This window comes from Tessaracoccus palaemonis, assembly GCF_019316905.1.
Lineage (GTDB): Bacteria > Actinomycetota > Actinomycetes > Propionibacteriales > Propionibacteriaceae > Arachnia > Arachnia palaemonis.
In genome coordinates this window covers 3,081,799-3,139,469 of sequence record NZ_CP079216.1, presented here as the reverse complement: position 1 = coordinate 3,139,469, position 57,671 = coordinate 3,081,799, and the positions used below count along the sequence as shown (strand labels likewise).

The window sequence follows — 57,671 nt, the reverse complement described above, 5'->3', positions numbered from 1 at the left end:
TACGAGGCGGGCGAGCTGGCACTGTGGATCAGCAACAGTGGAGCGCTGGCCGTGAACGCCGAGGCAGTCATCACGCTGCAGAGCTTCAGCGGGGAAGTGCGCGCCGACGAGCGCATCCGCATCACGGTCGACGCCGGCGAGTCCAGGGTCGTTTGGAGGCGCGAGATCGACCTCGGTGAGCGCGCGGCCAGCGACTTTGCATGGGTCGAGAGCGTCGGCGATATCTTCCTGGCAAACCGGCTGTACTTCGCCGAGATCAAGGACCTCGATCTGCCGGCCGCCAGGCTGGCAACGCGTGTGGAACGCACTGGTCCGACCAGCGCGCGGGTCACGGTCGAGGCCGATACCTTCGCTTACCTCGTGCGCGTCACGTCGCCCCATCCCACGGCCCGGTTCGACGACAACTTTGTCGACATGCGTCCCGGTACGCGGCGGGTGATATCCGTGGAAGGCCTGCCCGAGGACTTCGACCTCGCTGACCTCGCCGTAAGTGCCTACGTGGGCTGACCATCTGCACGGCTGGTCGCTCTCGCATCGCCTCAGTAATGCACGTCGCCCCACTGCTTCTGCGCTGGGGCGATGCGAGAGTGGCGAAGTCGCCTTCGCGCGGCGTGGTAGTCGCGCGCCATGCTGTGTCGATCCATGAGTCCCGCAGGGTTCTGCTGCGATCAGCGATGCCCCGACTCCAGGTCAGAACGGCCAGATGAGCGGGACGTACCAGACCGCGACGACGGCGAAGAGCACGGCGAGCGGGAGGCCGAGTTTCCAGTAGTCGCCGAACGAGTAGCCGGCCGGCTTCATGACCATCAGGTTGGCCGGGGTGGCGATCGGCGTGAGGAACGACGCGGCGCCCGCGACGGTCAGGGCCATCATGAACGGCTGGACGGAGACGTCGAGGCCCGAGGCGACGGCCATCGCGATCGGCGCGACGATCAGCACCGTCGCCGTGTTGCTGATGACCTGCCCGAGCACGATGGTCAGGAGGACGATGGCGAGCAGCGCGACGGTCGCGCCCGAGTCGCCCACCAGCGAGATCAGCCAGCCCGCGACGAGGTCGGCGGCGCCCGTCGAGAGGAACGCCGTCGACAGCGGGATCATGCCCGCCACCAGCACGACGGTGGTCCAGGAGATCGATCGGTAGGCCTGGTTCACGCCGACGGCGCCGGTCAGGACCAGCGCGACGGCGGCGAGCATCGCCGCGGCGGCCGGCGGGACGAGCCCCGTGGCGAGCAGCAGGACCATCAGGCCGAGGATCACGATCGCCCGCGAGGCCCCCTTGCCCAGGGGGACCGACCGGCGCAGGGTGCTGGGCGCGTCGACGACCATCACGCTGTCGCTCGCCTCGGTGTGGCGGGCGAGGTCGTCCCAGGAGCCCTGCAGCAGCAGCGCGTCGCCGGCGTGGAGGGTGATCTCCGCGTCGTGCAGCACCTGGTCGCCGCGGCGGGCCGACAGCACGACGAGGTCGCCGCTCGGGGTCGCCATGCCGGGGAAGATCGTCGTGCCGATCAGGTGCGAACGCGGCGCGACGACCACCTCGCTGACGCCCTCGGTGCGGCCGATGAGCGTCTCGGTCTCCGTCGTGACGGCGTAGTGGTTCTTCAGCCGACGGGTGAGGCGGCTGAGGTCGGTGGGCATGACGGCCCCGGAGCGCACGGGCAGCAGCGCGCGGCCGAACACCACGATGATCAGGACGGTCCCGACCAGCAGGGGCAGCCCGACCAGAGCGAACTCGAAGAAGCCGAACGGCCGCCCGCCCGCCTCGCGCGCGGCGTCGGACACGATGATGTTCACCGGCGTGCCGGTCAGCAGCAGCATCGAGCCCGCGTGCGCCGCGAACGCGAGCGGCAGGAGCAGCTGCGACGGGGCGATGCCAGCCGCGCTCGCGACGACCACCACCAGCGGCAGCAGCGCCGCCACCGCCCCGTTGACGCTGATCAGCGCCGTGAGCACCGCGACGAGCAGGCACACGACGATCAGCAGCGGGGTGCGGCCGGTGCCGGCGGCGCCGATCACCTTCTGTCCCGCCCACGCCGTCACGCCCGTCGAGTCCAGGGACTCGCTGACGATGAACAGCGCGGCGATGAACAGCACCGTCGGGTCGCCGAACCCCGCGAGCGCCTGCGGGAACGTCAGGACGCCCGTGAAGTACAGCGCGAGCGAGACCCCGACCGCGACGATGCCGAGCGGCACCCTGTTGCTCGCGAACGCGACGATCGCCAGGGCGAGGATCGCGAACGTCGCGACGATCGGATCCATCGAGGCTCAGCCCAGCGGCCGGAAGTCGGCCGCTGCGGCCGCGATCAGGCGCGCGCCGAAGCCGGTCGCGCCCGCGGTGCGCCACGAGTCGTCGCGCTCGGTCTGCATCGTGCCGGCGATGTCGAGGTGCGCCCACGGGGTGTCGCGGACGAAGTGGTCCAGGAACAGGGCCGCGGTCGTCGCCCCGGCGTACTTGCCGCCGAGGTTGGAGATGTCCGCGATGTCGGAGTCCAGCTGCGGGCGGTACTTCCGCTCGAGCGGGAGCCGCCACACGGACTCGCCCGTCGCCTCGGCGGCGCCCTCGACGAGGGCCGCCATGCGGTCGTCGTTCGCGAACACCGGGGCGGTGGCCTGGCCGAGCGCCATCAGCGCGGCGCCGGTGAGCGTCGCGATGTCGATGATCGCGTCGACGCCGTCCTCGTTGGCCAGCGCGATGCCGTCCATCATCGCCAGGCGACCCTCGGCGTCGGTGTTCTTCACCTCGACGGTGGTGCCGTCCCGCGCGACGAGCACGTCGCCCAGCTTGTAGGCGGTGCCCGACGGCATGTTGTCGGTGCACATCAGCCAGCCGGTGACCTTCGCCGCGACGCCGAGGCCCTGCAGCACCGTGAACGCGCCGAGGACCGCGGCCGCGCCGCCCATGTCCATCTTCATCAGCAGGTGCATCGGGTCGCTGGGCTTGAGGCTGATGCCGCCCGAGTCGTACATGATGCCCTTGCCGACGAGCCCGAGGTGGCCGGCGGCCCCGTCGGGGGAGTAGGTCAGCTTGATCATGCGGGGCTCCTCGACGGAGCCCTGGTTCACGCCCAGCAGGCCGCCGCAGCCGAGCTCGATGAGCGCGGCCTTGTCGAAGGTCTCGACGTCGAAGCCGAACCGCTCGCCCAGCGCCTCGGAGATGTCGGCGAGGTCGACGGCGGTCAGGTGGCCGGGGGGCGTGTTCGTCACGTCGCGCGCGACGACGCCGGCCCTCGCGCCCAGCAGCCCGGCCTTCAGACCGGAGGTGACGTCGTCGGCGGACGCGCCGTCGATCGCGACGGTGAGGGAGGCCAACGGGACGTGCTTCGGGTCGGACTTGAGCACGGTGTAGCGGTAGCGGGCCAGTGCGGCGCCCTCGGCGATCGCGGCCGCGGCGGACACCCCGGCGACGGGGACGGCGCCGACGACCAGGCCGAGGGTGCCGACGCGCGAGGCGGCGCGCACGAACGCGGCGGCGAGGTCGCGGAGCTTGGCGCTGTCGAGGTCGGCTGCCGCGCCGGCGCCCACCGCGACGAGCTCCGGCCCGTCGCCGGTCGGGATGATGAGCGTCTTCCCGACGGCTGCGTCGAACCCCGCGCGAGTCAGCGCGCCGCGGTCGAGGCCGAGTGCGGCGGGCACGTCACCGTCGGCGAAGACGGTGTAGCCGACCGCCTCGGCGTCGGCCGCGGGTGACCCCGCCGTGAGGCTGATGGCCTCGAGCGCGTCGAGGCCGGGCAGCACGGCGAAGTCGGCGGGGATGAGCTTGTTGGGGCTGCGGGTCATGCCAGTTCCTCCTCGGTCACGGCCGCGGGGTTGAGCGGCACGGTGTCGTCGATGTCGTCGTTGTTGTCGGGTTCGAGCTGCTCGGGCAGCTCGCCGTCGATGCGGCCGGGCATCCTGGTCGCGGGGACGATGGCCAGCAGGGCGAGCATGGCCAGGCCGAGGAGCGAGATCTGCAGGGAGCGCAGGCGGGCGTCCTCGTTGATCGCGATCGCGGCGGCGACCTCGGACTCGGAGGCGCTCGTCGACTCGAGGACGGCCTCGAGCTGCGGGTTCGTCAGGAAGTCGGCCTCGCTGATGCGGACCTCGCTGATCAGCTGATCCGAGATCTCCGGGTGCTCGACGGCCGAGGCGGCCAGCGTCGAGGCGAGCAGCCCGACGGCGAACGCGCTTGCCACGGCGATGCCGACCGAGCCGGACAGGTTGTGCACCAGGCCGCGCCAGGCGCCGACGTCGCCCGCGAGCTGCTTCGGTGCGGCCGACAGCAGCGTGTTGAACACCAGCGCGACGATCGAGCCCTGACCGAGGCCGAGCAGCACCAGGCCGATCACGATGAACGCCTGGCCCCACTCGCCGCGGATCGTGAAGGCGATCAGCGTCAGGGCGAACGCCACGACGACGAAGCCGGCCGCCGCGAGCACGCGGGGCGGGAACTTCTTGTAGAGGTAGGCGACGAACGTCGACGCCAGGAAGATCGAGATGGTGTAGGGGATGATCGAGAACGACGTCTGCATGCCCGTCAGGCCCTGCACGACCTGCATGTAGAGCGGGATCAGGAAGTTCGCGGCGGTGCCGACGAACAGCATGATCGACATGCACGCCGTGACCGCCAGCTCGCTGGACGTGGCGAGGACGCGCAGGTCGAAGATCCGGTGCTTCTGCTCGCGCTGGCGCTTCGAGACCCAGAGGAAGAAGACCTGGCCGAGCACGAGGCCGAGAACGATCAGCAGGGGTGCGGGCGAGATGCCGAGGATGGCGAAGGGCGCCTGGTCGGTCGCGTCCCACACGCCCCACGAGCTGAGGCCCGAGAACCCGAAGCTGAGCAGGATGACGGCCCCGGCCGCGATGAACGCGCCGGTCCAGTCGATCTTGAGGTCGGACTGCGCGGGGACCTTCTTGATCCGGAAGCTGAGCAGCAGGTTCACGACGCCGAGCGCGACCATCAGCGCGAACGACCAGCGCCAGCCGATGGTGCCGGCGAACCAGCCCGCGAGCAGCAGCGCGAGCACGCCGGCCAGCGGGATGGCGGCCGCGAGGAAGCCGATGGCCTTCGCCTGTCGCTCGCCGTGGTAGTTCGTCGCGATGAAGACGGTCAGCGCGGGGGCGATCAGCGCGATCACGGCGCCCGACGCGGCCTGGGCGATGAACAGCATCGCGGGGTTGACGCTGAGCGCGACCATGGCCATGGCGGCAGCGTGGATCGCGACGGCGATCTGGAACACGCCGCGCGTGCCGAAGCGGGCGCCGATCTTCGCGCCCAGCAGGATGAAGGCGGCCATCGCGAACGTGCCCGCCGTGATGGCGGTGCCGACCGAGGTGGCTGCGGTGTTCAGATCTGTGGTGATTCCGGCCATGGAAACCGTCAGAGCATTGACGGCGAACGATGCCTGGATCTGTGTCAGAACGACGACAATGAGCGGGAGCCAGGAGGCTTTCTCCCCGCCTTCAGCCGAGCGTTGCGGTGACTCCGGTTTCAGCTGTGTCATCGCCATTCCTCTCCCCAGCTCGCCCGGGCCAAGATGTCTCTGACTACGTGCGAAGCGACGAATATGACCCAGAAAAGGGCGTTATGGGCCTGATCATAGCCCCGCGCGACCGTGCCGGGGAGTCCGCGAATGGTCCATCTCATCGGAGAGGGGTAAGCGTGCGCTGGATCGGTGGTTTGCGGTCCGGCCGAAGGCGATGGAGCAGGGGTCAACCAAGACAGATCAGTGATCGATCTGGGGTTGCGACGCGTCGGCCGCGACCGTCGCCGCATCGATGTCGACTTGCCGCTCGCGGAAGCTCAGCGCAGACCGGTCGACACACACTGAATGCAGTGGGCCCGACAGATCCCGCATCCTCGGACCAGGTGGCGGCCGCCAGGAGACCTACAGCACCCGGCGCTGTCAGAGGCATGTTCGTCTCTTCTTGTGGATGGCGGAAGGCTGTCGGTGGGGTTCGATAGCGTGCTCACATGTCAACGCCGACCACGAATGTGCAGCACGAGGATCAGGCCCACTTTGATCAGGCATGGGACGCGCGGGAGGTCGCCCGAGCCAGGCTCGGGCGTCTCGGGGAGGCGGCGGCGGGACCTCGGGCGGCGATGAGCGAGGTGGCCAAGCAGGGCAGGAGACTGGCGCAGGACCTTGGCGATCCGGATGAGGCCGTCGCCATCGGGCGTATCGATGACCCCGACGAGGTTCTTTACGTCGGGCGGCGAACCATCCTGGATGCCGAGAAAGACGTCCTCGTGGTGAGTTGGGCGAGTCCGGATGCTCAGCGCTTCTACACGGCAACGGCGACCGAGCCGCAGGGGCTGACGAGGAAGCGCAGCTACACAACAAGGAAGAACCGCATTGAGTCGGTCGATGATCTCCTCTTCAAGGACCTGGCCGACCGACTTGAGCGCCTGGACGGCATGGGTGACGCTGAGTTTGATGATGTGCTCCTGAAGGACCTCGAACGCGATCGCAGTAACGAGATGCGAGACATTGTCCAGACCATTCATCAGTCGCAGTACCACATCATCAAGCGTCCGCTGGAGGACCTCCTCGTAGTGCAGGGAGGCCCGGGCACGGGGAAGACGGCGGTCGCCCTGCATCGTGTCGCCTGGCTCCTGTACAACTTCCGGGACATCCTCCCGGCCGAGAGCGTGCTGGTGGTCAGCCCGAACAGGGCGTTCACCGAGTACATCCGCAAGGTCCTTCCATCGCTAGGGGAAGGTGGGGTAGGTCACGCTGACCTGACCAGGCTCGGTCCCGTCGCGTCCACCGGGCGCACGGAGCCCTTCGAGACGACCAGGCTCAAGGGCGACTTGCGGATGGTGGAACTGCTCCGGCGAGCACTGTGGAATCGGGTCCGGCCACCGGAGGAGCCGCGGATTGCAGTGGAGACCCCGAACGGTCAGGTCCGCATTGCAGGGGATGACCTGCGGCGGACGATCGCTCGGTGGCGGAACACAGGCAGCAGTGCGCCGTACAGCGCCCGTAGAGCGGATCTGAAGCGGATCATCTCCGACCTCGTGCTGCAGCAGGCTGGTCGGCGAGCTGTAGATCAGCCCGTGATCGAGAGGGTGACAGAGCGCATCTGGCCGTCCTTGACACCGGCGCGGTTCGTTCAGGAACTCCTTGGCTCGAGGCAGAGGCTGACTGAGGCTGCGGGTGATGACTTCACTGCGGGAGACATCGAGCGGCTGTACCGGCAAGCTGCGTCGAGCCTCGGGTCGGAGGAGTGGGCCCACGCTGACGTCGCCCTGGTCGATGAGGCCGAGTGGCTCATCAACGGCCGTAGGTCGGGCCACGCCCACGTCGTCGTGGACGAGGCACAGGATCTCTCAGCCATGCAGCTGCGCTCCCTCGCTCGACTGTGCCCGACCGGCTCGTACACCATCGTCGGTGACCTGGCTCAGTCGACGGGCCCGTGGGCTCGCGATTCCTGGGATGACGTCTTCTCGGCTCTGAAGACCCGGAGCAACAAGCGGCGCCTTGAGACCCTCGAGTACGGCTATCGAGTCCCTCGCCAGGTGTTTGAGCTGGCCCGTCCACTGGTGCAGCTTGCCGCCCCGGAGGTCAGGCCGCCCATCGTTGTGCGCGACAGCTCGCGTGAGCCGGTCGTCGCGCCCTGCCATCCCGACGAGGTCAGTGGCCACGCCATTCGTGAGGCGAAGGACTATGCGAGCAGCGGCCTTCTGGTCGGCGTCATCGCGCCTGAGGCGCTGGTCGGCGATGTGCGTAGTGCATTCTCTGCTGCAAACACCAACGTCAAATCACCGGCCGATGGGCACCTCGGCACGTCCATCAACCTCATGACGGCCGCCGAATCCAAGGGGCTCGAGTTCGACGCAATCGTGGTCGTCGAACCCGCTGGAATCGTTGCCGAGTCGGCGCATGGGCTCCGTCTCCTCTACATCGCGCTCACCCGCACCACGCGCTTCGCCTCCGTCGTCTTCAGCCGCGATCTGGCGGAGATCGGCTTGTTGGGAGCACCGGTCGCGGGAGACGGCTTGTCCGTGGATCCGACGCCTAGCCTCTCCACTGGCACAGTTGCGCAACCGATGCGCGCCGATGTCCTCACCACCCCGGCAACCAAAGCACAGGGCGGCTCTGCGCGTGGGAAGAGGAATGCGCGAGCGGAGAGGATTGTGGCCGACACCGTCGCTGATATCGCTGCTGATATCGAGGCGACGCTGGCTCCCGCCCTCTACGCGCCGCTTATTGAGGCTTTGGCGGATCTGCTGGGAGTCGATTGTCTCGTCGATGACTAGGAGGCGGGTAGAGACGCCTTCATGAGCCGTCGCAGTATCCGTCGGTATCCTCCGCGGAGCACACGAGCGGTCGCGGGCTGGAGGACCTGAGGCAGCCAGGGTAGGTCGACGCTCTGCTCCCAGCGCATGCGGCTGCCGCCGGTCGTCGGGTCGACGCGGATGCAGACAGCCCCGCCGATGGCCTTGCCGAGCTTGACGATCGTCACGGTCGCGGGCCGGAAGCTCAGTTGGTCGACGCGCATCGGGTCGTCGAATCCGACGGGCCCGACAGACGTCCGCGCCACGAACACGGCCCCGACGGCGAGCTGATCGGCGGCCATTTCCGGCGTGACTCGGGTCAGCGGAATCACGCGGCTGTGGGCCCGCAGATCGAGCACCCGGCGAAGCACGTCGTCGGGTGGGGCATCGCACGTCAGCTCGATCATGAAACCTGCGGGCATCACGGCACGATATCCCGGCGTCGGCCCTGCAGATGCGACCCTCGCTGACGGTCGCCCTTCCCCGGTTCTTGGGAACGGCGTTGGTTCACGCGGGATGAGGTCCCTTCCCGTGCACAACTGTGGCCAGAGCCGAAGCACGCGGCCTATATCCGAGTGCTCCGGCTCTAGCCACAGTTGTGCACGCCGGCGCAGTCCCCTCGCTTCGCTCGGGGCGCTTCGACAGGCTCAGCGAGCCGGATCAGTGGAGGTCGTAGTGGGTTGCGATCAGGGAGCTGACGGCGGCCGCCTCGGCCTGGGCCGGCATCTCGCAGAACACGCGGAGGACGGGCTCGGTGCCGGAGAAGCGGATGGTCGCCCAGCCGCCGTTGTCGAAGTAGACCTTGCAGCCGTCGTCCCAGCCGATCCGCTCCACCTTGACGGGGAACTCCGGCAGGTCGTGATCGACGAAGATCCGCTGCATCAGCGCCTCGCGGCGCTCGGCATTGAAGCCATAGGCGTCCTCGACCATCTCGGCCTGGCCGTAGAGCTCGACCATCTCGCCCCACAGCTCGCTGAGCTTCCGGCCGCTCTTCGCGACCATCTCCACGAGCAGCGACCCGGCCTGCACGCCGTCCTTGCCGGGGATGTGACCGCGGACGGTCAGGCCGCCGGAGGACTCGCCGCCGATGACGGCGTCGGTCTCGGCCATCTTCGCGGAGATCCACTTGAAGCCGACGGGGACCTCGTAACAGACCTGGCCGTGCGCTTCGGCGACGCGGTCGAGCATGTGGGTCGTCGACATGTTGCGCACCGCCGGCCCCTCCCAGCCCTTGCTGGAGATCAGGTAGTGGTACAGCAGCACGAGGATCTGGTTCGGGTGCAGGAAGTTGCCGAGGTCGTCGATGATCCCGAGCCGGTCGGCGTCGCCGTCGGTCGCGATCCCGAGGTCGGCGCCGCTCTCCACGACGGCCTGCCGCAGCGAGTCGAGAGTGTGCGCGTTGGGGGAGGGGAGCCGCCCGCCGAACAGAGCGTCGTGCCGGGCGTTGATGACGTCGACCTGGCAGCGCGCGGTCATGAGGATCGTCTGCAGGCAGGTCTGCGAGACGCCGAACATCGGGTCGAGCACGATGTTCAGGTGGCGGTGCCGGATCGCCTCGAGGTCGAGCTGGTCCATGATCGAGTCGATGTACCAGTTCATCGAGGTCTGGAGCGTCGTCAGCGGGTTGGCGCGGACGTCCTCGACGGCGACGATGTCCGCGTCGGTCAGCAGGTTCGCGGCGTCGGCGAGCTCGTTGGTGATTTCGACCTCGGCGTCTCGCCCGCCCTCGGTGAAGATCTTCAGGCCGTTGTACAGCGCGGGGTTGTGGCTCGCGGTGACGGCCAGGCCGTAGGCGCAGCCCTTGTCGCGGACGGTCCACATGAACATCGGGGTCGGCGCGGGCCGGTCGATCAGGGTCACGGGCACGCCGTTGCCGACGAACACCTCCACCGCCCACTCGGCGGCCTCCTTCGACAGGAAGCGGCGGTCGTAGCCGACGATGACGCCCCGCTCGGCGACCCCCTCGTCCGCCATGCGGGTGCAGAGCGCCTGCACCACGCGCCGCACGTTGGCGCGGGTGAACCCGTCGCCGATGATCTCTCGCCAACCGCCAGTACCGAAGTGAATCATGGCCCCAACGTAAACCCCGGCAGCAACTTTTGCAAGAGACTTTACGAAGTCTCTTGCAATACCCTAGGGTGGCGACCATGAGCACTGAGATTGCACGGGTCCGCACGGCCCTGGTGATGGCCCGCGGACTGGGCACGCGCATGCGGGCCGCCGCGGAGGAGACGCAGCTCGACGCCGCGCAGTCGCGCATGGCCGAGCGCGGCATGAAGGGCATGATCGACGTCGGCCGCCCGTTCCTCGACCACGTCGTGTCGGCCGCCGCCGACGCCGGCGTTACGCGCGTCGTCCTCGTCATCGGCCCCGAACACGACGAGATCCGCAACTACTACGGCACGGTCCCTGCCGACAGGGTGACGTTCGAGTTCGCGGTGCAGGCGGAGCCGCTCGGCACCGGCGACGCGGTTGCCTGCGCCCGGGCGGTCATCGGCGACGAGCCGTTCTTCGTCCTGAACTCCGACAACTACTACCCGGCCTCCGCCCTTGAGCAACTGCAGGGCGTCGACGGCATGGGTCTGGTGGGGTTCGACGCGGCGGCCCTCTCGACGAAGGGCAATATCCCGGCCGAGCGCGTCCGCAGCTTCGCGCTCATCGAGGTCACCCCCGACGGCCACCTCGCGTCCATCGTCGAGAAGCCGGACGCCGAGACGTTCGCCCGGCTGGGCGCGGACGCGCCTGTCAGCATGAACTGCTACCGCTTCACCCCCGAGATCTTCGACCACCTGGCCGAGCTGACCCCGTCGGCCCGCGGCGAGTATGAGCTCACCGACGCGGTGCGCGCGGCGCTCGCGTCCGGCGACCGGATCGCGGTCGTCCGTTCCGACGAGCCGGTCCTCGACCTCTCCACGCGCCACGACGTCGCCGGCGTGCAGGCCATCCTGAAGGATCGCGAGGTCCGCCTGTGACCCGCTGGTTCGCGCCCGGCCGCATCGAGGTGCTCGGCAAGCACACCGACTACGCCGGCGGCCAGTCACTCATCATGGCGCTCGACCGCGGGGTCACCGTCGACGTGCGGCCGGCCCCCGACGGGGTGACCGCGAGCACCGACGCCGTGCGCGGGGCCGTGGAGCTGCGCTCCGCCACCGACCTCCCCGCCGGCCACTGGGCCAACTACCTGCGCGTCATCCTCGGCCGCCTCGAGCGGAACTTCGGCCGGGTAGCGCCCTGCACGATCGACATCGCGTCGACCCTCCCGCTCGCCTCGGGCATGAGCAGCTCGTCGGCGCTGCTGGTCGCGACGGCGATGGCGCTCGTGAGATTCAACGGGTTCGACGAGACCGCCGTGTGGGCCCGCGAGATCACCAGCCCAGAGGCGCTCGCCACCTACCTCGCGTGCATCGAGAACGGCTCATCCTTCGGCGACCTCGTCGGTGACAAGGGCGTCGGCACCTTCGGCGGATCCGAGGACCATACCGCGATGGTGTGCTGCCGCGAGGACCACGTCACGAGGTTCCGCTTCGGACCCGCCGTCCGTCAGGGCGACGTCCGCGTCCCCGACGGCCTGACCTTCGTGGCTGCGACCAGCGGGGTGCTGGCCGAGAAGACCGGCGCCGCGCGCGACGCCTACAACCGCGCTTCGCTGACGGCCCAGGCCGTGACTCGTCGCTGGAACGACGCGACCGGACGCGCCGATGCCCACCTCGGCGCAGCCATCACCTCCGCTCCCGATGCCGTCGACCGGCTGACCGCGCTGGTCGCCGATGACCAGGTCCTCGCGGACCGCCTCGGGCACTTCCTCGCCGAGTCCGAACGACTCGTTCCCGGCGCGGCGTCCGCGCTGGCCGCCGGCGACCTGACCTCCCTCGGCGGGATCTGCGACGAGTCGCAGCGCCTTGCCTCGACGCTCCTGCGCAACCAGGTGCCGGAGACGGACCGGCTCGCCGCGCTCGCCCGCTCGCTGGGCGCGCACGCGTCGTCCGCCTTCGGTGCCGGCTTCGGCGGTAGCGTGTGGGCACTCACGGACGGGGCCGGGGCACGTGACTTCGCCGCTGACTGGCTGGCCGCCTACCGGGCCGAGTTCCCCCAGCACGCGCTGACCAGTTCGGCGCTGGTGTCGCGACCGTCGGGGCCCCAGGGGGAGATCGTCGCCTGACCTTGTCGGGAGGCGGTAGCGTTCACGGCGGAGGCCCCATGAGCGACGTGACCACGGGTGCGGACGCGTCGACCGTCCGCCACTGGAACGAACGCGCCGTCATCGATGCCATGGAGGGCCGGGCGAACCTGCGGGTCGCGGAGGTGGCGACGCTGACCGGCCTCACGTCGGCCTCGGCCGGCGACGTGCTGCGCGGGCTGCAACGCAAGGGCTGGGTCGAGGAGCTGAGCCCGGAACGCTCCGGCATGGGCCGCCCCGCGCGCTCCTACCGCCTCCGCGAGCTGCCCGTCAGCGTGCTCGGCGTCGACGTCGGCGGACACACCGTCCGTGCAGTCCTCCTGCGCCCCGACGGCACCGTCGAGCAGGTCGGCAGGGCCGCCATCCCGGAGCCCCGCGCCGCGGTCGCGTCCATGCTCGACGCGGTCCGCCGGGCCACGCAGGGCGTAGACCCCGACGCGGTCTGGATGACCGGGGCCGCCATCTCGGGGGCGATCGACACCACCGGAACGGTCATCCGCTCGGTCGCGCTGCCGCATCTCGAGGGGCTCGACGCGCACGCCATCCTCGCCTCGGCGGTACCCGGCCCGCTGCGGATCTACCACGACACTCGCGCGGCGCTCTGGGCCGAGTCGACCGCCGTCGCGCCGCGCCACGTCATGCTGATCCACCTCGGTCGTCGCCCCAGCATCGCCTGGGTCCTCAACGGCGCCGACTATCTCGGCGCGCATGGCACGGCGGGAGACCTCGCGACCAGCGATCTCATCCAGCCCTGGGAGGGGATCGCGCGTCACGCGGGCCTGCCCGACCCCGTCGGCGCCTCGCTCGAGGCGGCCGGCGCGGGGGACAGGGAGGCCGTGTCGTCGGCGCGGGAGTTCTTCCGGCGGATCACGCCGCAGCTCGCGTTCGCGATCGCGTTGGTCGATCCGGCCACGGTCGTCGTCGCGGGGGCGCTGGCCCCTGCGGTGCGCGACCTCGGCGAGGAGTTCCGCGTGGCGGTGTCCGCGCGCGTCCAGGTTGCGCCGGAGATCCGCTTCTCCTCCCTCGACGAGTTTGCGGTGGCGTCCGGCGCGGCGCAGCTGGCGCGGGCCCGTGTCCGGCGTCTCCTGCTTGAGAACCCGGGCGGTGTGGCAGCCGCGCAGCGGTCCAGCCTGGGCGGCAGCCCGTCGGTCAGCTGACTTCCATGGCGGTCCGATCGACAAGCTATTAGTGCGGCCAATAGACTAAGTATCCAAGGTGAACGGTTCGCACTAAGCTGTCGCATGACGCGCGGCGGATGAAGGCTAGGTGGCACGCATGGCGGAGAGCACACGGACACTGCGGTCCGCGCCCGCGGTCGCCGGTCGGGTCGACCAGGCGCACATGAGGGCCGCCAACATGGGGCTCATCCTCCGGCATCTGCGATCCACCGGCGGAAGCTCCCGCGCGCGACTCGCGACCGAGACGGGCCTGTCGAAGTCGACGATGTCGAGCGTCATCAGTGACTTGGTCGAGCGAGGCCTCGTCAGCGAAGGGGCCCCCGACCGCACCGGCCTCGTCGGCCGCCCCGGCCTGCTCGTGACGATCGACGGCAGCCACGTCGCCGGCCTCGGCGTCGAGATCAACGTCGACTACATCGCGCTCACAGCGGTCGATCTCGCCGGCCGGGTCATCCGGGAGACAACGGCGCCGATCGCCGTCCAGACCCTCGAGGCCGACGCCGTCATCGACCGCGTGGCCTCCCTCGCGTCCCGCACGCTCGCGTCGCTGCGGGAGGCGGGCTTCCACGTCGTGGCCATGAAGGTCGCGGCCACCGGCGTCATCGACTACCGCTCGGGGACCGTGCGCTTTGCGCCCAATCTGGGCTGGCGCAACGTGCCGCTGATCGCCGAACTCGCCGCCCGGCTCGGCCCTGACGCCCCGCCCCTCCAGCTTGAGAGTGATGCGAAGTTTGCCGCGGTGGCCGAGTACGCCACCTACGCGGGCAGGGGCGTCGAGGACCTGCTCTACCTCACGGGCGACGTCGGCGTCGGAGCTGGCATCGTCGCGGGTGGGCGGCTCGTGCGAGGCTGGTCCGGGTTCTCCGGCGAGGTCGGGCACATGCCGCTCGACCCCGAGCGTCGTCCCTGCGCGTGCGGCCGGGTCGGCTGCTGGGAGACCATCGTGGGATTGACCGCGCTGTTCGGGCTCGTGGACCCCGACGGCACGGAACTCTCCGATCCGACGCTGCCGCTGGAGGACCGGCTGCAGATCGTCCGGGCGCGCGCGGAGGATGGCGACCGGCGGACCCTCGACGCCCTGGCGACGATCACGGCCAACCTCGCCACGGGCGTGTCGATCCTCGTGGACATCCTCAACCCGCAGGTCGTCGTGCTCGGCGGCTACTTCGCGTACTTCGGCGACCAGCTGCTCGCCCCGCTGGGTGCCGCACTCGGGGCCCGTCGGATGGACGAGGGCAGTTCGGTCGAGCTCGCCGTCAGCTCCATGGGGATCATCAGCGCCTCGCGAGGGGCCGCCCAGGCGGCCATCGAGGGCGTGTTCGTCGACCCGACGAGCGTCCCACCGCTCGCCTGAACTGATCATTTCGCACTGAGCCCTCCCGTCTTCATTGACACGGCCCGACACGCCTGCCTAATATTTCGACCACCGGCCGAACGAATCAATGACGAGGCCGCGCACCAGCCGCACCAGCACAAGGAGGCGCGATGACGGCACCTGGCCGACTGACCCTGCCGATCGAGACCGGACTCGACGACCAACTCGTCGGACTGCTCGAGAGGCTCGGCGCCGACGCCGTGCGCAACTCGGACGGCACGGAGCTGCCGGCGATCGTCGGCGAGCTGGCCGCCAAGGTCTACGCCACCTACTTCGTCGGCCGCGGCGACCAGGAGTGGGCCGACGCCCACCCGTCGGAACTGACCCGCAGCTACCTGATGTCCGAGCGGACCCCGGCCCTGGCCGACGGCGATCTCGAGATCCCGCTGATGGCCGGCTGGTACGCGCTGCAGGTCACGCCCGACCTCGGCTGCGATGTGGACCGCTGGTGGCAGGTCATCGACCGCACCACCGGAGAGACCCTGCCCCCGGGCACCTGGCGGGTGTCGGGTGAGGGCGCGGACACCGTCGTGACGGTGACCGGGGCCGTCGCGGGCCACGTCTACACCGTCGACTTCCTCGCCGTGCAGACCTGGGACCCCACCCAGATGTACAACTACATCACCAACGACTGGGCCGACGACCCGTCGCGCATCCGCGAGTCGCCCTTCGACGTGCGTCACCCCGCGACCTGGGAGCACGTCCGCTCCTCGCTCGACGGCTGGCTGGGCGACCATCCCGAGGTGGACGTCGTCCGGTTCACCACGTTCTTCTACCACTTCACGCTGGTGTTCGGGCCCGACGCGAAGGAGCGCTTCGTCGACTGGTTCGGCTACTCCGCCTCCGTCTCCGTCGAGGCGATGGAGCAGTTCGAGGAGCACCTCGGCTACGCGCTGACCGCCGAAGACTTCGTCGATGAGGGCTACTACAACTCGTCCTTCCGCGTCCCGACCCGCGCCTTCCGCGACTGGATCGACTTCCAGCACCGCTTCGTCACCGACCGTGTCCGGCAGCTCGTCGACGCCGTCCACGCCTCCGGCAAGGAGGCGATGATGTTCCTGGGCGACAACTGGATCGGCACCGAGCCCTACGGCACGCTCTTCGCGTCGACGGGCATCGACGCGGTCGTCGGCTCGGTCGGCTCCGGCGCGACCTGCCGCATGATCAGCGACATCCCCGGCGTCCGCTACACCGAGGGCCGGCTCCTTCCGTACTTCTTCCCCGACGTGTTCCACCCCGGCGGCGACCCCGTCACCGAGGCCAACGCCTCCTGGCTGCAGGCCCGCCGCGCGATCGTGCGCTCCCCGCTCGACCGCATCGGCTACGGCGGCTACCTCAGCCTCGCCCTCGAGCACCCGGACTTCGTCGACCGGATGGAGCAGATCGCCGACGAGTTCAGGGCGATTCACGACCGCGGCGAGGGCCGCCGGCCCGCCAGCGCACCCTTCCGCGTCGCGATCCTCAACGCGTGGGGCCGGCTGCGCAGCTGGCAGACGCACATGGTCGCCCACGCGCTCTGGTACCGCCAGGCGTACTCATACCTCGGCGTCCTGGAGGCCCTCGCCGGCCTGCCGTTCGAGGTGGACTTCCTGAGCTTCGACGACATCCGCGACGGCGTGCCCGACGGCGTCGGCGTCCTGATCAACGCCGGCGCGCTGGGCACCTCGTTCTCCGGCGGCAGCGCATGGGGCGCCCCCCGGGTCCAGGCCGCGGTCCGGTCGTTCGTCGCCGCGGGCGGCGGCCTCGTCGGCGTCGGCGACCCCACCGCCCACATCGACGGCGGAGTCACCTTCCAGCTGGCCGACGTGCTCGGCGTGGACCGCGAGCTCGGCTGGGGGCTGTCCACCAACCGGCCCTTCGACACCGTCGAGCGGCACTTCATCACCGCCGACCTCGGGGCGGGCCTCGACGTCGGCGAAGGCACCCCGGACATCGTCGCGTTCACCCGCGACGTCGAGGTGCTCGCCGCGGGCCGCGGCACCGTGCAGGCCGCCGCGTCGCACTACGGCGAGGGTCGCGGTGTGTACCTGGCCGGCCTGCCCTACAGCCATGAGAACGCGCGGCTCCTGCACCGCGCGCTCTACTGGGCCGCCGGGCGCGACAGCGCGTTCGGTGAGTGGATCGCCGACGACCCGCGCGTCGAGGTTGCCCACTACCCGGAGAGCGGACAGTTCGTCGTCCTCAACAACACCGACGAGCACGTCCGGACGACGGTTCGGGGCGGGGGCGACGACTGGGTCGTCGAGCTCGACCCGTACGGCCACGCATGGGTGGAAACCCGTGAACTCCGCCGATGAGCAAGACCGGGCACGTGGCCCGGAGCGTGCGAGCGTCCACGGTGGACGCGGCGCGAATCGCAAACCCGAAAGGAACACCATGACCACCCGCTACCTCCGCCTCGGCGCCGTCGGCATCGTCGCCGCGGTCGGCCTGACCGCCTGCGCCGGCAACACCACGACGGGCTCCACCCCTGCCGAGTCGTCGGCTCCCGCCGCCGAGAAGGTCTCACTGCAGTACCTGCACCGACTGCCCGACGGCGAAGGCATGACGAAGATCGCCGACATCGTCGCCAAGTGGAACGCCGAGCACCCGGACATCCAGGTCGAGGCCACCAAGTTCGACGGCCAGGCCGCCGAGATGGTCAAGAAGCTCGAGAACGACGTCAAGGCCGACAGCGCCGCCTGCCTCGCGCAGGTCGGCTACGCCGAGGTCCCGTCGCTCTACACCAAGGGGCTGCTCGAGGACGTCACCGCCGAGGCCGCCAAGTACACGGCCAACTTCTCCGAGGGCGCGCAGGGTCTCATGAAGGTCGGCGACATCTCCGTCGGCCTGCCGCAGGACACCGGGCCGCTCGTCTACTACTACAACAAGGCTGAGTTCGAGAAGCTCGGCCTCGACGTCCCCACCACCGCCGACGAGCTGGTCGCCACCGCCGCGAAGGCCGCCGAGCAGGGCAAGTACATCACCGCGTTCCAGCCCGACGAGGCCCAGTACTGGCTCGCCGCGCAGTCCGCCGCCGCGGGCGCCACCTGGTACACCGTCGAGAACGACGCCTGGAAGGTCAACGTGACCTCGGAGGAGACCGCGAAGGTCGCCGACACCTGGCAGCAGATGCTCGACGCCAAGACCACGCTCGTCGAGAACCGCTGGGGCGACGGCTTCAAGGCCGCCCTGATCGACCAGTCGCTGATCGGCACGGTCGGCGCCGCCTGGGAGGCCCCGCTGCTCGCCGGCGACATGGCCGGATCCGACAACGAGGGCCAGTGGGCCGTCACCCAGCTGCCCATGTTCGCCACGCAGCAGATGACCGGCCCCGACGGCGGTTCCGGCGTCGCGGTCATGAAGGGCTGCGACCACCCGGCCCAGGCCATGGAGTTCAACAACTGGCTGAACACCCAGATCGACGACCTCGCCACGCAGGGCCTCGTCGTCGCCGCCAAGGGCACGGTCACCACGCCCGAGTCGGTCAGCGACTTCTACGGCGGCCAGGACGTCTTCGCCGAGCTCGCCGCCGCGAACGACACGCTGAACCCGGCCTTCGGCTACATGCCGACCTGGCCGGCGATCGCCGACCCGATGGCGAAGGCCGCCGCGGCTGCCGGTGACGGATCGGGCAAGGTCGCCGACATCTTCACGGCGGCGCAGGACGCCTCGGTGTCGTCGCTCAAGGACGCCGGGCTCCCGGTCGCCTGATCATGACTACGAGTGTCGTCGACCGGGGAGCCGCTGCGCGCCCCGCGCAGACGCCCCGACGGGCGGGACGCGCCGCGTCCCGCCCGGGTCGGCGGCGCACCGTGCTGGCCGGATGGGGTTTCCTGGCCCCGTTCGCCATCCTCTTCGCGTTCTGCTTCCTGATCCCCATCGGGGTCTCGATCTACCAGTCCTTCTTCCGGGGCGTCGCCTCGGGAGGCGGGCTCTACGGCGGCGGCGAGCTGGTCAACCAGTTCGTCGGCTTCGAGAACTACGTCCACTACGCCACGAGCAGCGCCTTCTGGGCGGGCATGGGGCGGGTGTTCCTGTTCGGCATCGTCCAGGTGCCGTTGATGATCCTCTCGGCGCTGGGGCTGGCGCTCCTGCTCGACTCGGCGTCGGTCCGCCGGGTCGCGGGGTTCCGGCTCGGCTACTTCCTGCCGTACGCGGTGCCGGGCGTCGTCGCGGCGCTGATCTGGACGTACATGTACAACCCGCAGTTCTCGCCGATCAACCAGGTGCTCGGACTGTTCGGGGGGCACATCGACTTCTTCGCGCCCAACATCATCCTGTGGTCGATGGCGAACATGACCACCTGGACGTTCACCGGCTACAACATGCTGATCTTCCTGGCGGCGCTGCAGTCGATCCCGCACGAGCTATACGAGGCGGCCCGCATGGAGGGCGCCTCCGAGTGGACGATCGTGTGGGCGATCAAGGTGCCGCTGGTGCGCAACGCCATGCTGCTTGCCGTGCTGCTGTCGATCATCGGCACCGTCCAGCTGTTCAACGAGCCGACGGTGCTGCAGGCGGTGAACCCGTGGATGGGCGCCGACTACACGCCGATGATGATGGCCTACAACACGATGATGGGCGGCCTGTCGCCGTCGGGTGACGGCCCCGCGTCGGCCATCTCGATCCTGATGGCGCTGATCGCCGGCGTGCTCGCCGTCGGCTACGCCCTGCTGCAGAAGAAGGCCGACTGATGTCCCGCAAGCTTGCGACCCTCCCCGACGGCACGACGTACCGCCCGTCGGACGGCGGACTGCCCCGGTCCCTGCGGCCGAAGCGGGTCGTCACCGTCGTGACGATCGTGGTGCTGGTCGTCGCGCTGCTGTACTTCCTGGCGCCGATCTACTGGCTGGTCATCACGTCGACCAAGTCGAACGGTGACATCGTCACCAGCAACGGGTGGTGGTTCGCCGCGAACAACACCGTGCAGAACTACGTCGAGCTGATGGGCTGGACGCAGCAGATGTTCTGGCGCTGGGTCGCCAACTCGGTGTTCTACTCCGCGACGGCCGGCGTCGTCGGGACGCTGGTGTCGGTGGCCGCCGGGTACGGGCTCGCGAAGTTCGCGTTCCCGGGTCGCGGGGCGGTGCAGGTGGTCATCATGGCCGGGCTGCTGCTGCCCATCGCGCTGCTGACCATTCCGCTTTACGTCGTGTTCCACGCCATCGGGCTGACCAACACCATCTGGGCGGTCATCATCCCGTCGTGCGTGAGCCCGTTCGGCGTGTTCCTCGGCAGGGTCTACGCGCAGTCGTCGGTGCCGGACGAGATCATCGAGTCGGCGCGCCTGGACGGGGCCGGCGAGATCCGCATCTTCTTCGGCATCGTGCTCAAGCTGCTGGCGCCGGCGATGGTGACGATCTTCCTGTTCATCTTCGTCGCCACCTGGAACAACTTCCTGCTGCCGCTGATGATGCTCAACTCCCCGGAACTCAAGCCCGTCACGCTGGGCCTGTACGGGATGATGAGCTACTTCAACCCGCAGTACGGCGCGGTCCTGCAGGGCGCCCTGCTGGGCGTGGTCCCGCTGATCATCCTGTTCCTGGGGCTGCAGAAGCAGTGGCAGTCGGGCCTGGCCGCGGGTGCTGTGAAGGGCTGAGGTCCGGCGCCCCGTCGTGCACGGTTCCGGTCGGTAGTCCGACCGGAACCGTGTACTGCTCTGCCCGCTCGGCGGCGCTCCCCGTCGCTCCCGCCTCCCGTGCCGCCTCCCATGCCGCCTCACATCCCGAAAATCGTTCAGTGGTCGATTCTCCCCGGTCCGGTGTCGAGAATCGTTCACAGGGTGGCGCCCCTCGGCGGGCAGTGAGAGAGCGACTCCAGGCGGTGTGCGCTCTTCGTCGTCGGACCGGGGAGAAGTGAGCAGTGCCCGAAATTCGGGACTGTGGGGTCTTTGGAGGGGAGAGGCGACGGGTGACGGAGGGGTGGCGACGTGCGGGGCAGCTGTGAGAGCGTCTTGCGTGCACAACTGTGGCCTGGTCCGGAGCACGTCGCCTATGTCCGGGTGCTCCGGACCAGGCCACTTCTGTGCACTGATGGGCGTCGGGTTCGGGTCGCTGCGTGCTCCGCGGCCCGGGTTTCCGAGGGTCGGCAGCGCACCGTCGCGCATGGCAGCGCTTGGCAGGCACCGTAGCCCTCAACCGTGAGCGGACGCTTGGCGACGGGTCGGTGAACGGTTTTCGCTGGCAGACCGAGGAGAATCGACCACTGAACGGTTTTCGGAGGCGGGGATGACAGCGCGACGGAGCAGCGCCCGGTTCTCGGGAGCGGTGGCCGACGGGCGAGTCGGATCAACCCAGCGGGATGCGGCCCTTGAGTTCGGAGGCGCGGATGGAGCGGGCCGACGTGTCGCCGATCAGCTTCTTAGCCTTGTCGGTCGACTCCCACACGTTCCACAGCAGTACGCCGCGGACGTGCCCGTCGAGCAGGTAGTAGATGACGCCCGACGACAGGTCCGGGGTGAAGTCCTCGACGGTGGCGTACGACGAGTCGATCTCGCCGACGGCCTCGTACCCGTAGTCGAACAGATCCGACCAGAAGATGGGCGTGTAGTTGTAGGCCTTGAGCGTTTTCCGCCTCGTCGCGGCGACCATGTTGCGGCCGGCACGCGCGCCCTGGTGCTCGGCGTTGTCGACGTGCTCCACGCGGCGCATCTCGAGCAGGGCGTCGGGGTAGTGGGCGACGTCGCCCGCCGCCCAGATGCCGGGCACGCTGGTGGAGAGGTACTCGTCGACGACGATGCCGCCGTCGGTCTTGAGGCCGGCGCACTCGGCGAGCTTGATGTTCGGCGTGACGCCGATGCCGAAGACGACGTAGTCGGCGGTCAGCGTCGCGCCGGCCTCCGTCTCCAGCCGCACGCCGCCGTCGTCGGTGGCCGTGCCAGACATGACCCGCGCACCCGCCTTCACCGTCACGCCGCGCGACCGGAACGTCTCCGTGACCCGCTTGGCCAGGTCCGGCGGGAACAGGTTCGACTGCACCGTCCGGGTCGGGATCACCAGCGTCACGGCAACGTCGTTCGACGCGAGCGCCGCGGCCAGTTCCGCGCCGATGTATCCGCCCCCGACGACCACGGCCTTCGAACCGGGCTGAGCGACGTCGCGGAGCCGCCGGTAGTCATCGACGGTGCGGTAGTAGAAGACGCGGTCGCCGGGAGGCAGCGTCGGCAGCGTCCGGGGGCTGGCGCCGGTGGCCAGCAGCAGCTGCCCGTAGCCGATCTGCTCCGCGTTCGACAGGCTCACCACCTGCGTCTGGGGGTGGAGCCGCGTCGCCGCGACGCCCGTGATCAGCTCGACCCCGTCGTCGTCGCCGAGGAGCCAGCCGTCGTCGAGGCTGGTGGAGTCGTCGAGCCAGAGGCTCTTGGAGAGGTTCGGCCGGTAGTACGGACCGTCCGGCTCCCGCCCGATGATGCCGACGCTGGCCGACGGGTCCCGCTCGCGGATGGCCCTGGCCGCGGCGGCCGCGGCCACGCCCGCTCCCACGATGAGATGGTCGAATCTCTCGCTGTGTGTCATCGCTGCTCGCCTCCACCGTTGCCTCAGCCCATCGACAGTGTCGCCCTTCGACGGTTCATGCCTGTGCGCTCGCCGGCCCAGTGGGTCGGCGCCGTCGGCCGAGTGGAAAGCGTCGGCGTGGCCTGACCGTCGCTCCGAGATCGGGGCACTGCCCACTTCTCCCCGGTCCCCTGCCGAGGATCGTTCAGAACCTCGGCACGGGGAGGAGTGAAGCGGCGAAGTGGTGGGCGATTCTCGTGACCGGACCGGGGAGAAGCGGGCACTGCACGATTTTCGGAGTGTGGTGGCTGCTCATGACGAGGATGGGAGACGACGAGGCCGGGAGACGCCGAGGCCGGGCGACGGGGTGCCCGTCGCCCGGCCTGAGCGTGTGCCGAACTCGATCGTTGCAGTGTCAGCCCTCGATCCTGACGGCCCTGCCGGAGGCAGCCGACTCGCCGGCCGCCTGCGCGATGACAAGGGCCGCGACGCCGTCGGAGACCGTGGGGGAGACGGGCGCGCCGTCGACGATCGCGTCGATGAAGGCCGTCAGCTCGTTGCGGTAGGCGGCCGCGTAGCGCTGCAGGAAGAAGTTCTGGTACGGATCCTGCGATCCGGAGAACTCCGCCTTGTTGAGGTGCAGCGTCGTGTCGCGCCAGTTGTCCATGGACACCGACCCCTCGGACCCGTGCACCTCGAGGCGCTGGTCGTAACCCGTTACGCAGCGACGCTGGTTCGTGATCGACGCGACGGTGCCGTTCTTCCCGCGCAGCAGGATCATGGCGGCGTCGAAGTCCCCCGTGTCCTTCAGCTCGGGCAGGGTCTGCTGGCCGAACGCGACGACCTCCTCGATGTCGCCCAGGAAGAACCGGGCCTCGTCGAAGTCGTGGATACTCATGTCCTTGAACAGGCCGCCCGAGACCGCGACGTACGACGCCGGGGGAGCCGATGGGTCCCGCGCGACGATCACGACCTGCTCGACGTCGCCGATCTTCCCGGCGTCGACGAGGTCCTTCGCGCCACGGATCGACGGGTCGTAGCGGCGCTGGAAGCCGACCATGACGGGCGGGTGCTCGAACGTGGCGAGCTCGGCGTCCAGCGCGCGGGCCTCCTCGACGTCCTTCGCGACGGGCTTCTCGACGAGGACAGCCTTGCCGGAGCGGGTCGCGCCCAGCACGTGCTCGGCGTGCAGCGGGGTGGGGGAGCCGACGATGACCGCGTCGACCTCGGTGTCGGCGAACACGTCAGCCGCATCCTTGTAGGCCTTGGCGCCGTAGACGGCGGCCAGGTCCTCGGCCGCGGTGCCCATGGGGTCACACACGGCCACGAGCGTGGCCTTCGGGTGCGACGCGACGGACTCTGCGTGGACGCGGCCGATACGGCCCGCGCCGATGATGGCTACTCGAAGCATGTCTTGCATTCCTTGTGGGTCAGGGGGCCGGGACGATGATGTCGCGGACCAGGCGGTCGAGGTCGGCGTCGGCCTCGAGGAACTGGCGCAGGGTCTTGCGGGTGGGGCCGAAGTCCTCGAACTCCTCGATGCTCATGCCGTCCTCGTCGTAGGCGCGCACGAAGTCGGGGATGCGGCTCAGCTGCTCCAGGTAGTACGGGCTGACCGGCTCGTTGATGCGGTCCAGCACCACCTCGTAGTCGGAGGCGTTGATGATGGTCTGCCACTTGAACGGCGGCGACACGACGAGATCGCCACCGACGACCTCGGACCACTGCAGCACGTTGCGGAACGCGGCGGCCAGCACCCGGGAGCGGAAACCGCGCTCCTGGAAGATGGCGTAGGCGCGCTTCATGGCGGCGACGCCGGCCCACTCGAGTGCGGACGGATCGATGAAGATCTTGTCGCGGGCGACGACGTGCTTCAGCCAGTCGTCGAGCCTGCCGACCATGATCGTGACGACGGGGCCCATGCGGGACACGTCGTGGCCGGCGGCCTCACGACGCTGCAGTCCACGCTCGATCGCCTCGGCGGCGCGGACGGCCTGCGGCACGGAGAAGGACACCGTCACGTTGATGCTGACGCCGCGGGACGTGGCGTCCTCGATGGCCTCGAGCCCGGTCTTCGTCGCGGGGATCTTCACGACGATGTTGTCGGCGAGGTTGTGGAACTCCTCCGCCTGGTCGGCCAGCGCCTTGGCGTCGCGGTGGAAGCGGGGGTCGGTCTGCACCGAAAGGCGGCCGTTGCGGCCGTTGTGCTCATCGAAGATGGGCTTGAGCAGCGCCGCAGCCTCCTTCGACATGTCCTTGACGGCCTGCCAGCCGATGGCGGACTCGCCCCAGGTCGGGTGGTCCGCGGCGATCTGCTCGATGCGGGGCGCCCACACGTCGAGGTGCTGGCTGATCGTGGTGTACGCGATCACCGGGTTGCACGTGGCCCCGACGCCGCCGAAGGCGATGGACTGACGCAGCTCGTCGAGGTCCGACGAGTCATTCCACAGTGCCGTTGCCGTGCTCTGGGCGGCGGTCAGCAGTGGGCCGGGGGTAAAGGTGATGTCTGGCATTCAGAGCTCCTGGTTCCAACGGTTACGGCGACGGTGCCGCGAGTCGATGGACCCAGTTAAGCGCAATGTCTATCCAAGGTCAAGTATTTGTGCGTACATATACCGGGCGAAGCGGCCGGGGCTCAGCTCGTGAACAGCGAGAAGCGGAACGAGTAGCGGCTCGGCCGGTAGACATGGTTGCCCACCTCGACGGCCCGACCCTCAGCCGTGCGGCCGACGCGGTGCATCGTCAGGAGCGGGGCGCCGGCCTCCTCGCCCAGCGTCTTGGCCTCCTCCGCGGTGGCGCCCCGGGCGCCGATCTCCTGCGTGGCCGCCGCGATGGAGATGCCGTGGTCGGCCAGGCACTGGTAGAGGCCCTTGCTGCCTAGGTCCTGCCACGTCGGGGCGATGTCCAGCGGGATGAGGTTCGTGAGGATCGCGAGCGGATGGTCGTCGGCGAACCGCAGGCGGCTCACCTCGAGTACGCCCTCGTCGGGGCCGAGCCCGAGCTGCTCCGCCTCGAGCGGTGTGGCCTCGCGCACCTGGTAGTTCAGCACTCGCGTGGTGGGGGCGAAGCCTGCCTCGACAAGGTCCTCGTTCAACGACGACAGCTTCATCGGCCGGTGCACGTGTGGCGGGGTGACCCGCGTGCCGACGCCGCGGCGTCGGGAGAGCAGCCCTTTGTTTGCGAGCTCCTGCAGGGCGCGGCGCGCGGTCGGCCTTGCCACGTCCAGCCGGCTCGCCATCGAGACCTCGTCCTCGATCATGGACCCGGCGGAGAGTTCCCCGGACAGGATCGCCGCCTCGATGGGGGCGGCGATCTGCTCGTACAGGGGCGTGGCCGACGCGCGATCGATCACGATGCGCGGCGCGTAGATGTCTTCCATGGGTCTCCCCCTGCCGGTGGTGCGCGACCGGGGGGCGTCGCTGGCCAGGTCCGGTGCGATCCACACTATACAGGCAATACTCCGTGCATGTCAGTACAAAGAGTTGACCATGTGAGTCCCATTTGGCAGACTGGCGGCGACATAGGAGGTCTTCAAAGTGGATGACTCGCAGGTTCCGCAGGTGCTGGTCGTCGGTCGATGCAGCGTTGACCTGTACCCGTTCGAGGTGGGCGTGCGCCTGGAGGACGTCGCGTCCTTCGGCAAGTACCTCGGCGGCTCCGCGACCAACGTCGCCGTCGCCTGCGCCCGCTACGGGCACCGCGTCACCGCGCTGACGGGAGTGGGCGACGACCCCTTCGGTCGGTTCGTCATCAACGAGCTCGAGCGCTTCGGGGTCGACGCATCGCACGTCGTCGTCAACCGCCGCTTCAACACCCCCGTCACGTTCTGCGAGATCTTCCCGCCCGAGAACTTCCCCCTCTACTTCTACCGCCAGCCGACGACCCCCGACCTGGAGATTGCGCCGGGGGATCTGCCGGACCTCGACCGCTACGAGATCATCTGGCTGACCGGCACCGGCCTGGCTGTCGAGCCCTCCCGCTCCGCGCACCACGCGATCCTCGCGGCCCGCCGTGACGCGACGGTCGTGCTCGATCTCGACTACCGCGAACGCTTCTGGATCGGTGAGTCCACGCCTCGACGCGTCTTCTCCGACGTCCTCGGTTCCGTCGACGTGGCCATCGGCAACGTCGAGGAGTGCCGCATCGCGACGGGGGAGACGGAGCCTGAGCGGGCAGCCGACGCGCTCCTCGACGCCGGCGTGTCCATCGCCATCGTGAAGCAGGGAGGCTACGGAACCCTGGCGAAGAGCAGCACCGAGCGGGTCTTCGTGCCCGCGACCCACATCGACGTGCTGAACGGCCTCGGGGCGGGCGATGCCTTCGGCGGAGCCGTGTGCCACGGCCTGCTGTCGGGCTGGGATCTCGGCGAGACCATCGCCTTCGCCTCCGCGGCCGGCGCGATCGTCGCGTCCCGCATCGCCTGCGCCCCCGCCATGCCCACCGACGACGAGGTGCGTGCACTCATCGCTCAGCATCCGGAGGTCGCAGACGACGTCGAGGTGTGGCGCAGATGACCATCAATGCCCGTGTGACAAGGAGGTTCGCGTGAGCGACAACGACAAGTATGTGTTCAGGGCAGGCAGCACCGAACACGGCAGGTTCGAGACCGACGTCGACCAGGCGCGAGCCGGCTGGCAGTGGTGCGCGATCCGCGTGCTCAGCCTGCGTGCCGGCGAGACGGAGGCCTTCTCCACCGGCGACGACGAGCTGCTGGTCCTGCCGCTCGAGGGCGGGTGCATCGTCGAGGTGGACGGCATCGCCTACGAGCTGGACGGCCGCGCCGAGGTGTGGACGGCCATCACGGACTACCTCTACATCCCGCGCGGCACGGACGTGACCATCTTCTCGGCCCAGGGAGGGAGGTTCGCGCTGCCAGCCTCGCGCGCGACCTCCGACCATCCGGTGCGCTACTGCCCGGCGACCGACGTCGCCACGGGCCTGCGGGGCACGGGCAACTGCTCGCGCCAGGTCAACAACTACGCCCTCGGCAACGCGGTGAGCACCTCGCATCTGCTCGTCTGCGAGGTTCTGACCCCCGGCGGCAACTGGTCGAGCTACCCGCCGCACAAGCACGACGAGCACACCGACGTCGAGCGCGTGCTGGAGGAGATCTACTACTACGAGATCCGGCCGGGTCGAGGCGAACTACCCGGCATGGCGCTGCAGCGCATCTACCCGTCGCCCGCCGGGGACATCGACGTCTGCACCGAGGTCCACAGCCGCGACGTCGTGGTCATGCCCTACGGGTACCACGGTCCGTCGGTCGCCGCCCCCGGCTACGACCTCTACTACCTCAACGTCATGGCGGGCCCGGCCGAGGACGCCACCTGGCTCATGACCGACGACCCCCACCACACCTGGATCCGGGACACCTGGGACGACGCCGTCGTCGACCCCCGGCTCCCCATGACCCCCCTCAACCCTCAGGAGTGAACATGAGCGAAACCGTGCGACTGACCGTGGGTCAGGCGACGATCCGCTTCCTCGTCAACCAGTTCGTCGAGGTCGACGGAGAATCCAGGCGGCTCATCGCCGGCGCCTACGGCATCTTCGGCCATGGCAACGTGGCCGGCATCGGCCAGGCGCTGCTGCAGAACGAGATCGACCCGACCCCCGACGGCGGCGAGATGCCCTACATCATGGGCCGCAATGAGCAGGGCATGGTCAACGCCGCCGCGGCATTCGCGAAGCAGACCAACCGGCAGCAGACCTGGATGTGCACCGCCTCCATCGGACCCGGCTCGCTGAACATGGTCACCGGCGCCGCCGTCGCGACGTCCAACCGCCTTCCCGTGCTGCTGTTCCCCTCGGACCAGTTCGCCAGCCGCAACCCCGACCCGGTCCTGCAGCAGATCGAGGACCCCGTCTCGATGCTCACCGCCGCGACGGACTGCTTCCGTCCGGTCTCGAAGTTCTTCGACCGCATCACCCGCCCGGAGCAGCTGATCCCGTCCCTCCTGGCGGCCATGCGCGTCCTCACGGATCCTGCCGACACGGGTGCCGTCGTCGTCGCGCTGCCGCAGGACGTGCAGGCTGAGGCGTTCGACTACCCGAAGGAGTTCTTCGCCCCGCGTACCTGGCGGATCCGTCGGCCCGCTCCCGAGCCCGTGGCGATCGAGCGCGCCGCCGAGATCATCCGCGGAGCCGAGCGGCCCCTGGTGGTCGCCGGTGGCGGCGTGGTCTACTCGCTGGCCGACGAGCAGCTGTGCGCCTTCGCCGCGGCCACCGGCATCCCCGTCGCCGACACGCAGGCAGGCAAGGGTGCCATCAACTTCGACCACCCCTGCGCGGTCGGCGGCGTCGGCTCCACCGGCGCGAAGTCCGCCAACGTGCTGGCCGAGCAGGCCGACGTCGTGATCGGCATCGGCACCCGCTACTCCGACTTCACCACGGCCTCGCACACGCAGTTCAAGAACCCGGATGTGAAGTTCGTCAACATCAACGTCGCGGCCTTCGACGCCTACAAGAACTCCGCGGAGACCGTCGTCGCCGACGCCCGCGAGGCACTTGTCGCGCTCACCTCGGCCCTGGAGGGCCACCGCGTCGCCGACGCGTACTCCCAGGAGATCGCGGGGCTCCGCGACGAGTGGGCCGCCATCACGCACGAGTGCTACCACCTGGGCCACGGCCCGCTGCCCGCGCAGACCGAGGTGTTCGGCGCCCTCAACGAGCTGATGGGCGATGACGACGTCATGATCAACGCCGCCGGCTCCATGCCCGGCGACCTGCAGTGTCTCTGGCAGGCCCGGAAGTCGTCGCAGTACCACGTCGAGTACGCCTTCTCCTGCATGGGCTATGAGATCCCCGCCGCGCTAGGCGTCAAGCTCGCCAGGCCGGACTCCGAGGTCGTCGCGATCGTCGGAGACGGGACGTACCAGATGCTCCCGATGGAGCTCGCGACGATTGTCCAGGAGCGCGTCAAGGTCATCTTCGTGCTGCTCCAGAACTACGGCTTCGCGTCCATCGGCGCGCTGTCGGAGTCGCACGGGTCGCAGCGCTTCGGCACCCGCTACCGCAGGGGCGACGACCACACCGCCGACGGCGACCTGCTGCCCGTCGACATCGCGGCCAACGCCGAGTCCTGGGGCATCACGGTGCTGCGCGTCAGCACCATCGCCGAGTTCAAGGACGCCTACGCGCAGGCTGTGGCCTCCCCGACGGCCGTGCTCATCCATATCGAGACCGACCTGATGGGCCCCAACCCGCCCGGCAGCAGCTGGTGGGAGGTCGCCATCTCCGAGGTCTCGCGGCTGGAGTCAACCCAGCGGGCCCGCGAGTGGTACGAGGGCGAGAAGCTCGCCCAGCGCCACTACCTGAACTGACGTCGCGCCGCCGCGACGCCATAGACCGGCCGGGGGTTCCGCGTTCCCCCGGCCACCCTCTCCACCCCTCATCCCAAGGAGAAAACCACATGAAGATCGCAGGAGCCCCCATCTCGTGGGGCGTGTGTGAGGTCCCCGACTGGGGCTACCAGATGTCCCCCGACCGCGTCCTGACCGAGATGCAGGAGATCGGCCTGACGGCCACGGAGTTCGGCCCGCAGGGCTGGCTCCCCGTCGACGCCGTCGAGCGCGCCGAGGTCGTCGGCCGGTTCGGGCTCAAGCCCGTCGGTGCCTTCTTCCTCGCCGTGATGCACGACCCGGGCTTCGACCCGATCCCGCAGGTCAACAAGGAGCTCGACGCGTTCGAGGCCGCCGGTGGCGAGTTCCTCGTCCTGGCAGCCGACTCCGGCCGTGACGGCTACGACGACCGCCCCGTTCTCGACGAGGAGGGCTGGCAGACGCTGTTCGCCAACCTCTCGCGCATCACCGAGGTCTGCGCCGCGCGCGGCGTCACCGCCACGCTCCACCCGCACTGGGGGACCATGGTCCAGAACGTCGACGAGGTCGAGCGTGTGCTCGACAACTCCACCGTCGGTCTCTGCCTCGACACGGGCCACCTGGCCGCCGGTGGCGCCGACGTCGTCGAGCTGGTCCGCCGCTACGCCGACCGCGTCGACATCGTGCACGCCAAGGACGTCGACAAGTCCCTGACCGACAAGCTGCTGCCGGGCGAGCTCACGTGGAGCCAGGGCATCAAGGCCGGCATGTTCACCCCGATCGGTCAGGGTGACATTGACTTCGCGACCATCGTCGGCCTCCTGAACGACGCCGGCTTCGACGGCTACTGGGTGCTGGAGCAGGACATCATGCTCGACGAGGAGCCCCCGGCCGACGGTGGCCCCGTCGCCAACGCCAAGGCGTCCTTCGAGGCGCTGGCCGCGCTGGCCTGAGCCGCAGCCACGACCCGTCGCTGACAAGGGACGTCCCAGGTAGATTCGCCTGGGGCGTCCCTTGCGCGTCCCGGCCACGGCGGGCCACCGCCGTCGGGTAGATCACAAAGACGATACAAAGTCATCAAATGTATTGACATGGATTCTCGGACGTTACTAGCATGACCGATGTGGTCAAGGGTGACCCGAATCAACTTGGAGGAATTTCGATGAAGAAGACTCTTCTCGCGGCACTGATGAGCACGACGCTCCTGTTCTCCGCGTGCAGCATGGGCGCGAGCGAGGACGGCTCGGGCTCGGCCAGTGGCGACGCGTCCGGCAAGGTCAAGGTCGGCGTGATCCTGAAGACCCTCTCCAGCGAGTACTGGCAGTACGTAGCGGCCGGCGTGAAGCAGGCGGAGAAGGACCTGGACGTCACGGTGTCCCTGCAGGGCCCGGCGTCCGAGACCGCCTACGACGAGCAGAACAGCATGCTCGAGACGATGCTGGCCGACAACTCGATCCAGGCCATGGTCGTCTCCCCGCTGCAGCCCGACTCTGTGGTCTCCGTGCTCGGCGACACCGAGAAGCCCATCGTGTTCGTCGACACCGACGCAGACTTCGACAAGAAGGTCTCCTACGTCGGCACCGGCAACGAGGCGGCCGCCAAGGCCGGCGGCGAGTACGCGGCCCAGGTCGCGGGCTCCGGCGCCAAGGCCGTCTGGATCGGCGGCGTGCAGGGCAACACCACCTCGGACGAGCGCGAGGCGGGCTTCACCGCCGGCCTCGAGTCCGGCGGCGTGACCGTCACCGTCAAGCAGTACGGCGAGGGCCTCGGCGACAAGGCCGCCTCCATCATGGAGAACGTCCTGACCTCCAGCCCCGACGTCTCGGTCGTCGTCACCAACAACGACGACATGGCCGCTGGCGCCGCCCGCTCCGTCCAGGCCGCGGGTAAGGACATGACGATCGTCGGGTTCGACGGCATCAAGGCCGGCGTGCAGAACGTCATCGACGGCACCGTCACCGCCACCGTCGCCCAGGACCCGTTCAACATGGGCTACAAGTCGGTCGAGGCCGCTGTCAAGGCCGCCAAGGGCGAGACGGTCGAGTCGTTCATCGACACGGGCTCCACGGTCATCACCAAGGAGAACGCCGAGGAGTACCTGACCAAGCTCAACGACCAGCTGGCCGGCTCCTGATCCTTCACCCCTGACAACCGTGACGCGGAGGGCCCGCCAACTAGGGCCCTCCGCGCCCACCCAGAAGTGGCAGTAGGGAATCAATCATGAGTACTCCAGTCGTCGAACTCCGGGACGTGACCAAGCGGTTCCCCGGCGTTGTGGCGCTCCGCGACATGGGCCTGACGGTCGAGCCCGGCGAGGTGCACGGTCTCATCGGCGAGAACGGCGCGGGCAAGTCGACCCTGATCAAGGTGCTGACCGGCGTCTACACGCCGGAGGAGGGCCAGATCATCGTCGAGGGCACCGAGCGCAGGTTCTCGGCCCCCAAGGACTCCCAGGAGGCGGGCATCGCCTGCGTCTACCAGGAGCTCAACATCGTCAAGCAGCTGTCGCTGACGGACAACATCTTCCTCAACCAGTACATCAAGACCGGCTCCGGGCTGCTCGACTACAAGGCCATGCATGCCAAGGCCACCGAGCTGCTGCAGTCGATGAGCATCGACGTCGACGTCACCAAGCCAGCCGCCGTGTTCGGCATGGGCGTCCTGCAGATGGTCGAGATCGCCAAGGCTCTCCTCACCGGGGCCAAGGTCATCATCATGGACGAGCCCACCTCCAGCCTCGGCGAGTCCGAGGTCGAGCAGCTCATCCGCGTGGTGCGCGAGCTCAAGGCGAGCGGCGTCGCGATCGTCTTCGTGTCGCACAAGCTCGAGGAGCTGTTCATCCTGTGCGACCGTGTCACGGTCATGCGCGACGGCAAGCACATCATCACGTCGCCGATCGAGGAACTCGACAACGACAAGCTGATCCGCGCCATGGTCGGCCGCAGCGTCGACAACCAGTTCCCGAAGGTGGAGACCACAGCCGGCGATGTCGCCGTCGAGTTCCGGGACGTCACCTCCGTCGGCACCATCAAGCACGTCAGCTTCGAGGCCCGCTACGGCGAGATCCTCGGCTTCGCCGGCCTTGTCGGCGCGGGGCGGACCGAGACGATGCGTGCGATCTTCGGCGACCTGCCCATCGACAGCGGTGAGGTGCTGCTGAACGGCAAGCCGGTCCGCATCTCGTCACCGCAGGATGCGGTGGGCAAGGGCATCGCCTTCGTCACGGAGGACCGTAAGGGGCAGGGTCTGGTGCTCAACCAGTCGATCTCCACGAACCTGATCCTCGCGTCGCTCGGCCGCGTCAAGAGCGGCATGCTGCTCGACAAGGCGAAGATCCGGCAGGTATCGGCCGACAGCATCGCCTCCATGCGCATCAAGACGCCCGACGCCGAGAACCAGGTATCGAAGCTCAGCGGCGGCAACCAGCAGAAGGTGGTCATCGGCAAGTGGATCAACTCCGACGCCGAGGTCTACCTCTTCGACGAACCCACCAGAGGCATCGACGTCGGTGCCAAGGTCGAGGTCTACAACATCATGAACAGGCTTGCCAGCGAAGGTAAGTGCATCATCATGGTCTCCTCCGAGCTGCCCGAGGTGCTGGGCATGAGCGACCGGGTGGTCGTCATGCGCGGCGGCGAGGTGATGGCCCAGATGCGGCGCGGAGAAGCCGACTTCAACGAGGACGACATCATGAAGGCTGCCTGGGGAGAACGGAAAGAACAACGATGAAGAACAACCCCCGCCTCGCGGCGATCGTCCGGGCGCTGGCTCCGCTGCTGGCGCTTGCGATCCTCGTCATCATCATGGCGGCGATCAGCCCCGAGTTCCGCACCGTGAACAACGGCATGAACATCCTGCGCCAGACGGCCGTCAACGGCTTCCTGTCCGCCGGCATGCTCGTGGTCCTGATCACGGCGGGCATCGACCTCTCGGTCGGCGCCAACGCGATCCTGAGCGCCTGCGTCATGGCGATGCTCATGACGACGTTCGGCGTCACCAACCCGATCCTGCTGCTCCTGTCCGCGCTGATCGTCGGCACGCTCGTCGGCATCGTCAACGGTCTCCTGCTCACCAAACTGAAGCTGCCGCACCCGTTCGTCTCCACCCTGGGCATGAAGTTCGTGCTGGCAGGTCTGGCGCTGTTCGTGGTCAGCACGCGCACCATCTCCGGCTTCCCCGATGCCGTGACCTGGCTAGGTTCGGCCGACTTCCTGCGCGGCGGCGGATTCAATGGCATCCCGGGCTCGTTCCTGGCGCTGATCATCACGTTCGTCGTCCTGCACATCGTGCTGAACCGCACCGCGCTCGGCCGGGCGATCTACTCGGTCGGCGGCAACCCCGAGGCAACGCGCCTGTCCGGCATCAACACAGACCGGGTCCTGACCACCGTCTACGGCCTGTCCGGATTCGTCAGCGCGCTGGCCGGCATCGTGATCGTCGGCCGCTCCGGCGTCGCGAACCCCTCGGCGGCGATGAGCGGCAACTACGAGACCGACGCGATCGCGGCCTGCATCATCGGCGGCGCCTCGTTCACCGGCGGCAAGGGCACCGTGTGGGGCACCCTGATCGGCTGCCTCATCATCGCGGTCATCCGCAACGGCCTGACGCTCATGAACGCGCAGTCCGACGTGCAGTTCATGGTCATCGGCGCCGTGATCATCGTCGCGGTCTTCATCGACGTGCGCCGCACGGCCTCCGAGGAGCGTCGCCGCCGCCTCGCCGCCGCCTGATCCACCACCAACACCCCCTCAGGGGCCAGTCGGAGATCCGGCTGGCCCCTTTCCATCACACCCAGCTGGAGGAGCTGTGAACCACGAACTGAGAGTCGGCATCATCGGCACCGGAGTCATGGGCCAGGACCATGCCCGGATCCTGAGCCGGAAGGTCGCCGGCGCCAGGCTGACGGCCCTGGCCGACGTCAACGAGGCGGGCGCCCGCGCCCTGGCCGGCGAGCTCGGCGTCGGCGACGTCTTCACCGACAGCACCGCGATGTTGGACTCGGGGCTCGTCGACGCCGTCATCATCGCGTCGCCGGACCGGCTGCACGCGGCCACGACGCTCGAGTGCCTGGAGCGGGGGCTGCCCGTGCTGTGCGAGAAGCCGCTCGCGCCCACCGTCGAGGAGGCGGCGCAGGTCGCGCAGGCGCACGCCGCGCTGGACCGGCCGCTGCTGAGCGTCGGGTTCATGCGCCGTTTCGACCCCGGCTACGTTGCGCTCAAGGGACGCATCGCGTCCGGCGTCGACGGTGCCCTGCTGATGACGCACTCGGTGCACCGCAACGTCGAGGCGTACCCCGGCAGCGACTCCGCCGCGACCATCACCAACTCCGCCGTGCACGAGATCGACATCCTGCCGTGGCTCACCGGCGAGAAGATCGTCGAGGTGCTCTGGGCCGCCGGGCGCACCACGTCGCTGCTCGCCGAGCGGCACGACCCGCAGCTGCTGCTGATGCGCGACGCGGGCGGGGTGCTGCACACCGTCGAGGTCCAGGTGCACGCGCAGTACGGCTACGACGTGCGGTGCGAGGCGGTGTGCGAGCGGGCCTCGGTCGAGCTGGCGGGCGCCCCGACGCTGGTCGACGGCGCCCCGCTGGTGGTCAGCTCCGGGCTGCAGCGCGCCACCGCGTACCCGGCCGACTGGCGGCCCCGGTTCGCGGAGGCCTACCGTGCGGAGCTCGCCGCCTGGGTCGCGGCATCCTCGGCCGGCACCGTCCCTGCGGAGGCCGCGACCGTCGAGGAGGCGCTGCGCACGACGCGCGTCGCGCTGGCGCTGGTTGAGTCGATGAACCGCGGCGGCTGGGTCGCCGTTGAGGGGGCGTGACATGCGCATCGGCCTGCTGACCGACTCGCTGTCGGCCTACTCCCTTGACGAGGTGGTGGACTCCGCCGAGGCGCTGGGTGTCTTCGAGCTGGAGTTCTGCACCGGCGGCTGGTCCCAGGCGCCGCACGTGGACGTGTTCGAGCTGGTCTCCGACGACGCGTTGCGCGCCGAGTTCGAGGCGAGGCTCGCCGACCGGGGCATGCGCATCTCCGCGCTGAACGCCAACGGCAACCAGCTGCACCCGGTCACCGGGCCGCAGGTCGACGCGGTCGTCCGGGCGACGGTCGAGCTGGCGTCGCTGCTCGAGGTCCCCACCGTCGTGCTGATGTCCGGCCTGCCCGGTGGTGCGGCGGGGGAGCGGACGCCGAACTGGATCACCACCTCGTGGCCACCGGAGACCCAGACGATCCTCGACTACCAGTGGAACGAGGTCGCGCTGCCGTACTGGGCGGGCCTGGCCGAGCTGGGGCGCAGCCGGGCGGTGCGGTTCGCCGTCGAGATGCACGGTCAGCAGCTGGTCTACAACGCGTCGTCGCTGCTCAGGCTGCGCCGCGAGGTGGGCGACATCGTCGGGGCGAACCTGGACCCGTCGCACCCGATGTGGCAGGGCGCGGACCCGCGGCAGCTGGCCAGGGCCCTGACCGGGGCGATCCACCACGTCCACGCCAAGGACGCCCGGCTGCAGCACCCGCAGGTCGACGTCGACGGCGTGCTCGGCACGCAGCCGCCCGAGGAGGCCGCCGAGCGGCCGTGGAACTACGTGACGCTGGGGCAGGGCTACCCCGGCGGTCAGCAGTTCTGGGCGCAGTTCCTGGCTGATCTGCGCGCGGCCGGCTACGACGGCGTGCTGAGCATCGAGCACGAGGACGTGCTCATGGACGCCCTCGAGGGTGTCGAGCAGTCCGTTGCGCTGCTGCGCTCCGTACTGCCATCGAAGCCGCCGAGCTGGCGGCCGGCCGAGATCTGACGACGGGGCGCCCGCCGCCGGGCGGGCGCCCCGTCGGGTCAGACGATCTCGTCGAGCCTGACGCTGCGGTGCTGCTCGCGCGAGAGCTTGCAGGCCAGCGCGATCCGCAGCGCCTCGACGGCGTCGGCGGCGGTGCAGATGCTCGGCAGCCCGCGCACCGGGTTGCGCAGGAAGTGGTCGAGCTCACGCTCGTAGCAGGGGAGGAACCGCTCGATGAAGTCGTCCCACGGCGCCTCGGGCGGGAACTCGACGCCGTCCTCGGTCGAGCGGAACGGCACCTTGTTGTCGAGGCCGACGTTCGCGGTGCCCGCGGTGCCCATCAGGTCGAGGCGGACCTCGTAGCCCTGGCCGTTGTAGCGCGACGAGTGGACGGTGCCCAGCGTCCCGTCGTCGAAGGTGAGGACGGTGACGGCCTCGGACACGTCGTTCGCGGCGGCGAAGGCGTCGGACCCGCGCGCGGCGCCGACCGAGTAGACCTCGACGACCTCGCGCCCGGTCACCCAGCGCAGGATGTCGAAGTCGTGGACGTTGGCGTCGACGAAGATGCCGCCCGAGCCGGGGATGAACTGGTCGGCGGGCGGGAACTGGTCGGCGGTGAGGGCGTGCACGCGGCGCAGCTCGCCGAGCTCGCCGGACTCGAGAAGCTGCTTCGCGCGGGTGTAGCCGACGTCGAGGCGGCGCTGGAAGCCGATGTGGTGCGGCAGGCCCGCGGCCTCCAGGGCGTGCTGCGCGGCGCGGGCCTCGGCGAGGTCGAGCGCGATGGGCTTCTCGCAGTAGGTGGGAATGCCGGTCGCGGCGGCACGGATCAGGAGCTCGGAGTGGGTGTTGGTCGCCGTCGCGATGACGATGGCGTCGAGGCCCAGCGGGTTGGACGGGTCGAAGACGGCGTCCACCGTCGAGCTCACGCAGCCCAGCTCGTCGGCCGCGCGGGAGGCGCGGGCCGAGTCGGCGTCGGCGAGCACGAGTCGCCCGACGAGGTCGTGGTGGGCGAGCAGGCGGGCGTGCATGATGCCGATGCGGCCGATGCCCACCAGAGCGACGGTGCTCGGGGTCAGCTCGGTATCCATACTGGCTCCTTTGTCAGAACATTGATACCCCTCAGGCTAGGTGCCTCTCGCTTGGCGCGTCAAGGAGTTTGGGGGTGATCGCGATTCCATGGTCGGCACCCCGTTGTCCTGGGTGACTTGACCTGTTATTGTTCTAACAAAGCTTCGCTGATCGGCACACCGGCGCGCCCGGCAGGCGAGGCACCAGAACAAGGAAGGCAAGGGTTATGACCCAGACCACCACGGCGACCCGGACCATCACGCACTGGATCGGCGGCGCCCCCTACACCGGCGACCCCGCCGGCCGGATCCCCGTCGAGAACCCGGCGACCGGTCAGGTCGAGGCGGAGCTGCTCGCCGCCAGCCGCGCGGACCTTGACCATGCGGTCAACGTCGCCCGTGAGGCGCAGGCGAAGTGGGGACGCGCGTCGCTCGCGAAGCGCACCGCCATCATGTTCAAGATGCGCGAGCTCGTGCTGGCGAACTCCGACGAGCTGGCCCGTTCGATCGTCGCCGAGCACGGCAAGGACTACAGCGACGCGCTGGGCGAGATCCAGCGCGGCCGCGAGACCCTGGACTTCGCCTGCGGCATCAACGCGGCCCTGAAGGGCAACCAGTCCTACGACATCTCCTCGGGCGTCGACATCGTGTCGCTGCGGCAGCCCATCGGCGTCGTCGCGGGCATCGCACCGTTCAACTTCCCGATCATGGTGCCGATGTGGATGCACCCGATCGCGCTGGCCGCTGGCAACGCCTTCATCCTGAAGCCCGCCTCCCCGACGCCCACTGCTTCGATGCTCATCGCACGGCTCTACCAGGAGGCCGGCCTGCCCGACGGCCTGTTCAACGTGGTCGCCGGCGGCCGTGACACCGTCACCGACATCCTCGAGCACCCCGGCATCAACGCGGTCTCCTTCGTCGGCTCGACGCCCGTCGCGCGGATCATCATGGAGAAGGGCACTGCTGCAGGCAAGCGCGTGCAGGCACTCGGCGGCGCGAACAACCACGCCATCGTGATGCCTGACGCCGACCTCGAGTTCGCCGCCCAGCACATCTCGGCCGCCGCCTTCGGCGCGGCGGGGGAGCGGTGCATGGCGCTGCCCGTCGTCGTCGCCGTCGGCGGCATCGGACCGAAGCTGGCCGAGATGGTCAAGGCCAATGCCGTGAAGATCAAGGTCGGCTACGGCATGGACGAGGGCGTGCAGATGGGCCCGGTCATCTCCCGCGCGGCGCGGCAGCGCATCACCGGCCTGATCGACGACGCCGAGCAGCGTGGGGCCTCCGTCGTGCTCGACGGCCGCGGCCACACCGTCGACGGCTACGAGGACGGCTTCTGGCTCGGCCCGACGATCCTCGACGACGTGCCCCTCGAGGCCCCCGTGTACCACGAGGAGGTCTTCGGCCCGGTCCTCACCGTCGTCCACGCCGACAACTACGCCGAGGCCATCAAGATCGTGAACTCGTCGCCCTTCGGCAACGGCGCGGCGATCTTCACCAACGACGGCGGCGTCGCCCGCCGCTTCGAGCTGGATGTCGAGGCGGGGATGGTCGGCATCAACGTCCCGATCCCCACCCCGGTGGCCTACTACTCCTTCGGCGGCTGGAAGGACTCGCTGCTGGGCGACCTCCACATCCACGGCCCGGAGGGACTCCAGTTCGTCACGAAGCTCAAGGCCGTCACCAGCCGGTGGCCCTCGGAGCGCGGAGCCTATGCCGCGACGATGAGCTTCCAGCGCGAGGAGTAGAACGGACGTGTGGGGCGCGGCCGATCCCTCCGCGCCCCACCCCCTTACGGTCCCGCAGCCGGAAGGTTCTAGAACCCTTCGCTGCGCTCAGGGCGTTTCGACAGGCTCAACGATCCGGTTCCCTGAGGGCAAGCCGGTTCCCTGAGCCCCACCGGTTCCCTGAGCCCAACCCGGTTCCCTGAGCTTGTCGAAGGGCCCCGAAGCGCAGCGAGGGGTCGGTCCCGCCGAAAATCGACCAGTGCCCGCTTCTCCTCGGTCTGGTCACGAGTTTCGTTCATCGCCTCGACGGGTTGGGTGCGGTCGACGGAGTCGGTGGTTTCCGTCGAGAATCGACCAGTGCCCGCTTCTCCCCGGTCTGGTCACGAGAATCGCCCAATGCCTCTCCGGTCCCGCGCCGTCGACGCTGGTGCCACCCTCGGAGGATCGACCAGTGCCCGCTTCTCCTTGGTCTTGCGACGAGTTTCGTTCACCTCCTCGTCCGGGCAACCACCGTCGTCGCGGGCGCGCACCGTCGACAAGCGTGCAGTGCCCACTTCTCCCCGGTCCGGCGACGAGATTCGCCCAGCGCCTGCCTGACCAGTCGCCGACGGGGTGGTCGCCGTTGCGGCGTATGCGAAGCTTGATCCTGTGAATCCCCTGGTGCTGACCTTCCCGGACTTCGACCCCGTCGCCATCAACATCTTCGGGCTGAAGATCCACTGGTACGCGATCATGTACATCCTCGCGTTCGCGATGGCGTACGGGCTGATGCGGGTGCGGCTGAAGAAGGAGCCCTACCGCTCGATCACGCGCCCGAAGGCATGGGGGCCGACCGACATTGAGGACCTGCTGCTTGCGGCGATCGTCGGCGTGCTGGTGGGCGGCCGACTCGGCTACTGCTTCTTCTACCAGCCCGAGAAGTATCTCGCGGCCCCGCTGGAGATCTTCAAGCTGTGGGACGGCGGTATGAGCTTCCACGGCGGCGCGATCGGCGTCGCGCTGGGCATCGCCTGGTACGCGTGGCGGAACCACCGCCCGTTCCTGCAGGTCGCGGACTTCCTGGTCCCCGCGGCGCCCATCGGGCTGGCGGCCGGGCGGTTCGGCAACTTCATCAACGGCGAGCTGTGGGGTCGCGAGGCCCCCGAGTGGCTGCCCTGGGCGATGATCTTCCCAACTGGCGGCGACGTGCCGCGGCACCCGTCGCAGCTCTACCAGATGCTGCTCGAGGGCGTGCTGCTCTTCATTCTCCTGTGGATCTACGCGCGGAAGCCGCGCTACCGCGGCCAGGTCGCGGGTTTCTTCCTGGCCGGGTACGGCATCTTCCGGTTCATCGCCGAGTACTGGCGCGAGCCCGACGAGTACCTCGGTCTGCTCGGCCTCGGGTTCAGCATGGGGCAATGGTTGTCGATCCCGATGATCGTGATCGGGATCGCGCTGTTCGTGTGGTCGTGGAAGCGTGGCGTGAGCGACGTCGAGGAGCCTGTGGACAACACTGGGGACAGTGGTGGAGACCCCTTGGCGGAAACAGCCTTGGAAACTCCCTCGGCAACCGACGCTGACGGCGTCCCGGAGCCGGAACAGGCCGACGACGAGGACGACCCGACGGGAAAGTCGGCCTCAACAGGCCAGTAGTATCCACGCCATCCCCAGCTGTGGATAACTCGATTACACAAGATTCTCAGGTCACGCTCAGGATGGTGTCTGACTAGGGGCTTTGTGTAGCCTCCGAGAGTGTTTGGGTCTGTGGGTAACGATGTGGATGACGGGAGGTGTGCTATGGGGACTGTGGGTGACCCGTTGGTCCTCTTCGACGGGGACTGCGGCTTCTGCACGCGTGCGGTGGGGTTCATGACGGGCCGCGCGGTCCGGGCGGACGTCTCTGCAGAGCCCCTGCAGCGGGTGGACCTCCCCTCGCTCGGCCTCACTGTGGACAAGTGCCTGGAGACGCTGCATGTCGTCGACGAGGGTGCGGTGTTCACCGGGAGCGACGCGATCGCCCGCATCCTTCGTACGGGGAGGCCCCCCTGGCCGCTCGTGGGACGACTCCTGACGCTGCCCGGAGTGCGGCACGTGGCCGGCGCGGCCTACGACCTCGTCGCCCGGAACCGCCACCGCCTCCCGGGCGGGACGTCCGCCTGCGAACTCTGACGCCCGCCCCTCCCGGGCCGCTCTCCCGCGTGCGCGCCTCGCCGGCCGCTGGGGGAGCGATGAGCACGACACACTTGTCGTCGCGAGAAACGGCCCATTCCGGCCGGAATCCCGCGATGGGCAGGAGGATCGGCTCATTCCCTATATGTATAGACAATGAGGATGTTTGAGACTTACAATTGCCTCAGACGGCGCAGAGTCGCGCCGCACCCAGGCATGGAGGCGCCGATGACCATCGAGATCCCCGAAATGATGAAGGCCGCGGTGTTGCGCGACCCCGCCGCAGGGCTGCGTGTCGAGGAGATCCGCACACCGCGCCCGAAGGAGGGGGAGGTACTCGTCAGAGTCTCCGCCTGCGGGATGTGCCACTCCGATCTGCACGTCCTCGGGGGTGCCATCGCGTTCCCGATGCCATGTGTGCTCGGCCATGAGGTGGCCGGAGAGGTCGTGGAGGTGGGCCCGCACCATGGACAGCCGACCGTGGCGGTCGGTGACCGCGTCGCCGGAGCCTTCCTGATGCCGTGCGGACGCTGCGAGTCGTGCGCCGCTGGCCGCGACGACCTCTGCGTGCCCTTCTTCACCATGAACCGGCTGCGTGGGCGCCTCTACGACGACACGACGCGCCTGCTCGACGTCGACGGGTCGCCGATCTGGATGTACTCGATGGGCGGGCTGGCGCAGTACTGCGTGATCCCGTCGACGTCGGTGACCGTGCTGCCCGACGGGATCGACCCGGTGGCCGGCGCGATCCTCGGCTGTGCAGCGATGACGGCATACGGGGCGGTGCGCCACGGCGGCGACGTCAGGTTCGGCGACTCGGTCGCTGTCGTCGCCACCGGTGGTGTCGGATCGAACGTGATCCAGATCGCCCGAGCGTTCGGCGCCAGTCAGATCATCGCGATCGACATCGCCGACGACAAACTCGACGATGCGATGCGCCTCGGGGCGACGGCCGCGGTGAACTCCTCCACGTCGGACGCCAGGACGGAGGTCCTCGCGCTGACCGGTGGGCGCGGCGTCGACGTCGCCTTCGAGGTGCTCGGCCGGCCGGAGACCTGGACGACGGCGCTGACGGTGGTCCGCGACGGCGGGCGGATGGTCCCGATCGGGCTGGGCGCCGGAGTCCAGACCGCCGGGGTGGAGATCAACCAGACGGTCCGCCGATCCCAGTCGATCGTCGGGTCGTATGGCGCGCGCACCCGGCACGACCTGCCGCGCGTGGTGGACATGGCCGCGAAGGGCCAGATCGATTACCGCGGGATCGTGAGTCGACGGTTCGCACTCGAGGATGTCGCCGAGGGGTACACGTTGCTGCGCCACGGGGAGATCCGCGGCCGCGCAGTTATCGACATGTCGCTCTGACCGACGCCCCAGGCCGCAATGAGCACATCCTCCTGCTCGTCGGCGATTTCGGGCCGAAAACGACCGATTTCGGCGACGACAAGTGTGTCGTGCTCATCGCGCCCCACCGGACCGGCGCGGGCGAGGCGGCACCGACGACCCGCGTCAGCGCTCCAGCAGCGGCTCGACCCAGGCGGCGGGGTCGGCATGCACGTGAGCGAGCGCGGCGAGGCCGGCGCCCATCGCCGCCCGCAGCGGTGCCTGTGACACCGACGCCAGCTCGATTTCGGAGTACGTCGACCACAGCACCCGACGGTCCAGTTCCGCGGCCAGCAGGGGGTTCAGCCACTCGCCCAGCACTCCGAGGTGGCCGCCGAGATTCACGGTGGTGAGGTCGAGCAGGTTCAGGGCGCCGCCGACGGCGATGCCGAGGGCCTTCGCCGCCTCGTCGATGGCCACGAGGGCGCGCTCGTCGCCTGCGTCCAGCGCGATGCACAGGGCGTCGAGGTCCTTCTGTCGGCTCGCGGCCAGCAGGGCGGGCCTGCCGACGACGGTCTCGAGGCAACCGTCCGCCCCGCAGCCGCAGACCGCCCCGCCGGGCTCCACGCACATGTGGCCGAGTTCGGAGGCCCACCCGTGGCGGCCGGACAGCAGCTGGCCGTCCATCGAGACGGCCGAGCCGATCCCGACCTCGCCCGTCAGGTAGAGGAACGACGCGTCGGGCGACTCCTGGATGAGCGTCAGTGAGGAGCAGTCGACGTCGTTGGCCACGCGCAGCGGCACGGGCTCGCCCCGGAAGGTGACGTCCCACCTGGACGACGGGTCCAGCCCGTCCCAGCCGAGGTTCGGCGCCCGCACGACGCGGCGCCCGTCCTTCGCGACGAGTGCCGGCACGGCGAGCACGGCCCCGGCCAGCCGGGCCTCATCAGGAGCTTGGCCCAGAAGCCGCTCCGCGAGGCGCGTCGCGATCGCCATGGTCGCCTCAAACCCGAGGTCGAGGGCGTCGATCGCCTCCTTGGCGACGCCGAGCGTCGCTCCGGACAGGTCCACCACCGTGGCGACGATGCGGTCAAGGTTGACCTCGAGCCCGAGCGAGACCACCGTCCCCGCGCTCAGCGACAGGGGGACGGCCGGGCGCCCGCGCAGGCCACCGATGGCTTCGCCCTCGACGACGAGGCGCCCGAGGACGAGGTCGTCGACCAGCCGGGACACCGTCGAGCGGGTCATGCCGAGCGCCGCCGCGATGTCGGCACGTGAGACGGAGCCGGACTCGCGGGTGATGCGATCGAGGACCAGAGCCAGGTTCGTGGATCGCACGAACGCCTGCGTCATGCCGGCCTGGGTGTTCGGCGTCATGAGGTCCTCCTGCGTCGCGCGGTCGTGGTGGCGGCGCCACCACGATGTGGTTGACATTAACGATAACTCGTATAAGTATTAGACAACAACAAAAGACGGGACGAGGTAGTCCCGGATCTGCAGCTAACCCGCAACGAGGAGCGAACATGCGCAAGCCCACCCCCGAGGACAAGTTCTCCTTCGGCCTCTGGACCGTCGGCTGGACCGGCACCGACCCCTTCGGCACCAGCACCCGCCCGGCGCTGGACCCCTGGGAGTACTCCGACAAGCTCGCCGAGCTCGGCGCCTGGGGCATCACGTTCCACGACAACGACGTCTACCCGTTCGACGCGCCGGTCGACGTCGCGAAGGCACGTGTCGCGCAGCTGCGTGACGCCGCCGCCAAGGCCGGCCTCGTCATCGAGATGGTGACCACCAACACCTTCTCGCACCCCTGCTTCAAGGACGGCGGCCTCACCGCCAACGACCGCTCCGTGCGCCGCTTCGGCCTGCGCAAGGTCCTCAACGCCGTCGACATCGCCGCCGAGTCGGGCGCCACCACCTTCGTGATGTGGGGCGGCCGCGAGGGCGCCGAGTACGACTCCTCCAAGGACCTCTACGCTGCACTCGACCGCTACAAGGAGGGCCTCGACACCGTCGCGGGCTACATCAAGTCGCAGGGCTACGACCTGAGGATCGGCCTCGAGCCCAAGCCGAACGAGCCCCGCGGTGACATCTTCCTGCCGAGCATCGGCCACGCGCTCGGCCTGATCGCCGAGCTGGAGCACGGTGACATCGTCGGCCTCAACCCCGAGACCGGCCACGAGCAGATGGCCAACCTCAACTACACGCACGGCCTCGCGCAGGCGCTGCACGCCAAGAAGCTCTTCCACATCGACCTCAACGGCCAGAAGGGCCTCAAGTACGACCAGGACCTGTGCTTCGGTCACGGCGACCTGCTCAGCGCGTTCTTCACCGTCGACCTGCTGGTCAACGGCTTCCCGTCCGACCCGGAGGGCTCCCGCTACACCGGCCCGATCCACTTCGACTACAAGCCGTCGCGCACCGAGGGCATGCAGGGGATCTGGGACTCCGCCAAGGCGAACATGGAGACCTACCTGATGCTCGCGGAGAAGGCCCGTGCCTTCCGCGCCGACCCGGCCGTCCAGCAGCTGATGACCGACAACGGCATCTTCGACTCCGCGGTCCCGACGCTGGCCGCCGGCGAGTCCGTCGCCGACTTCCTGGCCGCTGACGAGCCCTTCGACGCGGACGCCGCCGGTGCCCGCGAGTACCGCTTCGTCGAGCTCTACCAGGCCGCGATGCGCCACCTCGTCGGCTGACCGACGCACCATCCGGGCGGCCGGCGGCTCACGGGCCGCCGGCCGTCGGTGCGTCTTTCGGGTGGGTCGCGCCTCCGTCGGTCGCGTCGGCTGCCGGGGGGGCGATGAGCACGACACACTTGTCGTCGCGGGATCCGCCCCTTTTCGGCCCGATTTCCGCGACGAGCAGGAGGATGTGCTCATCGGCGGCTGAGCCGCAGCACCGCCCTCACCGTCTCGGGCATCGCCTCGAGGTTCTCCGCCGAGAATCGGATCACCCGCCAGCCCGCTGCTGCCAGGCGTGCGTCGCGGAGCCGGTCGTAGTGGAACGACTCGCGCGTGCCGTGGTGCGTGAAGCCGTCGAACTCGACGGCGACCTTCTCCCCGGGCCACGCGACGTCGAGGTAGTAGACAGCGCCGTGCACCTCGACACGGTGGTTCGTCCGCCACCCGCGGATCCCTGCCTCCCGGAGCAGCCTGTGGCCGAGGCGTTCGAGCTGTGACCATGGTGCGTCGCGTGAATCGGCGACGACCTGGCGTCGCAGCTGGTTGCCACGACGCTTCGGGGTCAGCGCCAGCGTCGTCTTCAGGTCGGCGACGGTGACGGCCCGGCGCCGCAGGGCCTCGTCGACGGCCTCCGGTCCGAGCTCGGTGATGAGGTCGAGGACGGTCAGCGCGGGCGTTGTGACCCGAAGACCCGCGACGCGGATCTGCAGATGATCGCCGATCCTGCGCTGCTCGAAGGCGAAACCCGCGCTGGGTGCGACCTCGACGGGGTGCGCGACGCCGACGACCTCGCACTCGATCTCGGGCCACCAGGTCAGCCTGGCCGCGGCCCTGCCGGTGACGATGTACTCGTGGTCGCTGCTGCGGAGCGCAGCGATGCGGACGTCGAAGTCGTGCCGTCGATCTGCGATGGCGTAGATCCCGGGCAGCACTGTGGCGAGCTCGCCGCGGTAGCGGGTGGAGTTGAGCGCCCCCGACCACGCGGGTCGCTGGGCGGCGTTGATGACGAGTTCCCGCTCGGCGGCGGCACGGAGGTAGTTCTTCATACCTCTGGTGATGGCCGTTCCGGTGCCTGGAACTCCAGGAATCTCGGTTGTCCACAGGATGCGCGCGGCCGGACCGTCGGGATGCGTCGTCGATCAGGCGCCCTCGACGGCTTCGGCAAGGGCCTCGAGGTCCGCGCGACACTCACGCAGGAGACATCGCGAGCGGTCGTGCGCCATGGGCGTGCCCTCCGCGTCCCAGCGGCGGGCCGCCTCGTCGACGAGGTGCGGCGGCAGCGCGCCGCGGGCGTTGGTCACCCGCCACCACGTGACCTGGTCGCCGACCTGGGACATGATCGTCCCCACCCGGCGCGGCCCGGTGCCCACGAGTTCGGCGATGTCTCCGTACGTCGCGACCCGCCCAGGCGGAATCAGCGACACGACATCGAGGACGGCCTCGACGGTCGCCGCGGCACCCTCGATGAGCACTTCGTCCTTCTCGTCGGCCTTTCGGGCGTTTTTCCGGCCGGTTTCCGAGACGACAAGTGTGTCGTGCTCATCGCGGGGGAGGGGGAGCGGGCAGTCACTGGACGTCGGGGGTGCCGAGGAGGGCGGGGAGGGTGTCGTCGAGCCGGCCGCGGACCACCTCGTCGGCCTCGTCGTCGAAGGCCGTCTCCGACGCGTTCGCGATGACCCCGAGGGCCCCGTGCTCCAGCGCGAGCGGGAACAGGCCTGCGACGGGGTAGACGCCCAGCGTCGTGCCCACCGCGACCATCGCGTCGCAGTCCTCCACCGCCGCGACGCTCGCCTCCAGCACGGCGGGATCGAGCACCTCCTCGAACAGGATCACCGTCGCCCGGGTGACTCCGCCGCAGAACGGGCAGCGCGGGTCCTTCTCGCCGGCGTGGACCCGATCCACCATCTCCTCCATCGGCCCCGTCCGGCCGCACATCTCGCACCGCCATGTCCGCATCGAGCCGTGCACCTCGTGCACCAGTTCCGGAGACGAGCCCGCGAGCTGGTGCAGCCCGTCGGTGTTCTGCGTCACGATCGCCCGCAGCCTGCCCTGCCGCTCCAGCTCGACGATCGCCCTGTGGGCCCTCGTCGGGCGGGCGGCCCACGCGGCCGGGTCGGCCCGACGGCGCCACGCCGCCTTGCGTACGTCCTCGTCGCGCAGGTACCACGACAGCGTCGACACAAGCTCCGCGTACGGGTCGCGGGTCCACAGACCCTCTGGACCGCGGAAGTCGGGGATGCCGGCCGCCGTCGACAGCCCTGCGCCGCTCAGGATGACGATGCGCTCCGCGTCGTCCAGCGTTTTCACCATGCCTCCAGTGTGTCGCGCGTCGGCGGAAGTCGGTAGCCGTCGGGGTCGGTGGGTACCGTATCCCGCCTCGCTCCGCTCGGCGCCCTTCGACAAGCTCAGGGACCCGGATCGTTGAGCCTGTCGAAACGCCCTGAGCACAGCGAAGGGGGCAAGCCGACCGCCTCGCTCAGGGACCCGGGGTCTTGCGGCTCAGGCCTGCGCGGCGGGGAAGTCGAAGCTGGCAAGCAGCGCCGCGGCCTTCGTCGTCGGCTGCGTGAACTCCAGTGACGCCTCGTCGTCGACCGAGAGCGACAGCGTCACGGCCTCGATCAGCTGATGCTGGGCGATGCTGCGCTCGATGTCGCGCAGCCGGCGAGCGACGTCGTGCTCCACGTCGTCGCCGGTGAGGTCGACCTCGGCGACCAGGAACAGCCGGTTCGGCCCCACGAACTCGATGTGCAGGTAGGTGACGCGGGAGACCCCGGGCGAGTGCAGGATGGACCAGCCGGCCGCGTTGCGCAGCTCTGCCGGGACGCTCGTTCCGAGCAGGAAGATGAAGTTGCGCTGGATCAGCAGCAGGGCGACGATCCCGAGCAGCACGCCGACGAGGATGGAGCCGATGGCGTCCCACATCGCGTTACCGGTGATCTGGTGCAGGAGAATCGAGCCGCCCGCGATTACAAGACCGACGAGCGCAGCGGCGTCCTCGAAGAACACCGCGCGCAGCGTGGTGTCGGAGGTGTCGAGCACGTAGTCGAATGTGCCGCGCCCGCGGATTCTCGCCAGACGTCTCGACTCCATCAGCGCCTGCGTGAACGAGATGCCCTCGAGGATCGCCGCGATGCCGAGGACTGCATACGCGATGGCGGGACTCTCGACCGGCTGCGGGTCGCGCAGCTCGGAGACGCCGTGGGTGATCGAGACGATCGCACCGGCGGTGAAGATGCCGAAGGCGGCGATGAGGCTCCAGACGAACGATGCGCGCCCGTAGCCGAAGGGGTGCGCGCGGTCCTTGGGTCGCTCGGCCTGCTTGTCGGCCACGAGAAGGAAGATCTCATTGCCGGCATCCGCCCAGGAGTGGGCCGCCTCGGCGACCATGGCGGCCGACCCCGTGATGGCCGCCGCGATGGTCTTGGCGACCGCGACCAACACGTTCGCGATGAAGGCGATGATGACTGTCACGAGCTGACCCTTTCTGTCCCCGAAGCATCGCTCACAATAGGCCGTCGCGTGATCGACGATTACGTGGGTGTTCGTAGGTCGCCGCGCGCCACGCCCAGACGACGATTCAATATGCGGGCCGATTCAACCATCTGAAAGGCGATACATCGTGCGGTCTTGCCGGCGAGGGATCGGGTTCACGGTTAGCGACACGACCGAAGCGACTACGCGCGTGGGAGGGGCGAATCAATCGTCCACAATGACGGGTTGACAAGCCCTGATGATCACCGCTCTCCAATGAGGGGAGGAAAGGACACCCCCCCTGAAAAGGAAGGTTTGGTGAGTGTTACCTTACCTTCATGACGCTTGTGGAACAGTTCGCCGCCAGGCGATGCACGACACCAGAAGAGCTTGCCGGTGAACCGACCCGCTCCCTTGACGCTCTCGCCGTCGGCGAAGGTTCGACGGTCGTCGGTTTCGAGGGCGACGACGTCGTCGTCCGACGGCTCTTCGACCTGGGCTTCGTGCCCGGCGTCGAGGTCCTCCGGCTCCGCCGCGCTCCGCTCGGCGACCCGATCATGTTCCGCGTCGGCGGATCCGAAATCGTCCTGCGCAAGGCGCAGGCACAGCTGGTGAAGGTGGCCGCGTCATGAGTGAGCACTGCGGAACGACGATCACGGCTACCCTCGACGGGGTGGCCCGCGTCGCGCTGGTGGGCAGCCCCAACGCTGGAAAGACCACCCTCTTCAACGCGCTGACCGGGCTGCGCGCCAAGACGGGTAACTACCCGGGGGTGACGGTCGCCCGCTATGAGGGCCGCGTCGAGACCGCCAAGGGCTCGGTCGTCGTGGAGGACCTCCCGGGCACCTACTCACTCGACCCGATCAGCCCCGACGAGGAGATCGTCGCGCAGGTCGTCGAGAACGCCGACGACCTCGACGGCATCCTTGTTGTGCTCGACTCCACCAACCTGACGCGCGGCCTCGGCCTCGTGGCGCAGGTCCAGCAGGCCGGGAAGCCCGTCGCCATCGTCTTGACGTTTGTCGACGAGTTGCTGCGCCGTGGCGGCAAGCTCGACCCGGCTGCGCTGTCCCGCGCGCTCGGGTTGAAGGTGCTGCCTGTCATCGCCGGCGAGAAGCGCGGCGTCGCCGCCCTGACCGCGATCATGGGTGAGCCGGACAGCTGGACCGCGCCCCCCGTCGCGCCCCCCACTGCCACCGACGAGGTCGTCGGATGGGCCCAGTCCGTCGCGAAGGCGGCGCACTACACGCCCCCGCAGCCCGATTCACGAACCGGCAAGCTCGATGCCGTGCTGCTGCACCCCGTCTGGGGCACGCTCATCTTCTTCGTGACGATGTACCTGTTCTTCCAGACGATCTTCGTCGTGGCGGCGCCTCTGCAGGAGATCTTCGAGGGCGCGATGACGTCGCTCGGTGACATGGTGCGGGGATCGATCTCCAACCCGTATCTCGCGAGCTTCGTCGGCGACGCGATCTTCGGCGGCGTCGGCGGCGTGGTGGTTTTCCTGCCGCAGATCGCCCTGCTGTTCGTGCTGATCTCGCTGCTCGAGGGCTCCGGCTACCTGGCGCGCGCCGCGTACCTGATGGACCGCGTGATGGCGATGGCCGGGCTCGAGGGTCGCGCGTTCGTCGCTCTGCTCAGCTCCGTGGCCTGCGCCATCCCCGGCATCATGGCCACCCGCACGCTGCCGTCGGCCAAGGACCGCATCGCGACCATGATGGGCGCGCCGCTCATGACCTGCTCCGCGCGTCTGCCCGTGTACATCCTGCTGATCGGCATGCTCGTGCCGAGCGACCCGCGCTGGGGTCCCTTCGGTGCCCAAGGCACGATCATGTTCGGCCTGTACCTGCTGGGCGCCGTCTCAGCCATGATCGCCGCCTGGTTCTTCAGCCGGATCGTCGGCCGTTCCCGCACCCCGATGCCGTTCTACATGGAGATGCCCTCGTACCGGATCCCGCGGATGCGCACCGTGCTGCTGAGCGTCTGGGAGGCCTGCAAGGCGTTCCTGAAGAAGGTCACCTCGATCATCCTGCTGACGACCGTCGTGCTGTGGGTGCTGCTGAACTTCCCGCTGCACAGCGATGCGGCCATGGAGGCCGCCGGTGTCAACACCTCCGACGAGGTTGCTGTCGCCGCCTACACCATCGACAACTCCACAGGCGCCGCCATCGGCAAGGCCGTCGAGCCCGTCTTCGAGCCGCTGGGCTTCGACTGGCGCGTCAACATCGGCGTCCTGTCCTCGCTGGCCGCCCGTGAGGTGTTCGTCGCGACGATGGGCCAGGTGGCCTCCGCCGCGGACCCGGAGGACCCGGCCGACGCACTGGAGAACATGACGTACACGTCGGGCCCGAACGAGGGGACCCCGGTGTTCACGCCGCCGACGATCTCCGCCCTGCTGGTGTTCTTCGTCTACGCGATGCAGTGCATGTCGACGCTCGGCGTGATGCGTCGAGAGACGGGCGGCTGGAAGTGGCCGGCCATCGCGTTCGGCTACATGAGCGTCGTCGCCTGGGTCACGGCGTTGGCCGCGCACACCGTCGTGAGCCTGTTGATGTGATGAAGCGCGTCATCCATCCCCAGACCACACCGGTCGACCCGCAGGCCGTGCGCTGGGTCACCGACACCGACCTCCCCGTCGGCGTCGTGTGGCGCGCGCCCGGCACGCTCGGGCCGCTGATGGAGTACGGGGTGCTGACGAAGGTCTACGTCGAGCGCGGCGGCGTGTGGACGTGGCTCGCGCCCGGCAGGAGCTGGACCGAGCACGGCCCGCGGATCCGCGACGCCGTCGCCTCGGCGCTCGATCTCGACGGCTGGCAGATCCAGGAGCGGTCGGCCGACGTGCTGGAGACCGTCGCGCGCGACGTCCTCGAGGGCGAGCTGGGGGAGTACATCGCGTCGCATGGCGGGGCCATCCGCGTCATCTCGGCGACGGAGGACACGCTCACGCTCGACTTCGGCGGAGCCTGCGAGGACTGCCCTGCCGCCGGGAGCACCATGCATGACCGGATCGAGTCGGCCGTGAAGGCGCGGTACCCGGAGTTGCAGTCCGTCGCGCGCATCCCGATGGACCCGAAGGCCAAGGGCTTCCTGGGCCTGCCGTCGCTCAGCAGCCGGGTCCGCAGCCGCTGCTGACCGGTTCGACCCAGCGCGACGGGCCTGTCGGTCGGACGTGGAACACGGTTCTGGTCGGTCTTCCGACCAGAACCGTGTTCCTCTCCGCGGAGAGTCCTGCGAGCGGAACGAGCGCCATTACGCGACGAGCCCCGACCGTGTGGTCGGGGCTCGTCGCGTTGTGTGGACGCCTCGTCGGCCATGGACGCCACCCTCCCGACCGACGCCACCCACCCGACCGACGCCACCCTTACGCGCAGACGCCACCCTTCCTCACGGACGCCACCCGTCCCGACGGACGCTACCGCTCTCGACACATGCCACCGCCCTGGCGGTGGCATGTGCGGCGAAGGGTAGCGTCGGTTGAGAAGGGTGGCGCCTGGACGCTGCGGAGCGGACGACGGTACGCAGGGCTGGCCAGTGGTCGATCGTGGTTCCCGTCGGCCGGCCGACGGAAACCACCATCGACCTCGCGAGGTGCTGGCGGGGTGCTTCGCCTCGCTGCGCTTCGGCGCCCTTCGACAGGCTCAGGGAACCGGTGGCAGCCTCAGGGAACCGGGGCCGGCTCAGGGAACCGGAGGCAGGCTCAGGGGAGCGGGGCCTCACCAGCCCTCGAGGACCAGCTTGCCGGCCGTGCGACCTGACTCAATGCGGGCGTGCGCGTCGCGCAGGTTGGCCGCGTTGATGGGGCGCAGGACGGCAGTGGTCGTCGGCCGCACCTGGCCGGCCTCGACGAGGTCCGCGAGCCGGTCGAGGATGAAGTGCTGCTCGATCATGTCCGGCGTCTGGAACAGGGCGCGGGTGAACATCGACTCCCAGTGCCAGCTGATCGACTTCGGCTTCAGCGCCGTCACGTCGGCCGGACCGTTGTCGATCGCGACGATGTGGCCACCGGCCCTGGTCAGGTCCACATACGCCGGGATCTGGCCCTGCGAGTGCGACGAGAACACCCAGTCGACGCCGCCCGGCGCGACCTGCAGGACCTGCTCGACAAGTTCGCCGCGGTGGTTGACGACGTGCTCGGCGCCGAGTCGTCGGACCCAGGCGCCGCGCTCGGCGTCGGAGGCGGTCGCGATGACCTGCACGTCGGGAAGCAGCACCTCGGCCAGCTGCAGCATCACCGCCCCGACGCCGCCCGTCGCGCCGATCACCAGCAGGTGCCCCGACGACGCGGCCGTCAGGCCGAGCCGATCGAAAAGACACTCCCACGCCGTCAGGCTCGTCAGCGGCAGCGACGCCGCGTCGGCGAAGGACACGTTGCGGGGCCGCCGGCCGACGATCCGCTCGTCGACGGCCTGGAACTGCTGGTTGCTGCCCGGTCGGTTGGTGACGCCGGCGTAGAACACCTCGTCGCCCGGGGCGAACAGCGTCACCTCGTCGCCGACCGCGACGACGGTGCCCGCCGCGTCGAAGCCGAGCACGCGGAGCCCCTCGGGCGTGACCTGCAGACGCTGCTTGGTGTCGATCGGGTTGACCGAGACGGCCTCCACCCGGACCAGCAGGTCGTGGGCGCGGACCTCAGGGCGCTGGACCTGGGCGTCGACCAGCGACGCGGGGTCCGAGGCGGGCAGCGACTCGCGGTAACCGACGGCGGCGTGGGTACTCATGTCCCAAGCCTGCCGTGGCCGCCGGGCCTTGTCGAGGCGTCGTGAGCAGCGCGGCGAGCTGCCCCGTCACCGTCCTGCGATGAGCACGACACACTTGTCGTTGGGATGTGACCGTTCAGGTCGGTCAATTCCGACGATGAGCAGTGTGTCGTGCTCATCGCGACTCGTTGGGCCGGGTCGCGGCCGCGTCGCTGAACGGGACCGATGGGGGAGGGTACGTCTGGCGATCAGGCGGGCGACGGGGCCGAGCTGTGCTTCGGCTCCTCGTCGGGGGTGCGCGCCGGCCCGACGGTGATCGCCGCGATGCCCGTCGTGAGCGGCACGGACAGGATCAGGCCGATCGCCGACGCGAACGTCCGGACCACCTCGCCGGCGAACATCTCCTGGCCGAGCAGCGCGATGGTGTCGCGGGCCGTGAAGTAGAGCAGCAGGATGATCGTCAGCGCGGAGCCGGCGTAGGCGAACACGATGGTGTAGATCGTCGACGCGATGTGGTCGCGACCGATCCGCATGCCCGCGGTGAAGACCTGCATGCGCGTCCACTGCGGCGCGGCGGCGCGCAGCTCCCACGCGGCGGAGGCCTGCGTGATGGTCACGTCGTTGAGGACGCCGAGGCCGCCGATGATGATGCCGACCATCAGCAGGTCCTGGAAGTTGATGGCGGGGGCCAGCTGGGAGAGGTCGTACTCGTTCTCGTCGGCGAATCCCGACAGGCGGGCCATCTCGACCGAGATCGCGCCCAGCCCGGTGATGACCGCCAGCCCGAGCAGCGTCCCGGCGAGCGCCGCCGACGTGCGCAGCGATACCCCGTGCGCGATGTAGAGGACGATGAACATGATGACGGTTGACCCGGCCAGCGCGACGGCCATGCCGGGCTTGCCGACGATGACCGCGGGCAGCATGAAGCCCAGCAGGATCCACGCGCCGGCCGCGAGCCCGACCAGCGCGAGCAGGCCACGCAGCCGCGCGACCGCGACCACCGCGACGACGAACATCACGGCCAGTGCGATCAGCACCGGCAGCCGGTGGACTCCGCTGAAGGAGAAGACCACCTCGCCGTCGCCGGTGGGGACGCGGGCGATCTCGATGATGTCGCCCGGCCGCAGCCCGTTGTTGACGCTGCCGCCGCTGAGCACGACGTCGGCGGTCTCGCCCGCGTAGGCGCCGTCGTTGATGGTCACGTTGGCCGTCTTGCAGGCGGCGCTGTCGATCGCGTCGGCGCACCCGACCGCGACGGAGTTGATCGTCGCGTCCTCGTACGTGACGCCCGGCGCGTCGCCCACCTTCTGCAGCGCCGACGACAGCTCGGTCGACGACGGCCACAACCAGATCATCGCCGCGACCGCGATCACGCCGACGATCGCGAGGAATCCGATCAGCGTCGTGCGGGCGCGCTGGCCGACCGCGACCTCGGGGACGGGTCCGTGGGAATGTCCGTGAGCCATGGGCCAAACCTATATCGGTGACGCCTGTGCGGGCCGCCCCCGACCGGCGGCCGGCGGACTCGGGAACACCGATCCACAGGCGTACAGTTGAACCCGGAATGACCTCCGACGCACCCGCGAAGACCCGCCGCCGCCCGGACCCGAAATGTCCCCTGCGACCCGGCGAGCCCTGCACGCTGTGTCAGTACGACGTGCACGGCCCCGAGGACTGCCCGCTGGTCTACCTGATCATGAACGACCCCGAGGACCGCGAGGCCTGGGCCGAGTCGCGCAGGCACTGACCCCCGCCGGTGTTGGTTGGCTCCGCTCGATATCCTGCGGGGCATGGACGACGTCGCCCCGACCTGTTACCGGCACCCGGGAGTCGAGACCCGCATCACGTGTCAGCGGTGCGAGCGACCCATCTGCCCGGAGTGCATGGTCCCGGGCGCCGTCGGCTTCCAGTGCCCCGAATGCGTGAGCCGGGGCCACAAGGAGACGCGTCAGCTGTCGCTGCCCTACGGCGGAGAGCGGTCGACGAACCCCAAGCTGACGACGCTGGTGCTGATCGGCATCAACGCGGCGATCTTCGTCCTCATCCAGCTCGTCGGCGTCTCGAACCGGGCGCTGACGAACACGCTCGCGCTGATGCCGGCGAACCGGTGCCAGATCATGGCCGACGGCACCTTCTTCACCAACCAGCAGGTGTGCGAGACGCTCGGCATGACGTGGGGCTACGGGCTGGCCAGCGAGCCGTGGCAGCTCATCACGTCCGGATTCACGCACGTCGAGGCGATGCACATCCTATTCAACATGGCCGTGCTCTACATGCTCGGCCCGAACCTGGAGGCGATCCTCGGGCGCGCCCGCTTCCTGGCGGTCTACCTCATCGCGCTGATCGGCGGATCGGCGTCCGTGATGCTGTTCACCGAGCCCTGGACGCAGACGCTGGGTGCCTCCGGCGCCATCTACGGCATCCTCGGCGCGTACCTGATCGCCGCCATCAAGCATCGCGGAGACCCTCGCACGATCCTGATGTGGCTGACGATCAACATCGCGTTCTCGTTCATCTTCGCCAACGTCTCCTGGCAGGGGCACATCGGCGGCCTTGTCGCGGGCACCGCGGCCACGGCGATCATCATGCTGCTCCCGAAGGAGTGGCGACGGTACCAGTGGCTCCTGCTCGGGCTCCTCGCCGTGGCGCTGGTGGCTGTCGCCTTCGTGCGCGCCGCTGCCCTGGCCTGAGTCAGGCCAGCGCCCGGCGCAGGGCCGAGGCGACGTCGCGGTCGAGGAACTCGAAGCCCGAGGCCTCCAGCCGCGCCGAGCTCACGCGCTGGTCGGTGTTGACGAGTTCGTCGTAGCCCTGGCGGCCGAGCAGCAGCATCGGGCCGACGGCGGGGGTCGGCAGCCATGACGGCCGGTGCGTCGCCTCGCCGAGAGCCTTCGCGAACAGCCCCTGCGTCACGGGTTCCGGGCCGACGGCGTTCACGCGGCCGGACAGGGAGCCGGTCAGCCCCGCGTGCACATAGGCGCGGGCCAGGTCCTCGAGCGAGATCCAGCTCAGCCACGCGTCGCGCCTTGTCAGCGGCCCGCCGAGGCCGAGCCGGAACAGTGGGAGCTGCTGCGGCAGCACGCCGCCGTTGCCGCTCAGCACGATCCCGGTGCGGAGCAGGACCGTGCGGACGCCGGCGGCGGTCGCGTGCCGGGAGGCGCGCTCCCAGGTGGCGACGACGTCGGCGAGGAACCCGTCGCCGCGCGTCGACCCCTCCGTCAGCAGTTCGCCGGGCCGACGGGGCCCGTAGAAGCCGATCGCGGAGGCCTGTACGAGCGTCCGCTCCCCGGGGTCGGCCGCGAGTGCGTCGGAGAGGGTGGTGGTCGCGTCGAGGCGGGAGCGCAGGATGGCGGCCCGGTGCTCGTCGGTGAAGCGACCCCCGATGGTCTCCCCGGAGAGGTTCACGACGACGTCGACGCCGTCGAGCGCGCCGTCGGGGAGTTCGTGGGTGGCGGGATCCCAGGCGATCTCGTCGGGGCCGTTGGGTCTGCGCCGCACGAGGCGGACGACGGTGTGGTCGCCGTGGCGCAGCAGCTGGACGAGGCGGGTGCCGACGAGCCCGGAGGATCCGGAGATGAGCCAGGTGGACATGATTCAGCCTCTCACAGGGGCCGTGCCCGGCGACAGGGGTGGGACGACCGAGATCTGACTGCCGCCGCACACTCGCCGCACCCAGTGTCGGTGTCACGCGAGCAGGCCGAAGCCTGCCTACGATGGCGGTATGACTGAAGATGCGCTGGTGCTGGTCGGCAACGACAAGGGTGGGAACGTCTCCACGCTCCGCGTGAGCGATGACGCGCTGGAGGTGGTCGCGACCACCGAGGTCGGCGTCGGCTGTTCGACGTTCGCCGTCGACGGTGACCTGATCTACGTCGCGGTGAAGGAGCCCTCCCCGGCCGTCGTGACGATGAGCCTCGACCGCACCTCCGGCGCCCTGACCGAGCTTGCCCGCCGCCAGGTGCCCGACCCGCTCGGCTATGTCGCGATCGTCGGCGGGGCCACGCTGCTCGTCGCGTCGTATC

The 57,671-nt window shown here is 69.3% G+C and carries 48 protein-coding genes (2 of these 48 only partly in view); 30 read left to right on the top strand and 18 right to left on the bottom strand.

What is annotated here, in order from left to right:
- On the top strand, nt 1-507 hold the 3' end of the coding sequence (locus KDB89_RS14260; RefSeq protein ID WP_219082148.1) for a glycoside hydrolase family 2 protein. It extends 2,091 nt beyond the left edge of the window; only the last 507 of its 2,598 coding nucleotides appear in the window; its start codon lies off the left edge, out of view; the stop codon is at nt 505-507.
- A 183-nt stretch (nt 508-690) separates the two neighbouring features.
- On the opposite strand, the gene KDB89_RS14255 is transcribed toward KDB89_RS14260, so the two are convergent.
- The 3 genes from KDB89_RS14255 to KDB89_RS14245 are packed head-to-tail and all read right to left on the bottom strand — an operon-like array spanning nt 691 to nt 5,477.
- Nucleotides 691-2,256, bottom strand: a complete 1,566-nt coding sequence (locus KDB89_RS14255; protein WP_219082146.1) for an SLC13 family permease — start codon at nt 2,254-2,256, stop codon at nt 691-693.
- Nucleotides 2,257-2,262: 6 nt separating this feature from the next.
- Nucleotides 2,263-3,774 carry a leucyl aminopeptidase family protein gene (locus KDB89_RS14250; protein WP_219082145.1) on the bottom strand — a complete coding sequence of 504 codons (1,512 nt, stop codon included), beginning with the start codon at nt 3,772-3,774 and terminating at the stop codon, nt 2,263-2,265.
- Nucleotides 3,771-5,477 carry an MFS transporter gene (locus tag KDB89_RS14245; RefSeq protein ID WP_219082143.1) on the bottom strand — a complete coding sequence of 569 codons (1,707 nt, stop codon included), beginning with the start codon at nt 5,475-5,477 and terminating at the stop codon, nt 3,771-3,773. The genes KDB89_RS14250 and KDB89_RS14245 overlap by 4 nt, the downstream gene beginning before the upstream one ends.
- Nucleotides 5,478-5,947: 470 nt before the next feature.
- Here KDB89_RS14245 and KDB89_RS14240 point away from each other — a divergent pair, with 470 nt between their 5' ends.
- Nucleotides 5,948-8,236 carry a HelD family protein gene (locus KDB89_RS14240; RefSeq protein WP_219082141.1) on the top strand — a complete coding sequence of 763 codons (2,289 nt, stop codon included), beginning with the start codon at nt 5,948-5,950 and terminating at the stop codon, nt 8,234-8,236.
- On the opposite strand, the gene KDB89_RS14235 is transcribed toward KDB89_RS14240, so the two are convergent.
- Together KDB89_RS14235 and KDB89_RS14230 are read right to left on the bottom strand one after the other, a co-directional pair.
- A complete protein-coding gene (locus KDB89_RS14235) occupies nt 8,233-8,676 on the bottom strand; it encodes an SRPBCC family protein (protein ID WP_219082139.1) in 444 nt (147 codons plus the stop codon). The two genes, KDB89_RS14240 and KDB89_RS14235, sit on opposite strands and share 4 nt — an antisense overlap.
- Before the next feature lie 238 nt (nt 8,677-8,914).
- A complete protein-coding gene (locus tag KDB89_RS14230; protein ID WP_219082137.1) occupies nt 8,915-10,324 on the bottom strand; it encodes a phosphoglucomutase/phosphomannomutase family protein in 1,410 nt (469 codons plus the stop codon).
- Nucleotides 10,325-10,401: 77 nt separating this feature from the next.
- Here KDB89_RS14230 and KDB89_RS14225 point away from each other — a divergent pair, with 77 nt between their 5' ends.
- From KDB89_RS14225 to KDB89_RS14190, 8 genes are all read left to right on the top strand, one after another.
- Nucleotides 10,402-11,226: a nucleotidyltransferase family protein gene (locus tag KDB89_RS14225; RefSeq protein WP_219082135.1), complete on the top strand. Its 825-nt coding sequence runs from the start codon at nt 10,402-10,404 to the stop codon at nt 11,224-11,226.
- Entirely contained in the window at nt 11,223-12,413 is a 1,191-nt protein-coding gene (locus tag KDB89_RS14220; protein ID WP_219082133.1) for a galactokinase family protein, read from the top strand. The genes KDB89_RS14225 and KDB89_RS14220 overlap by 4 nt, the downstream gene beginning before the upstream one ends.
- A gap of 38 nt (nt 12,414-12,451) precedes the next feature.
- Entirely contained in the window at nt 12,452-13,588 is a 1,137-nt protein-coding gene (locus KDB89_RS14215) for an ROK family transcriptional regulator (protein WP_219082131.1), read from the top strand.
- A 118-nt stretch (nt 13,589-13,706) separates the two neighbouring features.
- Nucleotides 13,707-14,963: an ROK family transcriptional regulator gene (locus KDB89_RS14210; protein WP_219082129.1), complete on the top strand. Its 1,257-nt coding sequence runs from the start codon at nt 13,707-13,709 to the stop codon at nt 14,961-14,963.
- Between the two features lie 131 nt (nt 14,964-15,094).
- Nucleotides 15,095-17,281, top strand: coding sequence for a 1,3-beta-galactosyl-N-acetylhexosamine phosphorylase (gene gnpA, locus KDB89_RS14205; protein WP_219082128.1), 2,187 nt, complete (start codon nt 15,095-15,097; stop codon nt 17,279-17,281).
- Between the two features lie 79 nt (nt 17,282-17,360).
- On the top strand, nt 17,361-18,677 hold the full coding sequence (locus tag KDB89_RS14200) for an ABC transporter substrate-binding protein (RefSeq protein WP_219082126.1): 1,317 nt from the start codon (nt 17,361-17,363) through the stop codon (nt 18,675-18,677).
- Nucleotides 18,678-18,679: 2 nt separating this feature from the next.
- Nucleotides 18,680-19,660: a carbohydrate ABC transporter permease gene (locus tag KDB89_RS14195; protein WP_219082124.1), complete on the top strand. Its 981-nt coding sequence runs from the start codon at nt 18,680-18,682 to the stop codon at nt 19,658-19,660.
- The gene (locus KDB89_RS14190; RefSeq protein WP_439654889.1) at nt 19,657-20,565 is read left to right on the top strand and encodes a carbohydrate ABC transporter permease; all 909 of its coding nucleotides are present in this window, start codon (nt 19,657-19,659) and stop codon (nt 20,563-20,565) included. Before KDB89_RS14195 ends, KDB89_RS14190 begins: the two co-directional genes overlap by 4 nt.
- Nucleotides 20,566-21,253: 688 nt before the next feature.
- Here KDB89_RS14190 and KDB89_RS14185 read toward each other — a convergent pair.
- The 4 genes from KDB89_RS14185 to KDB89_RS14170 form a co-directional block, all read right to left on the bottom strand.
- A complete protein-coding gene (locus tag KDB89_RS14185; protein WP_219082120.1) occupies nt 21,254-22,477 on the bottom strand; it encodes an NAD(P)/FAD-dependent oxidoreductase in 1,224 nt (407 codons plus the stop codon).
- 394 nt (nt 22,478-22,871) lie between these two features.
- Nucleotides 22,872-23,867: an inositol 2-dehydrogenase gene (gene iolG / locus KDB89_RS14180; RefSeq protein ID WP_219082118.1), complete on the bottom strand. Its 996-nt coding sequence runs from the start codon at nt 23,865-23,867 to the stop codon at nt 22,872-22,874.
- A gap of 19 nt (nt 23,868-23,886) precedes the next feature.
- Nucleotides 23,887-24,969, bottom strand: coding sequence for a transaldolase family protein (locus KDB89_RS14175; RefSeq protein ID WP_219082116.1), 1,083 nt, complete (start codon nt 24,967-24,969; stop codon nt 23,887-23,889).
- A gap of 122 nt (nt 24,970-25,091) precedes the next feature.
- Nucleotides 25,092-25,835: a GntR family transcriptional regulator gene (locus tag KDB89_RS14170; protein WP_219082114.1), complete on the bottom strand. Its 744-nt coding sequence runs from the start codon at nt 25,833-25,835 to the stop codon at nt 25,092-25,094.
- 157 nt (nt 25,836-25,992) lie between these two features.
- Between KDB89_RS14170 and iolC the strand changes: the two genes are divergently transcribed.
- The 9 genes from iolC to KDB89_RS14125 all read left to right on the top strand — a co-directional run bounded on the left by iolC (nt 25,993) and on the right by KDB89_RS14125 (nt 36,562).
- Nucleotides 25,993-26,970, top strand: coding sequence for a 5-dehydro-2-deoxygluconokinase (gene iolC, locus KDB89_RS14165; RefSeq protein WP_219082112.1), 978 nt, complete (start codon nt 25,993-25,995; stop codon nt 26,968-26,970).
- Nucleotides 26,971-27,001: 31 nt separating this feature from the next.
- Entirely contained in the window at nt 27,002-27,889 is an 888-nt protein-coding gene (gene iolB / locus KDB89_RS14160; RefSeq protein WP_219082110.1) for a 5-deoxy-glucuronate isomerase, read from the top strand.
- Between the two features lie 2 nt (nt 27,890-27,891).
- The gene (gene iolD / locus KDB89_RS14155; RefSeq protein WP_219082108.1) at nt 27,892-29,778 is read left to right on the top strand and encodes a 3D-(3,5/4)-trihydroxycyclohexane-1,2-dione acylhydrolase (decyclizing); all 1,887 of its coding nucleotides are present in this window, start codon (nt 27,892-27,894) and stop codon (nt 29,776-29,778) included.
- Between the two features lie 89 nt (nt 29,779-29,867).
- Nucleotides 29,868-30,728, top strand: a complete 861-nt coding sequence (locus tag KDB89_RS14150) for a sugar phosphate isomerase/epimerase family protein (RefSeq protein ID WP_219082106.1) — start codon at nt 29,868-29,870, stop codon at nt 30,726-30,728.
- Nucleotides 30,729-30,937: 209 nt separating this feature from the next.
- Complete coding sequence (locus tag KDB89_RS14145) at nt 30,938-31,909, top strand: sugar ABC transporter substrate-binding protein (RefSeq protein WP_219082104.1); 972 nt, start codon at nt 30,938-30,940, stop codon at nt 31,907-31,909.
- 86 nt (nt 31,910-31,995) lie between these two features.
- Complete coding sequence (locus KDB89_RS14140) at nt 31,996-33,504, top strand: sugar ABC transporter ATP-binding protein (RefSeq protein WP_219082102.1); 1,509 nt, start codon at nt 31,996-31,998, stop codon at nt 33,502-33,504.
- The gene (locus KDB89_RS14135) at nt 33,501-34,505 is read left to right on the top strand and encodes an ABC transporter permease (RefSeq protein WP_219082100.1); all 1,005 of its coding nucleotides are present in this window, start codon (nt 33,501-33,503) and stop codon (nt 34,503-34,505) included. The genes KDB89_RS14140 and KDB89_RS14135 overlap by 4 nt, the downstream gene beginning before the upstream one ends.
- A 76-nt stretch (nt 34,506-34,581) precedes the next feature.
- Nucleotides 34,582-35,595 carry a Gfo/Idh/MocA family protein gene (locus KDB89_RS14130; protein WP_219082098.1) on the top strand — a complete coding sequence of 338 codons (1,014 nt, stop codon included), beginning with the start codon at nt 34,582-34,584 and terminating at the stop codon, nt 35,593-35,595.
- Nucleotide 35,596: 1 nt separating this feature from the next.
- Complete coding sequence (locus KDB89_RS14125) at nt 35,597-36,562, top strand: sugar phosphate isomerase/epimerase family protein (RefSeq protein WP_219082096.1); 966 nt, start codon at nt 35,597-35,599, stop codon at nt 36,560-36,562.
- 38 nt (nt 36,563-36,600) lie between these two features.
- Here the strand turns inward: KDB89_RS14125 and KDB89_RS14120 are convergent, their stop codons facing one another.
- On the bottom strand, nt 36,601-37,629 hold the full coding sequence (locus tag KDB89_RS14120) for a Gfo/Idh/MocA family protein (protein WP_219082095.1): 1,029 nt from the start codon (nt 37,627-37,629) through the stop codon (nt 36,601-36,603).
- Between the two features lie 206 nt (nt 37,630-37,835).
- Here KDB89_RS14120 and KDB89_RS14115 point away from each other — a divergent pair, with 206 nt between their 5' ends.
- The 4 genes from KDB89_RS14115 (at nt 37,836) to KDB89_RS14100 (ending at nt 42,842) form a co-directional block, all read left to right on the top strand.
- Nucleotides 37,836-39,353 carry a CoA-acylating methylmalonate-semialdehyde dehydrogenase gene (locus KDB89_RS14115; protein WP_219082093.1) on the top strand — a complete coding sequence of 506 codons (1,518 nt, stop codon included), beginning with the start codon at nt 37,836-37,838 and terminating at the stop codon, nt 39,351-39,353.
- A gap of 627 nt (nt 39,354-39,980) precedes the next feature.
- Entirely contained in the window at nt 39,981-40,964 is a 984-nt protein-coding gene (lgt, locus tag KDB89_RS14110) for a prolipoprotein diacylglyceryl transferase (protein ID WP_219082091.1), read from the top strand.
- 144 nt (nt 40,965-41,108) lie between these two features.
- Nucleotides 41,109-41,480, top strand: coding sequence for a thiol-disulfide oxidoreductase DCC family protein (locus KDB89_RS14105; RefSeq protein ID WP_219082088.1), 372 nt, complete (start codon nt 41,109-41,111; stop codon nt 41,478-41,480).
- A 228-nt stretch (nt 41,481-41,708) separates the two neighbouring features.
- Nucleotides 41,709-42,842 carry a zinc-binding dehydrogenase gene (locus tag KDB89_RS14100; RefSeq protein ID WP_219082086.1) on the top strand — a complete coding sequence of 378 codons (1,134 nt, stop codon included), beginning with the start codon at nt 41,709-41,711 and terminating at the stop codon, nt 42,840-42,842.
- 144 nt (nt 42,843-42,986) lie between these two features.
- On the opposite strand, the gene KDB89_RS14095 is transcribed toward KDB89_RS14100, so the two are convergent.
- Nucleotides 42,987-44,234, bottom strand: a complete 1,248-nt coding sequence (locus KDB89_RS14095) for an ROK family protein (RefSeq protein ID WP_219082084.1) — start codon at nt 44,232-44,234, stop codon at nt 42,987-42,989.
- 89 nt (nt 44,235-44,323) lie between these two features.
- Between KDB89_RS14095 and xylA the strand changes: the two genes are divergently transcribed.
- A complete protein-coding gene (xylA, locus tag KDB89_RS14090; protein ID WP_219082082.1) occupies nt 44,324-45,499 on the top strand; it encodes a xylose isomerase in 1,176 nt (391 codons plus the stop codon).
- 179 nt (nt 45,500-45,678) lie between these two features.
- Here the strand turns inward: xylA and KDB89_RS14085 are convergent, their stop codons facing one another.
- From KDB89_RS14085 to KDB89_RS14070, 4 genes are all read right to left on the bottom strand, one after another.
- The gene (locus KDB89_RS14085) at nt 45,679-46,530 is read right to left on the bottom strand and encodes an endonuclease domain-containing protein (protein ID WP_219082080.1); all 852 of its coding nucleotides are present in this window, start codon (nt 46,528-46,530) and stop codon (nt 45,679-45,681) included.
- Nucleotides 46,531-46,623: 93 nt separating this feature from the next.
- Nucleotides 46,624-46,956: an MGMT family protein gene (locus tag KDB89_RS14080; RefSeq protein WP_255556006.1), complete on the bottom strand. Its 333-nt coding sequence runs from the start codon at nt 46,954-46,956 to the stop codon at nt 46,624-46,626.
- Between the two features lie 94 nt (nt 46,957-47,050).
- Nucleotides 47,051-47,794, bottom strand: a complete 744-nt coding sequence (locus KDB89_RS14075) for an SIR2 family NAD-dependent protein deacylase (RefSeq protein ID WP_219082078.1) — start codon at nt 47,792-47,794, stop codon at nt 47,051-47,053.
- Between the two features lie 189 nt (nt 47,795-47,983).
- Nucleotides 47,984-48,955, bottom strand: a complete 972-nt coding sequence (locus tag KDB89_RS14070; RefSeq protein ID WP_255556005.1) for a cation diffusion facilitator family transporter — start codon at nt 48,953-48,955, stop codon at nt 47,984-47,986.
- A 338-nt stretch (nt 48,956-49,293) separates the two neighbouring features.
- On the opposite strand from KDB89_RS14070, the gene KDB89_RS14065 reads away from it, so the two are divergent.
- Genes KDB89_RS14065 through KDB89_RS14055 form a run of 3 tightly spaced genes read left to right on the top strand, consistent with a single transcriptional unit; the run spans nt 49,294 to nt 52,087 of the window.
- A complete protein-coding gene (locus tag KDB89_RS14065; RefSeq protein ID WP_219082076.1) occupies nt 49,294-49,587 on the top strand; it encodes a FeoA family protein in 294 nt (97 codons plus the stop codon).
- Nucleotides 49,588-49,646: 59 nt separating this feature from the next.
- The gene (gene feoB / locus KDB89_RS14060; RefSeq protein ID WP_219084342.1) at nt 49,647-51,512 is read left to right on the top strand and encodes a ferrous iron transporter B; all 1,866 of its coding nucleotides are present in this window, start codon (nt 49,647-49,649) and stop codon (nt 51,510-51,512) included.
- Nucleotides 51,512-52,087: a NifU family protein gene (locus tag KDB89_RS14055; protein ID WP_219082074.1), complete on the top strand. Its 576-nt coding sequence runs from the start codon at nt 51,512-51,514 to the stop codon at nt 52,085-52,087. Before feoB ends, KDB89_RS14055 begins: the two co-directional genes overlap by 1 nt.
- Nucleotides 52,088-52,668: 581 nt before the next feature.
- Here the strand turns inward: KDB89_RS14055 and KDB89_RS14050 are convergent.
- Entirely contained in the window at nt 52,669-53,673 is a 1,005-nt protein-coding gene (locus tag KDB89_RS14050; RefSeq protein WP_219082073.1) for a zinc-binding alcohol dehydrogenase family protein, read from the bottom strand.
- Between the two features lie 227 nt (nt 53,674-53,900).
- Nucleotides 53,901-55,118 carry a YibE/F family protein gene (locus tag KDB89_RS14045; protein ID WP_219082071.1) on the bottom strand — a complete coding sequence of 406 codons (1,218 nt, stop codon included), beginning with the start codon at nt 55,116-55,118 and terminating at the stop codon, nt 53,901-53,903.
- Between the two features lie 98 nt (nt 55,119-55,216).
- Here KDB89_RS14045 and KDB89_RS14040 point away from each other — a divergent pair, with 98 nt between their 5' ends.
- Nucleotides 55,217-55,399, top strand: a complete 183-nt coding sequence (locus KDB89_RS14040) for a DUF6767 domain-containing protein (protein WP_219082070.1) — start codon at nt 55,217-55,219, stop codon at nt 55,397-55,399.
- A 43-nt stretch (nt 55,400-55,442) separates the two neighbouring features.
- Nucleotides 55,443-56,342 carry a rhomboid family intramembrane serine protease gene (locus KDB89_RS14035; protein WP_255556001.1) on the top strand — a complete coding sequence of 300 codons (900 nt, stop codon included), beginning with the start codon at nt 55,443-55,445 and terminating at the stop codon, nt 56,340-56,342.
- A 1-nt stretch (nt 56,343) separates the two neighbouring features.
- On the opposite strand, the gene KDB89_RS14030 is transcribed toward KDB89_RS14035, so the two are convergent.
- Complete coding sequence (locus tag KDB89_RS14030) at nt 56,344-57,240, bottom strand: TIGR01777 family oxidoreductase (RefSeq protein ID WP_219082068.1); 897 nt, start codon at nt 57,238-57,240, stop codon at nt 56,344-56,346.
- Nucleotides 57,241-57,370: 130 nt separating this feature from the next.
- Between KDB89_RS14030 and KDB89_RS14025 the strand changes: the two genes are divergently transcribed.
- A protein-coding gene (locus KDB89_RS14025) for a lactonase family protein (RefSeq protein WP_219082066.1) crosses the window boundary here: on the top strand, nt 57,371-57,671 show its 5' end (the start). It continues 716 nt past the right edge of the window; only the first 301 of its 1,017 coding nucleotides appear in the window; it begins with the start codon at nt 57,371-57,373; its stop codon lies off the right edge, out of view.

Coding starts and splice junctions, on each gene's coding strand:
- KDB89_RS14255 (WP_219082146.1), bottom strand. CDS start 2,256: ATGGATCCGATCGTCGCGACGTTCGCGATCCTCGCCCTGGCGATCGTC.
- KDB89_RS14250 (WP_219082145.1), bottom strand. CDS start 3,774: ATGACCCGCAGCCCCAACAAGCTCATCCCCGCCGACTTCGCCGTGCTG.
- KDB89_RS14245 (WP_219082143.1), bottom strand. CDS start 5,477: ATGACACAGCTGAAACCGGAGTCACCGCAACGCTCGGCTGAAGGCGGG.
- KDB89_RS14240 (WP_219082141.1), top strand. CDS start 5,948: ATGTCAACGCCGACCACGAATGTGCAGCACGAGGATCAGGCCCACTTT.
- KDB89_RS14235 (WP_219082139.1), bottom strand. CDS start 8,676: ATGCCCGCAGGTTTCATGATCGAGCTGACGTGCGATGCCCCACCCGAC.
- KDB89_RS14230 (WP_219082137.1), bottom strand. CDS start 10,324: ATGATTCACTTCGGTACTGGCGGTTGGCGAGAGATCATCGGCGACGGG.
- KDB89_RS14225 (WP_219082135.1), top strand. CDS start 10,402: ATGAGCACTGAGATTGCACGGGTCCGCACGGCCCTGGTGATGGCCCGC.
- KDB89_RS14215 (WP_219082131.1), top strand. CDS start 12,452: ATGAGCGACGTGACCACGGGTGCGGACGCGTCGACCGTCCGCCACTGG.
- KDB89_RS14210 (WP_219082129.1), top strand. CDS start 13,707: ATGGCGGAGAGCACACGGACACTGCGGTCCGCGCCCGCGGTCGCCGGT.
- gnpA (WP_219082128.1), top strand. CDS start 15,095: ATGACGGCACCTGGCCGACTGACCCTGCCGATCGAGACCGGACTCGAC.
- KDB89_RS14200 (WP_219082126.1), top strand. CDS start 17,361: ATGACCACCCGCTACCTCCGCCTCGGCGCCGTCGGCATCGTCGCCGCG.
- KDB89_RS14195 (WP_219082124.1), top strand. CDS start 18,680: ATGACTACGAGTGTCGTCGACCGGGGAGCCGCTGCGCGCCCCGCGCAG.
- KDB89_RS14185 (WP_219082120.1), bottom strand. CDS start 22,477: ATGACACACAGCGAGAGATTCGACCATCTCATCGTGGGAGCGGGCGTG.
- iolG (WP_219082118.1), bottom strand. CDS start 23,867: ATGCTTCGAGTAGCCATCATCGGCGCGGGCCGTATCGGCCGCGTCCAC.
- KDB89_RS14175 (WP_219082116.1), bottom strand. CDS start 24,969: ATGCCAGACATCACCTTTACCCCCGGCCCACTGCTGACCGCCGCCCAG.
- KDB89_RS14170 (WP_219082114.1), bottom strand. CDS start 25,835: ATGGAAGACATCTACGCGCCGCGCATCGTGATCGATCGCGCGTCGGCC.
- iolD (WP_219082108.1), top strand. CDS start 27,892: ATGAGCGAAACCGTGCGACTGACCGTGGGTCAGGCGACGATCCGCTTC.
- KDB89_RS14150 (WP_219082106.1), top strand. CDS start 29,868: ATGAAGATCGCAGGAGCCCCCATCTCGTGGGGCGTGTGTGAGGTCCCC.
- KDB89_RS14145 (WP_219082104.1), top strand. CDS start 30,938: ATGAAGAAGACTCTTCTCGCGGCACTGATGAGCACGACGCTCCTGTTC.
- KDB89_RS14140 (WP_219082102.1), top strand. CDS start 31,996: ATGAGTACTCCAGTCGTCGAACTCCGGGACGTGACCAAGCGGTTCCCC.
- KDB89_RS14135 (WP_219082100.1), top strand. CDS start 33,501: ATGAAGAACAACCCCCGCCTCGCGGCGATCGTCCGGGCGCTGGCTCCG.
- KDB89_RS14125 (WP_219082096.1), top strand. CDS start 35,597: ATGCGCATCGGCCTGCTGACCGACTCGCTGTCGGCCTACTCCCTTGAC.
- KDB89_RS14120 (WP_219082095.1), bottom strand. CDS start 37,629: ATGGATACCGAGCTGACCCCGAGCACCGTCGCTCTGGTGGGCATCGGC.
- KDB89_RS14115 (WP_219082093.1), top strand. CDS start 37,836: ATGACCCAGACCACCACGGCGACCCGGACCATCACGCACTGGATCGGC.
- KDB89_RS14105 (WP_219082088.1), top strand. CDS start 41,109: ATGGGGACTGTGGGTGACCCGTTGGTCCTCTTCGACGGGGACTGCGGC.
- KDB89_RS14100 (WP_219082086.1), top strand. CDS start 41,709: ATGACCATCGAGATCCCCGAAATGATGAAGGCCGCGGTGTTGCGCGAC.
- KDB89_RS14095 (WP_219082084.1), bottom strand. CDS start 44,234: ATGTCAACCACATCGTGGTGGCGCCGCCACCACGACCGCGCGACGCAG.
- xylA (WP_219082082.1), top strand. CDS start 44,324: ATGCGCAAGCCCACCCCCGAGGACAAGTTCTCCTTCGGCCTCTGGACC.
- KDB89_RS14085 (WP_219082080.1), bottom strand. CDS start 46,530: ATGAAGAACTACCTCCGTGCCGCCGCCGAGCGGGAACTCGTCATCAAC.
- KDB89_RS14075 (WP_219082078.1), bottom strand. CDS start 47,794: ATGGTGAAAACGCTGGACGACGCGGAGCGCATCGTCATCCTGAGCGGC.
- KDB89_RS14065 (WP_219082076.1), top strand. CDS start 49,294: ATGACGCTTGTGGAACAGTTCGCCGCCAGGCGATGCACGACACCAGAA.
- KDB89_RS14055 (WP_219082074.1), top strand. CDS start 51,512: ATGAAGCGCGTCATCCATCCCCAGACCACACCGGTCGACCCGCAGGCC.
- KDB89_RS14050 (WP_219082073.1), bottom strand. CDS start 53,673: ATGAGTACCCACGCCGCCGTCGGTTACCGCGAGTCGCTGCCCGCCTCG.
- KDB89_RS14045 (WP_219082071.1), bottom strand. CDS start 55,118: ATGGCTCACGGACATTCCCACGGACCCGTCCCCGAGGTCGCGGTCGGC.
- KDB89_RS14040 (WP_219082070.1), top strand. CDS start 55,217: ATGACCTCCGACGCACCCGCGAAGACCCGCCGCCGCCCGGACCCGAAA.
- KDB89_RS14035 (WP_255556001.1), top strand. CDS start 55,443: ATGGACGACGTCGCCCCGACCTGTTACCGGCACCCGGGAGTCGAGACC.
- KDB89_RS14030 (WP_219082068.1), bottom strand. CDS start 57,240: ATGTCCACCTGGCTCATCTCCGGATCCTCCGGGCTCGTCGGCACCCGC.